Annotated in this window: 50 protein-coding genes, 1 tRNA gene and 1 pseudogene (1 of these 52 running past the window's edge); 18 read left to right on the forward strand and 34 right to left on the reverse strand. The window is 65.4% G+C overall.

Annotated features, from left to right (window positions below; genetic code table 11):
* The 6 genes and pseudogenes from MA09_RS24800 to MA09_RS05890 form a co-directional block, all read left to right on the forward strand.
* Nucleotides 1-573 (forward strand): annotated as a pseudogene (locus MA09_RS24800) (hypothetical protein); the annotation flags it as partial.
* Nucleotides 574-639: 66 nt separating this feature from the next.
* Nucleotides 640-1029, forward strand: coding sequence for a hypothetical protein (locus tag MA09_RS05870; protein ID WP_036246211.1), 390 nt, complete (start codon nt 640-642; stop codon nt 1027-1029).
* 13 nt (nt 1030-1042) lie between these two features.
* Nucleotides 1043-1732 (forward strand): C39 family peptidase, encoded by a 690-nt coding sequence (locus tag MA09_RS05875; RefSeq protein ID WP_036246213.1) that lies wholly within the window; start codon nt 1043-1045, stop codon nt 1730-1732.
* A gap of 10 nt (nt 1733-1742) precedes the next feature.
* The gene (locus MA09_RS05880; protein ID WP_036246215.1) at nt 1743-2261 is read left to right on the forward strand and encodes a hypothetical protein; all 519 of its coding nucleotides are present in this window, start codon (nt 1743-1745) and stop codon (nt 2259-2261) included.
* Nucleotides 2262-2297: 36 nt separating this feature from the next.
* Nucleotides 2298-3788 (forward strand): hypothetical protein, encoded by a 1491-nt coding sequence (locus MA09_RS05885; RefSeq protein ID WP_036246342.1) that lies wholly within the window; start codon nt 2298-2300, stop codon nt 3786-3788.
* Nucleotides 3789-4002: 214 nt separating this feature from the next.
* Nucleotides 4003-4209: a cold-shock protein gene (locus MA09_RS05890; RefSeq protein ID WP_036246217.1), complete on the forward strand. Its 207-nt coding sequence runs from the start codon at nt 4003-4005 to the stop codon at nt 4207-4209.
* A gap of 202 nt (nt 4210-4411) precedes the next feature.
* On the opposite strand, the gene MA09_RS05895 is transcribed toward MA09_RS05890, so the two are convergent.
* The 6 genes from MA09_RS05895 to MA09_RS05920 form a co-directional block, all read right to left on the reverse strand.
* Nucleotides 4412-4828: a gamma-butyrobetaine hydroxylase-like domain-containing protein gene (locus MA09_RS05895; protein ID WP_036246219.1), complete on the reverse strand. Its 417-nt coding sequence runs from the start codon at nt 4826-4828 to the stop codon at nt 4412-4414.
* 14 nt (nt 4829-4842) lie between these two features.
* Nucleotides 4843-5280 carry an HIT family protein gene (locus MA09_RS05900; RefSeq protein WP_081897442.1) on the reverse strand — a complete coding sequence of 146 codons (438 nt, stop codon included), beginning with the start codon at nt 5278-5280 and terminating at the stop codon, nt 4843-4845.
* Nucleotides 5277-9284, reverse strand: coding sequence for a DUF3683 domain-containing protein (locus MA09_RS05905; RefSeq protein ID WP_036246220.1), 4008 nt, complete (start codon nt 9282-9284; stop codon nt 5277-5279). The genes MA09_RS05900 and MA09_RS05905 overlap by 4 nt, the downstream gene beginning before the upstream one ends.
* Nucleotides 9285-9515: 231 nt before the next feature.
* Entirely contained in the window at nt 9516-9836 is a 321-nt protein-coding gene (locus MA09_RS05910; RefSeq protein ID WP_036246222.1) for a hypothetical protein, read from the reverse strand.
* 46 nt (nt 9837-9882) lie between these two features.
* Nucleotides 9883-10527, reverse strand: a complete 645-nt coding sequence (locus MA09_RS05915; protein ID WP_200883036.1) for a transglutaminase family protein — start codon at nt 10525-10527, stop codon at nt 9883-9885.
* A 27-nt stretch (nt 10528-10554) separates the two neighbouring features.
* The gene (locus MA09_RS05920) at nt 10555-11058 is read right to left on the reverse strand and encodes a YqaA family protein (protein ID WP_036246223.1); all 504 of its coding nucleotides are present in this window, start codon (nt 11056-11058) and stop codon (nt 10555-10557) included.
* A 227-nt stretch (nt 11059-11285) separates the two neighbouring features.
* Here MA09_RS05920 and ilvA point away from each other — a divergent pair, with 227 nt between their 5' ends.
* The 5 genes from ilvA (at nt 11286) to rapZ (ending at nt 16732) form a co-directional block, all read left to right on the forward strand.
* Nucleotides 11286-12824 carry a threonine ammonia-lyase, biosynthetic gene (gene ilvA, locus MA09_RS05925; protein WP_036246224.1) on the forward strand — a complete coding sequence of 513 codons (1539 nt, stop codon included), beginning with the start codon at nt 11286-11288 and terminating at the stop codon, nt 12822-12824.
* Between the two features lie 213 nt (nt 12825-13037).
* Nucleotides 13038-13871 carry an NADPH-dependent 7-cyano-7-deazaguanine reductase QueF gene (gene queF, locus MA09_RS05930; protein ID WP_036246225.1) on the forward strand — a complete coding sequence of 278 codons (834 nt, stop codon included), beginning with the start codon at nt 13038-13040 and terminating at the stop codon, nt 13869-13871.
* 364 nt (nt 13872-14235) lie between these two features.
* Nucleotides 14236-14718: a PTS sugar transporter subunit IIA gene (locus MA09_RS05935; RefSeq protein ID WP_036246226.1), complete on the forward strand. Its 483-nt coding sequence runs from the start codon at nt 14236-14238 to the stop codon at nt 14716-14718.
* A 172-nt stretch (nt 14719-14890) separates the two neighbouring features.
* A complete protein-coding gene (gene hprK, locus MA09_RS05940; RefSeq protein WP_036246347.1) occupies nt 14891-15826 on the forward strand; it encodes an HPr(Ser) kinase/phosphatase in 936 nt (311 codons plus the stop codon).
* Between the two features lie 27 nt (nt 15827-15853).
* The gene (rapZ, locus tag MA09_RS05945) at nt 15854-16732 is read left to right on the forward strand and encodes an RNase adapter RapZ (protein WP_036246227.1); all 879 of its coding nucleotides are present in this window, start codon (nt 15854-15856) and stop codon (nt 16730-16732) included.
* A gap of 135 nt (nt 16733-16867) precedes the next feature.
* Here rapZ and MA09_RS05950 read toward each other — a convergent pair whose 3' ends face one another.
* The 8 genes from MA09_RS05950 to MA09_RS05985 form a co-directional block, all read right to left on the reverse strand.
* Nucleotides 16868-17953, reverse strand: coding sequence for an enoyl-CoA hydratase/isomerase family protein (locus MA09_RS05950; protein WP_036246228.1), 1086 nt, complete (start codon nt 17951-17953; stop codon nt 16868-16870).
* A 182-nt stretch (nt 17954-18135) separates the two neighbouring features.
* Nucleotides 18136-18489, reverse strand: a complete 354-nt coding sequence (gene hpf, locus MA09_RS05955) for a ribosome hibernation-promoting factor, HPF/YfiA family (protein WP_036246229.1) — start codon at nt 18487-18489, stop codon at nt 18136-18138.
* A gap of 58 nt (nt 18490-18547) precedes the next feature.
* Complete coding sequence (locus tag MA09_RS05960) at nt 18548-20023, reverse strand: RNA polymerase factor sigma-54 (RefSeq protein WP_036246230.1); 1476 nt, start codon at nt 20021-20023, stop codon at nt 18548-18550.
* A gap of 15 nt (nt 20024-20038) precedes the next feature.
* Nucleotides 20039-20821, reverse strand: a complete 783-nt coding sequence (lptB, locus tag MA09_RS05965; protein ID WP_229440571.1) for an LPS export ABC transporter ATP-binding protein — start codon at nt 20819-20821, stop codon at nt 20039-20041.
* Nucleotides 20818-21384: a lipopolysaccharide transport periplasmic protein LptA gene (gene lptA / locus MA09_RS05970; protein ID WP_036246232.1), complete on the reverse strand. Its 567-nt coding sequence runs from the start codon at nt 21382-21384 to the stop codon at nt 20818-20820. The genes lptB and lptA overlap by 4 nt, the downstream gene beginning before the upstream one ends.
* Nucleotides 21385-21422: 38 nt before the next feature.
* On the reverse strand, nt 21423-22022 hold the full coding sequence (gene lptC / locus MA09_RS05975) for an LPS export ABC transporter periplasmic protein LptC (RefSeq protein ID WP_036246233.1): 600 nt from the start codon (nt 22020-22022) through the stop codon (nt 21423-21425).
* Between the two features lie 9 nt (nt 22023-22031).
* Entirely contained in the window at nt 22032-22544 is a 513-nt protein-coding gene (locus MA09_RS05980) for an HAD family hydrolase (protein WP_229440572.1), read from the reverse strand.
* A 17-nt stretch (nt 22545-22561) separates the two neighbouring features.
* Nucleotides 22562-23584: an SIS domain-containing protein gene (locus tag MA09_RS05985; protein WP_036246350.1), complete on the reverse strand. Its 1023-nt coding sequence runs from the start codon at nt 23582-23584 to the stop codon at nt 22562-22564.
* A 121-nt stretch (nt 23585-23705) separates the two neighbouring features.
* On the opposite strand from MA09_RS05985, the gene MA09_RS05990 reads away from it, so the two are divergent.
* Nucleotides 23706-25685, forward strand: coding sequence for a monovalent cation:proton antiporter family protein (locus MA09_RS05990; RefSeq protein WP_036246235.1), 1980 nt, complete (start codon nt 23706-23708; stop codon nt 25683-25685).
* 126 nt (nt 25686-25811) lie between these two features.
* Here MA09_RS05990 and MA09_RS05995 read toward each other — a convergent pair whose 3' ends face one another.
* From MA09_RS05995 to ychF, 4 genes are all read right to left on the reverse strand, one after another.
* Nucleotides 25812-26930 carry a diguanylate cyclase gene (locus MA09_RS05995; RefSeq protein ID WP_036246236.1) on the reverse strand — a complete coding sequence of 373 codons (1119 nt, stop codon included), beginning with the start codon at nt 26928-26930 and terminating at the stop codon, nt 25812-25814.
* Between the two features lie 117 nt (nt 26931-27047).
* Entirely contained in the window at nt 27048-27893 is an 846-nt protein-coding gene (locus MA09_RS06000; RefSeq protein WP_036246237.1) for an MOSC domain-containing protein, read from the reverse strand.
* 57 nt (nt 27894-27950) lie between these two features.
* Nucleotides 27951-28853, reverse strand: a complete 903-nt coding sequence (gene bla, locus MA09_RS06005) for a subclass B3 metallo-beta-lactamase (protein ID WP_229440574.1) — start codon at nt 28851-28853, stop codon at nt 27951-27953.
* Between the two features lie 172 nt (nt 28854-29025).
* Nucleotides 29026-30117 carry a redox-regulated ATPase YchF gene (gene ychF, locus MA09_RS06010; RefSeq protein WP_036246238.1) on the reverse strand — a complete coding sequence of 364 codons (1092 nt, stop codon included), beginning with the start codon at nt 30115-30117 and terminating at the stop codon, nt 29026-29028.
* Between the two features lie 211 nt (nt 30118-30328).
* Here ychF and MA09_RS06015 point away from each other — a divergent pair, with 211 nt between their 5' ends.
* Complete coding sequence (locus tag MA09_RS06015) at nt 30329-31042, forward strand: transglycosylase domain-containing protein (protein ID WP_036246239.1); 714 nt, start codon at nt 30329-30331, stop codon at nt 31040-31042.
* Here MA09_RS06015 and MA09_RS06020 read toward each other — a convergent pair.
* The gene (locus MA09_RS06020) at nt 31029-32129 is read right to left on the reverse strand and encodes a patatin-like phospholipase family protein (protein ID WP_036246240.1); all 1101 of its coding nucleotides are present in this window, start codon (nt 32127-32129) and stop codon (nt 31029-31031) included. The genes MA09_RS06015 and MA09_RS06020 overlap by 14 nt on opposite strands.
* A gap of 97 nt (nt 32130-32226) precedes the next feature.
* Here MA09_RS06020 and MA09_RS06025 point away from each other — a divergent pair, with 97 nt between their 5' ends.
* On the forward strand, nt 32227-34095 hold the full coding sequence (locus tag MA09_RS06025; RefSeq protein WP_051933209.1) for a DUF3857 and transglutaminase domain-containing protein: 1869 nt from the start codon (nt 32227-32229) through the stop codon (nt 34093-34095).
* Between the two features lie 17 nt (nt 34096-34112).
* Here MA09_RS06025 and pth read toward each other — a convergent pair whose 3' ends face one another.
* The 7 genes from pth to MA09_RS06060 all read right to left on the reverse strand — a co-directional run bounded on the left by pth (nt 34113) and on the right by MA09_RS06060 (nt 40462).
* Complete coding sequence (gene pth, locus MA09_RS06030; protein WP_036246241.1) at nt 34113-34697, reverse strand: aminoacyl-tRNA hydrolase; 585 nt, start codon at nt 34695-34697, stop codon at nt 34113-34115.
* A 341-nt stretch (nt 34698-35038) separates the two neighbouring features.
* A complete protein-coding gene (locus MA09_RS06035) occupies nt 35039-35623 on the reverse strand; it encodes a 50S ribosomal protein L25/general stress protein Ctc (RefSeq protein WP_036246242.1) in 585 nt (194 codons plus the stop codon).
* A gap of 195 nt (nt 35624-35818) precedes the next feature.
* Nucleotides 35819-36769, reverse strand: coding sequence for a ribose-phosphate pyrophosphokinase (locus MA09_RS06040; protein WP_036246243.1), 951 nt, complete (start codon nt 36767-36769; stop codon nt 35819-35821).
* A gap of 144 nt (nt 36770-36913) precedes the next feature.
* A tRNA-Gln gene (locus MA09_RS06045) sits at nt 36914-36990 on the reverse strand.
* Nucleotides 36991-37062: 72 nt separating this feature from the next.
* Nucleotides 37063-37956: a 4-(cytidine 5'-diphospho)-2-C-methyl-D-erythritol kinase gene (ispE, locus tag MA09_RS06050; protein WP_036246244.1), complete on the reverse strand. Its 894-nt coding sequence runs from the start codon at nt 37954-37956 to the stop codon at nt 37063-37065.
* Nucleotides 37957-37973: 17 nt separating this feature from the next.
* Nucleotides 37974-38579 carry an outer membrane lipoprotein LolB gene (locus MA09_RS06055; protein WP_036246245.1) on the reverse strand — a complete coding sequence of 202 codons (606 nt, stop codon included), beginning with the start codon at nt 38577-38579 and terminating at the stop codon, nt 37974-37976.
* 35 nt (nt 38580-38614) lie between these two features.
* A complete protein-coding gene (locus MA09_RS06060) occupies nt 38615-40462 on the reverse strand; it encodes a tetratricopeptide repeat protein (RefSeq protein ID WP_036246246.1) in 1848 nt (615 codons plus the stop codon).
* A 112-nt stretch (nt 40463-40574) separates the two neighbouring features.
* On the opposite strand from MA09_RS06060, the gene mutM reads away from it, so the two are divergent.
* The 3 genes from mutM to mutY all read left to right on the forward strand — a co-directional run bounded on the left by mutM (nt 40575) and on the right by mutY (nt 44597).
* Nucleotides 40575-41420, forward strand: coding sequence for a bifunctional DNA-formamidopyrimidine glycosylase/DNA-(apurinic or apyrimidinic site) lyase (gene mutM / locus MA09_RS06065; protein WP_036246247.1), 846 nt, complete (start codon nt 40575-40577; stop codon nt 41418-41420).
* Nucleotides 41421-41550: 130 nt separating this feature from the next.
* The gene (locus MA09_RS06070; RefSeq protein WP_036246248.1) at nt 41551-43482 is read left to right on the forward strand and encodes a dynamin family protein; all 1932 of its coding nucleotides are present in this window, start codon (nt 41551-41553) and stop codon (nt 43480-43482) included.
* Entirely contained in the window at nt 43479-44597 is a 1119-nt protein-coding gene (gene mutY, locus MA09_RS06075; RefSeq protein WP_051933210.1) for an A/G-specific adenine glycosylase, read from the forward strand. The genes MA09_RS06070 and mutY overlap by 4 nt, the downstream gene beginning before the upstream one ends.
* 205 nt (nt 44598-44802) lie before the next feature.
* Here the strand turns inward: mutY and MA09_RS06080 are convergent, their stop codons facing one another.
* The 8 genes from MA09_RS06080 to MA09_RS06115 all read right to left on the reverse strand — a co-directional run bounded on the left by MA09_RS06080 (nt 44803) and on the right by MA09_RS06115 (nt 54809).
* Nucleotides 44803-45936 (reverse strand): deoxyguanosinetriphosphate triphosphohydrolase, encoded by a 1134-nt coding sequence (locus MA09_RS06080; protein WP_036246249.1) that lies wholly within the window; start codon nt 45934-45936, stop codon nt 44803-44805.
* A 5-nt stretch (nt 45937-45941) separates the two neighbouring features.
* On the reverse strand, nt 45942-47597 hold the full coding sequence (gene aroKB / locus MA09_RS06085) for a bifunctional shikimate kinase/3-dehydroquinate synthase AroKB (protein ID WP_036246355.1): 1656 nt from the start codon (nt 47595-47597) through the stop codon (nt 45942-45944).
* Between the two features lie 122 nt (nt 47598-47719).
* The gene (locus tag MA09_RS06090; protein WP_036246250.1) at nt 47720-49672 is read right to left on the reverse strand and encodes an Ig-like domain-containing protein; all 1953 of its coding nucleotides are present in this window, start codon (nt 49670-49672) and stop codon (nt 47720-47722) included.
* A gap of 41 nt (nt 49673-49713) precedes the next feature.
* Nucleotides 49714-51900 carry a type IV pilus secretin PilQ gene (gene pilQ / locus MA09_RS06095; protein WP_036246251.1) on the reverse strand — a complete coding sequence of 729 codons (2187 nt, stop codon included), beginning with the start codon at nt 51898-51900 and terminating at the stop codon, nt 49714-49716.
* An 8-nt stretch (nt 51901-51908) separates the two neighbouring features.
* Nucleotides 51909-52457, reverse strand: a complete 549-nt coding sequence (locus tag MA09_RS06100; RefSeq protein ID WP_036246252.1) for a pilus assembly protein PilP — start codon at nt 52455-52457, stop codon at nt 51909-51911.
* Nucleotides 52454-53119: a type 4a pilus biogenesis protein PilO gene (locus MA09_RS06105; protein WP_036246253.1), complete on the reverse strand. Its 666-nt coding sequence runs from the start codon at nt 53117-53119 to the stop codon at nt 52454-52456. Before MA09_RS06105 ends, MA09_RS06100 begins: the two co-directional genes overlap by 4 nt.
* The gene (locus tag MA09_RS06110; protein WP_036246254.1) at nt 53116-53745 is read right to left on the reverse strand and encodes a PilN domain-containing protein; all 630 of its coding nucleotides are present in this window, start codon (nt 53743-53745) and stop codon (nt 53116-53118) included. The genes MA09_RS06105 and MA09_RS06110 overlap by 4 nt, the downstream gene beginning before the upstream one ends.
* Nucleotides 53745-54809, reverse strand: a complete 1065-nt coding sequence (locus MA09_RS06115; protein ID WP_036246255.1) for a pilus assembly protein PilM — start codon at nt 54807-54809, stop codon at nt 53745-53747. Before MA09_RS06115 ends, MA09_RS06110 begins: the two co-directional genes overlap by 1 nt.
* A gap of 356 nt (nt 54810-55165) precedes the next feature.
* On the opposite strand from MA09_RS06115, the gene MA09_RS06120 reads away from it, so the two are divergent.
* Nucleotides 55166-56828 carry the 5' portion of a penicillin-binding protein 1A gene (locus tag MA09_RS06120; protein ID WP_036246356.1) on the forward strand. Its footprint extends 671 nt past the window's final position, so the window shows 1663 of its 2334 coding nt (coding positions 1-1663); the start codon lies at nt 55166-55168; its stop codon lies off the right edge, out of view.

Below are 56828 nucleotides of genomic sequence, written 5' to 3' on the forward strand. Positions count from 1 at the left end.
GCTGGCGCAGCCGGCACCTCGACCGGCGGCGCAGGCGCCTCGGGCACCTCGACCGGCGGCGCCGGCGCAGCAGGCGGCGCAGGCGGCATGGGCGGCGCAGGCGGCTCGGGCGGCGACGGCGGTTCGGGCGCAGCGGGCGGCTCGGGTGCAGCAGGCGGCGCAGGCGGCTCGGGCGCAGCCAGCGGCGCGGCGTCGAACACCAGCGGCAACGGTGCAGCAGGCGGCACCGCCACCAACGGTGATTCGGCCAGCGGCAGCGGCACCTCGGGCGCCGGCACCGGCGGCAACGGCGGCGCAGGCGGCATGGGCGGCACCTCGACCGGCGGCGAAGGCGGCATGGGCGGCGCCAACACTGCTGGCGACGCAATGGCCGGCAACGGCGGCAACGGCACCGGCGGCAACGGCGGCACCCAGTCGGTGACCACCGGCGCCTTCGACATGTCGAACACCATGTCGAACATCGCCCAGTCGGCAGCCGGCGTCTCGGTGATCAGCCAGAACAACGGCTTCTCGTCGCTGATCCAGCAGAGCGTCAACGTTCAGTCGAACATGAACGTGGGCAGCGGCCAGTAAGACCTGCAAGGACCGCCGCGTGGCAGTTGCCGCGCGGCGGTTTTTCCGACTTAAGGGGAAAATGCTATGAAACCTGTGAACCGATTCGTGCTGGCGGCGCTTGTCGCGCTCCCGCTGGCGGTCCAGGCCGCCGAACCGGAAAAGCTGCCGATCAAGCTCGACTTCCTGTCCGAGGTGAACGTGGCGGCTGCCACACGCAGCGAAGCCGGCGCCTGGAGCGAAGCCGTTACAAGCGAACGCCTGGGACGCACCTCCGGCAAGGACGACACCGTGCACACCGAAGCGGTGCTGGGCGGTACGGTGGGCAACAACACCGCGATCAACACGGTCAGCGGCAACAACATCATCGACAGCGGTTCGTTCGCGAACGCGCAAGGCCTGCCGATGGTGATCCAGAACAGCGGTTCGAACGTGCTGATCCAGAGCGCCACCGTCATCAACCTGCGCTTGCAATAGGCATGAAATTATTATGAAAATGGTCGTCGCCATCTCTGCCGCCGTGGGCGGCATGTTGCTGGCACCCGGGTGCCCGGCATCGAGCATCGAGCTGGCCGTCGGGCAGCGCGCCACGGTGCCGGTCACCTCCCTCAAGGACATCAAGTTTCGCAAGACCACCCGCCAGCAGTTCGACTTCAGCTGCGGCTCGGCCGCCCTGGCCACGCTGCTGACCTACCACTACGACACCCCGGTGAGCGAGAAGGAAGTCTTCGAGAAGATGTTCCTGACCGGCGACCAGGCCAAGATCCGCCAGCAGGGCTTTTCCATGCTCGACATGAAGCGCTACCTGGCCACCCGCGGCTTTGTCGGCGACGGGTTCCAGCAGCCGCTCGACAAGCTGCTCGAGGCCAAGCTGCCGGCGATCGTCCTGATCAGCGACCGCGGCTACAACCACTTCGTGGTGATCAAGGGCGCCGAGGATGGCCGCATCCTGCTGGGCGACCCGTCCAGCGGAGCCCGCTCGGTGACGCGCGAACGCTTCATGGAACTGTGGGCCAACAGGCTGCTGTTCGTCGTGCACAGGTACCCGAGCACGATCGCCAAGGCAGATTTCAACGGCGCCGACGACTGGCGCAGCGCCCCGCGTGCGCCGCTCGGCACCGGCATCAACCAGGAACAGTACAGCCAGAGCCTGCCGAAGTTCGGCCCCGGCGATTTTTGAAAGGAATGCCATGGACTGGCTCACACACCCATGCCGCGCCCTCGTTGCCGCGCTGCTGGCCGGAGCCTGCGGTGCAGCGCTCGCCCAAGGGAAGGTGGCGACCATTGCTGCAGAAGAATGGGCGCCGGTCGATGAACAGACGCTCGACGCCAACCGCGGCGGCTTCGAGACGCCGGGCGGCCTCAACATCTCGCTCGGGATCGAGCGGGTGGTGTCCGTCAACGGCGAGATCCTGTCGCGCACCAACGTCGCCATTCCCGACGTGGCTTCGATGAATGCCGAGCAGCTGATGCAGGCGCGCGACGCCCTCGGCACGGCCCGCCTGATCCAGATCGGCGGCAACAACTTCGCGCCCAACGATCTCGCCCTGGGCAGCGGCGCCACCCTGGTCCAGAACAGCCTGGACCACCAGGCGATCATGGCCCAGACCACCATTACGTCGACGGTCAACAGCATGGCGCTCATCAAAGACCTCAATTTTCACTCAACAATTCGTGATGCAATCGTGCGCTCGGCAGGAAGCCTGTAGCATTGCAATATTATTAATTTGCCGATGGAGAAACGCATGCCCACTCACGTCGCGCGCCTAGGCGCCGCGAGCCTGGCGGCGATGCTGCTGTCCCCTGTGGCCCAGGCCCAGGGAAGCCCAAGCGCCGAACCCGACAAGGCAGCCGAACTGGCCACGCTGAAGGCCGAGCTGGCCGCCCAGCGCCAACTGGTCGACCGTCTGATGCGCGAACTGCAGGCGCAGCGCGCCAAGATCGAACGCATCGAGGAAACGCGCGACGACGCGCGGCCGGTGCTGGCCGAGAACCTGGCACTGCCTCCGCGTGTCGACGACCTGCTGCTGTCCGAACAGCGCGGCACCGGCGGCCAGAACGGCGGTGGACAAAGCAACGCCGCCCAGAACACCCAGCAGGCCCCGGTACAGAACAGCGCGCCACGGACCGCGCAGAACAACAACGCGCCGAACAACGGCCGGCCGCCTTCGACCCCAGGGCCGATTATCCCTGGCCCTGCGCCGGCCCAGCCGGCTGCCCGGCCGCCGGCCCAGGCGAACACGGCCAGCCGTATCCAGAACAACCAGAAGGACGAGCGCCCGCCCGAAGTGGCGCCGCTGTTCGAGGCCCCGGGCGTGCTGACGCCGCGCGGCAAGTACATCCTCGAGCCCGCCCTGCAGTTCGGCTACTCGTCGAGCAACCGGGTGGCCCTGGTCGGCTATACAGTGATCCCGGCTTTGCTGATCGGCCTGGTCGACGTGCGCGAGGTCAAGCGCAACACCTTCACCGGCTCGCTCACCGGCCGCACCGGCCTGAACAACCGGATGGAAGTCGAGGTCAAGGTGCCCTACGTGTACCGCTCGGATTCCACCGTCAGCCGCGAGATCTTCACCGGCACCGCGGTCGAGCGCGTATTCGACACCAGCGGCAAGGACCTGGGCGACGTCGAAATCGCCGGCCGCTACCAGCTGAACAACGGCGGCCCGGACAAGGCCTACTGGATCGGCGGCATGCGCTACAAGTCGACCACCGGCAAGGACTCGTTCGAAGTCGTCACCGACTGCCAGACCCGCTGCATCGGCGAGAACGTGACCGGCACCGGCCTGCCGCTGTCGCTGCCGACCGGCTCCGGCTTCCATTCGCTGCAGGGAAGCCTGACCTGGCTGTTCCCGTCCGACCCGGCGGTCTTCTTCGGCAACCTGAGCTACCTGCACAACTTCAAGCGCAGCAACGTGCAACGCCTGGTGCGCAACGGTATCCGCGAACCGCTGGGCGAGCTGGAACCGGGCGCGATCATCGGTTTCAATTTCGGCATGGGCCTGGCGCTGAACGACAAGGCTTCGCTCAGCCTCGGCTACGACCACAGCACGGTGGCGCGCATGAAGCAGAACGGCAGGACGGTGCCGGGTTCGGTACGGACCCAGCTCGGCACCCTGCTGCTCGGCTATTCCTACCGCTTCAACGAGAAGCGCTCGCTGTCGGTGGCGGTGGGCGCCGGCGTGACGCGCGATACGCCGGACGTGTCGCTGACGATACGGATGCCGCTCAGTTTCTGATAGGTTTCTGCTAGGTTTTTGTTAGCTATTGGGCCGCCGCCGGAGACCGGCGGCCACAATGTAAGAAGGTGACAGCGCACGATTGAAAAAGTTGCTTCACTTTTAAAAATTTGTCTCTATAATCATTTTTGCAATGTTGAGCACGCCGCTGGATCCAAGACCTCCTGACGTCCGACAAAGCAATAACATAGATAACTTCATTGAGGGAATTACCATGGCGACTGGCACTGTAAAGTGGTTTAACGATGCAAAAGGTTTCGGCTTCATCACCCCGGACGGCGGTGGCGAAGACATCTTTGCACACTTTTCGGCTATCAACACCCAAGGCTTCAAGTCGCTGGCGGAAAACCAGCGTGTGACGTTCGACATCACTGCCGGCCCGAAGGGCAAGCAGGCTGCGAACATCCAGCCGCAGGCGTAATTCGCCGCTGCCCCGGTCTTCGTCCGGGGGCGCAGGCGAAAAACAAAAGAGCACGTCATCGACGTGCTCTTTTGTTTTCGCGGGTGGGATTTGTAGGGTGGGCGGCTTTGCCGCCCACGCGGTCAACTAACGCTAGATCTGCCCGTGCGGCTGTTCACCCACTACCTATCACCGCGTGGGCAGGAAACCTGCCCACCCTACCTCAATGGTGGTGCCCGCAGCCCGATTTTGGCGCTGCCCCCGGCAGCTCCGTCCCCGGCTCGCGGCCGCTGTCGCCTTCGAAGCCTGCCGCATGCAGGCGGTCGAGGTATTGCTGCCACAGCGTGGCCTGCTCGCTGCCCAGCTTGTAGAGGTAGTCCCAGGTGAAGATGCCGCTGCCGTGGCCGTCGTCGAACAGCGGCTTGATCGCGTAGTTCCCGACCGGCTCCACGCCGGTGATGCCGACCTCGCGCTTGCCGAGTTGCAAGACTTCCTGGCCCGGGCCGTGGCCCTTCACCTCGGCCGAAGGCGAGTACACGCGCATCAGCTCGAAAGGAATGGAAAAGCTGCTGCCGTCGTCGAAGGCGATTTCCAGCACGCGCGATTTCTGGCGCACGGCAATGTCAGTAGGGTTGGGCATGGAATCTCCTCCTCTTATTCGTTGAAGCGTTTTGCGATCGCGGCGGCGAGGTCGGGCAGCAGCGCGCGGCGCGCGGCCAGGACGGATTCCTCGGTCTGGCGCGCGGCCTGGGCCCACACCGGCGCCGGGAAGTGCGCATCGTCCGCATAGCGCGGAATGATATGCCAGTGCAGGTGCGGCACCACGTTGCCGAGGCTGGCCACATTGACCTTCAGCGGCTGCATGACCTCGCGCACCGCTTCCTCGACCCGGAACACGGCGTCGTTGAGCAGCAGGCGGTCTTCCTGCGCCAGGTCGCTCATCTCGCGCACGTGGGCGCGGAGAATCACGCGGCAGAAGCCGGGATAGGCTGCGTCATCGACCAGGATGACCGAGAATTTTTCATTCTGCCAGACGACGGGGACCGCGAGATCGCACAGTTCGCAACCTGGCTGGCGCTGCACTTCCTTCATACCAGCACCCTTTCGATGCCGCCGTTGTTGGCGCGGGCCACGTAGTCGGGCATCCAGTTCTCGCCCAGCAGGTGGCGCGCCATCTCGACCACGATGTAGTCGGCGGTGGTGCCGGAATCATGGTTGTAGCGCGACAGGCCCTGCAGGCAGGACGGGCAGCTGGTGAGGATCTTGACGTCGCCCTTGAAGCCGTCGTCGCGCAGTTTATCGGCGCCCTTCTCCATCTCGCCCTGCTTGCGCGAGCGGACCTGGGTCGCGATGTCCGGACGGCTGATGGCAAACGTCCCCGACTCGCCGCAGCAACGGTCGTTCTTTTCGATCTTCACGTTGTCGACGGTCGAGACCAGCGCGTTCACGGTCTTGAGCGAATCCTGCATCTTCATCGGCGTGTGGCAGGGGTCGTGGTACATGTAGCGGGTACCGGTGACGCCTTCCAGCTTCACCCCCTTCTCCATCAGGTATTCGTGGATGTCGATGAGGCGGCAGCCCGGGAAGATCTTGTCGAACTCGTAGTTCGCCAGCGAGTCGTAGCAGGTGCCGCACGACACCACGACCGTCTTGATGTCCAGGTAGTTCAGCGTGTTGGCCATGCGGTGGAACAGCACGCGGTTGTCCGTCACCATCTTGTCGGCCTTGTCGTACTGGCCGGCGCCGCGCTGGGGGTAGCCGCAGCACAGGTAGCCCGGCGGCAGCACGGTCTGCACACCCACTTCCCACAGCATGGCCTGGGTGGCCAGGCCCACCTGCGAGAACAGGCGCTCCGAGCCGCAGCCCGGGAAGTAGAACACCGCCTCGGTGTCGGCGTTGGTCGCCTTCGGATTGCGGATGATCGGGATGACCTTGTCGTCCTCGATGTCCAGCAGCGCGCGCGCCGTCTTCTTCGGCAGGTTACCCGGCATCTTCTTGTTGATGAAGTGGATCACCTGCTCGCGCACCGGCGCCTTGCCGGTGGTCGGGGGCGGCGCTTCGACCTGCGGCTTGGCGAGGCCACGCAGCAGCTGGTTGCCCATGCGCTGGGCCTTGTAGCCGAGGTCCACCATGGCCTTGCGGGTCAGGTTGATGGTGGTCGGGTCGGTCGCGTTCAGGAAGAACATGGCGGCGCGGTTGGCCGGCTTGAAGCTGCGCTTGTCCATCTTGCGCAGCAGGTTACGCATGTTCATCGAGACGTCGCCGAAGTCGATGTTGACCGGGCATGGCGTCACGCACTTGTGGCACACGGTGCAGTGGTCGGACACGTCCTCGAATTCTTCCCAGTGGCGGATCGAGACGCCGCGGCGGGTCTGCTCTTCGTAGAGGAAGGCTTCGATCAGCGCCGAGGTGGCGAGGATCTTGTCGCGCGGCGAATACAGCAGGTTCGACTGCGGCACGTGGGTGGTGCAGACCGGCTTGCACTTGCCGCAGCGCAGGCAGTCCTTGATGCTGTTGGCGATCTCGCCGATGTCGCTCTGCTGCATGATGAGCGATTCGTGGCCCATCAGGCCGAACGACGGCGTGTAGGCGTTGCGCAGGTCGGCCGACACCGCCGTCGTGTTCAGCAGCTTGCCCTTGTTGAAGCGGCCTTCCGGATCGACGCGTTCCTTGTAGTCGCGGAATTCGCGGATCTCGTCGTCGGTGAGGAACTCGAGCTTGGTGATGCCGATGCCGTGCTCGCCCGAGATCACGCCGTCCAGCGAACGGGCCAGTCGCATGATGCGCTCGACCGCGGCATGCGCATCCTGCAGCATCGCATAGTCGTCCGAATTCACCGGCAGGTTGGTATGGACGTTGCCGTCGCCGGCGTGCATGTGCAGGGCCACGAACACGCGCGAGCGCAGCACGCGCTTGTGGATGGCCGTGCATTCGTCGAGGATGCATTTGTAGGCGGCGCCGTTGAAGATCTGGCGCAGTTGCGCGCGCAGCTCCTGCTTCCAGGAGACGCGGATGGTGTGGTCCTGCACCACGTCGAACAAGGTGGCATCCGGCTGGGTGCCGATGCGGCCGTCCAGCGTGGCCGACAGGTGGTCGAGGCCCAGCTCGTCCAGCTTGCCTTTCACATCGCGCAGGGGCTGGTCGAGGTTGGCGAGGATGAAGCCCCAGCGTGCCTGGACCAGCTCCACCAGCGCCACCGCCTGCTGCGGGCGATCGCCCAGGATCTCGTTGCGGTCGACGGTGTCGCCGGTGGCGTCGTCGCTCTTCTCGATCGGCAGGTGCTCGTTGGCGAGGTACCCGTGCAGCTGGTCTGCAAGCTGCAGCTTGTTCTTGATCGACAGCTCGACGTTGATGCGCTCGATGCCGTCGGTGTACTCGCCCATGCGGTTCAGCGGGATCACCACGTCTTCGTTGATCTTGAAGGCGTTGGTGTGGCGCGCGATCGCGGCGGTGCGGGCGCGGTCGAGCCAGAATTTCTTGCGCGCTTCCGGGCTCACGGCAACGAAGCCTTCGCCGACGCGGGTATTCGCCAGGCGCACCACTTCCGAGGCCGCGATGGCGACTGCGTTCTCGTCGTCGCCGACGATGTCGCCGAACAGCGCCATCTTGGGCAGCACGCCGCGCTTGGATTTGGTCGCATAGCCGACCGCGCGCAGGTAGCGCTCGTCCAGGTGCTCCAGGCCGGCCAGGCGGATGGTCGAGAAGGCCGGGTCGCCGTTCTTCGGCAGGCCGTCGAGGTAATCCTTGATCTCGACGATCGACGGAATCGCGTCGCGCGCCTGGCCGAAGAATTCCAGCGCCACGGTGCGGGTGAACTTCGGCATCTTGTGCAGGATCCAGCGCGCCGAGGTGATCAACCCGTCGGTGCCCTCCTTCTGGATGCCCGGCAGGCCGGCCAGGAATTTATCCGTGACGTCCTTGCCCAGGCCTTCCTTGCGGAAGCGGCGGCCTTCGATGACCAGCGTCTCGGTGCGGAAGGGCGCACCCTTCGCGGCGCCACGCGGGGTCGGGTGCGTCCATTCGAGCTTGAAGGTGGCGACCGGGGCGTCGTGGATCTTCGACAGGTTGTGGTCCATGCGCGTGACTTCGAGCCAGTCGCCGTTCGGGTCGACCATGCGCCAGGAAGCCAGGTTGTCGAGCGCGGTGCCCCACAGGACCGCCTTCTTGCCGCCCGCGTTCATGGCGATGTTCCCGCCGATGCAGGAGGCGTGGGCCGAGGTCGGGTCGACCGCGAACACGAAGCCCGCTTTCTCCGCCGCCTGCGACACGCGCTGGGTGACCACGCCGGCGTAGGTGTGGATGGTCGCGTACTCACGGTCCACGCCCGGCAGGCGGGTCATCTCGACTTCACCAAGGCCGATCAGCTTCTCGGTGTTGATCACGGCCGACATCGGCGTGAGCGGAATCGCACCGCCGGTGTAGCCGGTGCCGCCGCCGCGCGGGATGATGGTCAGGCCCAGTTCGATGCAGCCCTTGACCAGGCCGGCCATCTCCTCTTCGCTGTCGGGCAGCAGGACCAGGAAGGGGTATTCGACGCGCCAGTCGGTGGCGTCGGTGACGTGCGAAGTCCGGTGCATGCCGTCGAAGCGGATGTTGCGCTTGTCGGTGTAGGCACCGAGCACCTGCTTCGCGCGCTTGCGCAGGTCGTAGGTCTCGCGGAACTCGCGCGCGAAATCGTCGACCGCCTTGCGCGCGGCCCCCAGGAGCTGCTCGACGGCGCTGCTGCGCGATGCCGCAGCTTGCGCATCGCCCTCGAGCGCGTCGACGCTCAGGCGGCGCTTGTCGACTTCGCCCAGGCGGTGGTGCAAGGCGTCGATCAGCTTCTGGCGGCGCTTCGGGTTGTCCAGCAGGTCGTCCTGCAGGTAGGGATTGCGGCGCACCACCCAGATATCGCCCAGCACTTCGTACAGCATGCGCGCCGAGCGGCCGGTCTGGCGTGCTCCACGCAGTTCGTCGAGCAGGCGCCACGAGGACTCGCCCAGCAGGCGGATCACGATCTCCCGGTCGGAGAACGAGGTGTAGTTGTAGGGGATCTCGCGTAGGCGTGCAGGAGCATTGTCGGCGAGCAGGGTATGGATGTGTGCGGGCGCGTTCATGAGATGCAGGGCGTCAGTCGGACGGGTCCGAAGGACGTTCATTCTAGCTTATTGCGCTGCACCACGCTGGACGAGGGCTAGAATTAAAGGAAAGGGAACGCAAGAAAATGCCAATAGGTGGCAAAAGATGCAAATTACGTTTGCAAAAAGCTGCCTACGTGCATCATTCGTTTGCATCCCGGGCAAGAAAGGCATATTGCATAAGGATGCAATATGCCGGCGGGATGCCGGTCAGCGTTGCTGTGCCGGTGCCTGTCCGATCAAGCGATCGAGCCGCGCGCTGGCCTGCGGCGTCATCTGGACCGAGCGCAGGCAATCGACGACTTCCGCGCGCACCGGCTGGCGGGTGGTGAGATTGCAGGTATGCGCGAGCTCGACAAGGAAGGCGCGATCCGCTTCGGGCATGGTGGCGAGGCCCGGCCAGACGATACCGAGTTGCTGGTTCGTGTTTTCCGTATGCGAGCTCAGCATATAGCGGGCACCGATGAAACCGAACAGCGCCAGGGCGGCAAGGACGAGGAACAGGGAAAGAAGGCTGGGTGGCTTGTTCATAGCCTCGCATCATACTCGACCCACCGGAAAACGAAGCGCCGGAAGCTCAGGCAGGCTGCCTCTCTTCCGGCCCGGGGGCAAGGTCAGGCAAACCGGCCAGCACCTCCTCGATGCTGGCGCAGCGCTCCAGCACCTCGACGACAAGCGGCAGCGGTTCGGCCAGGATGCCGGGCAGGTCGCGCTCCTGCGGGTCGCTCAGGCTGAAGGCGAGCGCCTCGCGCGGCGGGTCGAAGCGGGCGTCGATGCCCGGCTTGTTGCCCCTCGGGTCGATCCGGTACCAGCCGAAGTCCGTCAGCCAGACCGCGTTCAGCCCATGCAGGCAATACGGCGCTTCCTTGTTGCCGGTCGCCAGGCGCTGATAGCACAGGCCCGCCGGGATGCCGTTGGCCCTGAGCAGGGCCGCCAGCAGGTGGCTCTTGGCATAGCAGAAGCCGGTCCGGTGGCGCAGGACATCGGAAGCGCGGCAAGTCACCGGATTGCGCCGGAAATCCGCGCTGTGCGCGATCTGGTCACGGACGAATTTGAAACATGCGCGCACGACGTCCGCTTGCGAGCTTGCCCCTCCCGCCAGGTGGAAGGCGGTGGCCCGTACGTCCGGATCGCCGGCATCGACATGGATGCTGGCGGCGAGATAAGGCTGCAGGCTGGTGCGGTCCATGTCGTGGTCGGGATGGCAGTGGAAAGCAAGCATTCTACCTGCCGCGACCGTCCCGCTCTTTCAGCCGATCAGCCGCTCGAAGAAGTCCCCCACCGTCTTCCAGAACCCGTCGGGGATGTACAGCAGCACCGCCGTCATGGTTACGTAGCGCAAGAACTTCCCGATCGCCATGTACATCACGCTCGGCCAGAACGGCAGGTGCAGCCAGCCGGCCAGGGTGCACAGCGGGTCGCCCACGCCCGGCATCCAGGACAGCAGCATGGTCTTGGCGCCATACTTCTTGAGCCAGCCGAACCAGCGGCTCTGGCGCTCCTTGGCGAAGGCGATCTTGGCGCGGTAGCCGATGAAGTAATCGACCGCCCCGCCCAACGTATTGCCCAGCGTGCCGACGAAGATGGCCGGCCAGAACATCGCCGGATTCGCCTTGACCACGGCAAAGACGGCCGGCTCGGAGCCGAGCGGCAGCAGCGTGGCCGAGACGAAGCTGATGATGAAGATGGAGGTCAGCCCGACAGTCGGTGCCGCAAGGACGTTCAGCAGCCAGAGGACGGCATTTTCGATCATCGAGTGGTGAATTCTAAAAAACGGGGCCCCAGCAACAGGCTTGAGCGGTTGAGATCATGGTCCATTATAATGAGGATCACTTAACGTAACGACACAATACGCCGCGCCTGCCACCCAGCGCATCGTATCGCCACCAGGCTCCCGGTCATCCTCCGAGCAGAACAGTGTGCGTCGTCCGGACCGCCGGCCCATCCCTGCCGGCATTGCACCAACGCCGATTGCCGACCATGACTACCGACTACCTCAAGAGAATCCTGACCGCCCGCGTCTACGACGTCGCAGAAGAAACCCCGCTCGAATACGCGCCCACCCTGTCGAACCGCTTCGGCAACCGCATCTATTTCAAGCGCGAAGACATGCAGAGCGTGTTCAGCTTCAAGCTGCGCGGCGCCTACAACAAGATGGCGAACCTGACGCCCGAGCAGCTGAAGCGCGGCGTGATCTGCGCCTCGGCCGGCAACCACGCGCAAGGTGTCGCCCTGTCCGCGGCCCGCCTGGGCTGCCGCGCCCTGGTCGTGATGCCCACCACCACCCCGCAGGTGAAGGTCGACGCGGTCAAGGCGCGCGGCGGCGCCAACGTGGAGGTGGTGCTGCACGGCGACTCCTATACCGACGCCTACAACCACGCCCTGCTACTGGAGAAGGAGCAGCGCCTGACCTTCGTCCACCCCTTCGACGACCCCGACGTCATCGCCGGCCAGGGCACCATCGGCATGGAGATCCTGCGCCAGCACTCTGCCCCGATCCATGCGATCTTCGTGGCCATCGGCGGCGGCGGCCTGGTCGCCGGCGTGGGCGCCTACGTGAAAGCGGTGCGGCCGGACATCAAGGTGATCGGCGTGCAGACCATCGACTCGGATGCGATGGCCAGGAGTCTGAAGGCCGGCCACCGCGTGACGCTGACGGACGTCGGCCTGTTCTCGGACGGCACCGCGGTGCGCCTGGTGGGCGAAGAGACCTTCCGCGTGGCGCAGCAGGTGGTGGACGAAGTGATCATCGTCGACACCGACGCGATCTGCGCCGCGATCCAGGACGTGTTCCAGGACACCCGCAGCATCCTCGAGCCGGCCGGCGCGCTGGCGGTGGCCGGCGCCAAGGCCTACGTGGAACGCTCGCAGATGGCGCGCAACCCGGTCAAGGGCGAGACCCTGGTGGCGGTGGCCTGCGGCGCCAACATGAACTTCGACCGCCTGCGCTTCGTTGCCGAGCGCGCGGAGCTGGGCGAATCGCGCGAAGCCGTGTTCGCGGTGACCATCCCCGAGCAGCGCGGCAGTTTCCGCCGCTTCTGCGCGCTGGTCGGCCCGCGCAACGTCACCGAATTCAACTACCGCATGGGCGATTCGCGCGAGGCGCACATCTTCGTCGGCGTGCAGGTGGGCAGCCGCAGCGAGTCCGGCCTGCTGGCGCGCACCTTCGAGGAACACGACTTCCGCACCCTCGACCTGACCCACGACGAACTGGCCAAGCTGCACATCCGCCACCTGGTGGGCGGAAAAAGCGCGCAGGCGCAGGACGAATTGCTGTATCGTTTCGAGTTTCCCGAACGGCCGGGGGCCTTGATGCGCTTCCTCGACAGCATGGCGCCGAACTGGAACATCTCGCTGTTCCACTACCGGAACCAGGGCGGCGACGTAGGGCGCATCCTTGTCGGACTGCAGGTGCCGGCCGCGGAGATGGATGAATTCAGGCAGTTCCTGGCGACCCTGGGGTACCGGTATTGGGATGAGAGTGCGAATCCGGTGTACAAGCTTTTTTTGGGCGCCTAGAAACAACCTGAACTGGCCTGCGCCCTCGGCACGTCGTACGCGCCACTGGCGCCTACGACCTCCGGCGAAGGCCGGAGCCCAATTTCTCGTACCGCAGTGTTATCAACGCTTTAGGTACGCAACTTTTCGTTGACCGCGTGGGCGTTTGTAATTCCGGCCATTGGCCGAAATTACCCCGCCCACCCTACGAACGTCAAAAGCGTTCAGTTTCCTATGAATACTCCTGATCAATCGCCACTTGGCAAATCCTCCGCGTACCAGAGCCAGTACGCCCCCGAGCTCCTGTTCCCGATCCCGCGCCTGCAAAAGCGCGAAGAGATCGGCCTGGGCGCGGGCAAGACCCTGCCCTTCTTCGGCGTCGACATCTGGAACGCCTACGAATTGTCGTGGCTGAACATGCGCGGCAAGCCGCAGGTGGCGATCGCCACCATCACGGCGCCCGCCGATTCGCCCAACATCGTCGAATCGAAGTCGTTCAAGCTCTACCTGAACTCCTTCAACCAGACTCGCATCGCCGGTACCGATGCCCTGGTCGAACTGCTGCGCCAGGATCTGTCCGCCGCCTTTGGCGCGCCGGTGCACGTGACGGTCACGACGCCGGACGCTTTCGGCAGCCTCACGATGGGCGAGCTGGAAGGCACCCTGCTCGACCGCCTCGACGTGGAGATCGACCAGTACGTCCCCTCGCCCGAACTCCTGAGCGCCAACATGGATGAAGCGCCGGTCGAGGAAACCCTGGTGTCGCACCTGCTGAAGTCGAACTGCCTGGTCACCGGCCAGCCGGATTGGGGCACCGTGCAGATCCGCTATGTCGGCCCGCAGATCGATCAGGAAGGCCTGCTCAAGTACCTGATCGGCTTCCGCGAGCACAACGAGTTCCATGAGCAATGCGTCGAGCGCATCTTCATGGACGTGCTGCGCCAGTGCAAGCCGACCAAGCTGGCGGTCTATGCCCGCTACACCCGCCGTGGCGGCCTCGACATCAACCCCTGGCGCGCCAATTTCAGCACCAGCAAGCCAGGCAACCTGCGTACGGCACGTCAATAAGCGCTCATTAACCTAGAATCGTGCACGAATGCAAGGAAGCTGTGCGTTTTCAGCCACACTTGGCGCAAGTTTTTGATGCAAAAACGGCAGCCGAACGCCTTGCTCAAAAAACGGGCACAATGCATGGAAAAGATGGTGCGAATGCCCTCGCACCTCCATTTGCGGCGTTTTCCAGGCGATTTCGCTTAGGAAATTGCGTTTAATTGCCAAGCCGATTTCATGGCAAAACACTACGTTTTCGCCATACCGTCCCCACGTAGGTGACTGTATGCCTGTACAGATGCGAATTCGAATGTCAGCGCCCTGAAACAGGCCTATAATTCCGCCTCGCAAGCACCCTACCCCTGTGCAGGGCACACTAGTTATGACGAACCTTAGCAAAATCCTCTCGCTCGAGAACGTGCAGCTGGACCTGGAAGTTTCCAGCAAAAAGCGTGCATTCGAGCAGGCCGGCCTGATCTTCGAGAACAACTGCGGCATCGCACGTTCGACCGTGTCGGACAACCTGTTCGCACGCGAGCGCCTCGGCTCCACTGGCCTCGGCCATGGTGTCGCCGTGCCGCACGGACGGATCAAGGGCTCCAAGAGCCTGAAGTCGCCGCTGGCGGCCTTCGTGCGCCTGAAGGATCCGATTCCCTTCGAATCGCCGGACGGCCAGCCGGTCAGCCTGCTGTTCTTCCTGCTGATCCCGGACCACGTGACCCAGCAACACCTCGAGATCCTGTCCGAAATCGCCGAGCTGTTCTCGGACGAAGCCGTGCGCAATGCGCTGGCCACCGACCCGGATCCGAAATCGGTGCACGAGCGCATTATCAATTGGCAGCCCAGCCTGCAGGCTTTGGGCTAAGGCGCCTCGAAAAACCTACTGCGCGTTGTACTGGCGGCCTGCGGTGCTCGCTGTACTATTCGTACAGCTCCGCTCCACGGCCACCATTGCCGCCGCTCGCGACGGTTTTTCGAGGCGTCTTTTGTATTAAACTGTCTACGCGGCAATTCGCCGCGTACGGAATGACATGCCCATGCTGCAGACCCCGCTGACCATCCAGCGTTTGTATGATGACAACCGCGACAGCCTTCAATTGGGCTGGTTTGCGGGCTTCCCCGGCGGCGAGCGGCAGATCGCGGGCGACGCGGCCTCGGCCGCCGACCAGGTCGGCCACCTGAACCTGATCCACCCGGGCCGCATCCAGGTGTTCGGGCACCAGGAACTGAACTACTACCACCGCCTGAAATCCGGTTCGCGCACCCACGTGATCGGCGAGCTGATCGGCGGCGGCCCGCCGGCCCTGATCATCGCGCAAGGCTTGGAGACCCCGCCCGACATCCTCGCCATCTGCGACGATCAGAACATCCCCCTGTTCTCGACCCCGCTGCCGGCGGCGCAGGTGATCGACTTCTTGCGCGTCTATCTATCCAAGAAGCTGGCGCAACGCGTCATCATGCATGGCGTCTTCATGGACGTGCTGGGCGTGGGCGTCCTGATCACCGGCGACTCGGGCCTGGGCAAGAGCGAGCTAGGCCTGGAACTGATCTCGCGTTCCCACGGTTTGGTGGCCGACGACGCGGTGGAATTCTCGCGCATCGCGCCGAACATGATCGAGGGCCGCTGCCCGCCGCTGCTGCAGAACCTGCTGGAAGTGCGCGGCCTGGGCCTGCTGGACATCAAGGCGATCTTTGGCGAGACCGCGGTGCGCCGCAAGATGCGCCTCAAGCTCATCGTCCACCTGGTCAAGCGCGGCGCGCTCGACGAGGAAGTCGAACGCCTGCCCTTCCACCACCCGACCGAGGACGTGCTCGGCCTGCCGATCCGGAAGGTCGTCATTCCGGTGGCGGCCGGCCGCAACATCGCGGTGCTGCTCGAGGCCGCCGTGCGCAATACCATCCTCCAGCTGCGCGGCATCGACACCTTGCAGGAGTTCATGGAGCGGCAGAGACAGGCGATGAGCAGCGACTGATCCGCCATTTGGAGTATCATTCCGACCATGCACATCGTCCTCATTACCGGTATTTCCGGCTCGGGCAAGTCGGTTGCCCTGAATGTCATGGAAGACGCAGGCTACTACTGCGTCGACAACCTGCCGCCGGCCCTGCTGCCGGCCCTGGTGTATACGGTCAGTGAGAAAGGCACGCAGAAGATCGCCGTTGCGGTCGATGCGCGCAGTGCCGAATCGCTGGTCGAGCTGCCGGTGAGCGTGCGCCACCTGAAAGAGGAAGGCCACAACGTCAAGGTGATGTTCCTGACCTCGAGCACGCACTCGCTGGTGGCGCGTTTTTCCGAAACCCGCCGCAGCCACCCGCTGTCGCACGAGTTGCGTCCGGGCGAGAATCCGGCTTCGCGCCGCACCCTGATCGAATGCATCGCCGAGGAACGCGAGCGCCTGTCGGCGATCGAGAACCTGGGCCACGTCATCGACACCTCGGAACTGTCCGCCAACAAGCTGCGCGCCTGGGTCAAGGAACTGGCCGACCTCGAGCATGCGCCGCTGACCCTGTTCTTCGAATCCTTCGCCTTCAAGGTGGGCGTGCCGCTGGATGCCGACTTCGTATTCGACGTGCGCGCGGTTCCCAACCCCTACTACGACCTGGCGCTGCGCCCGCTGACCGGCAAGGATGGGCCGGTGATCGCTTTCCTCGACGCCCAGCCGAGCGCGTTGGCGATGCTGGAAGATATCCGCAGCTTCGTGGCAAAGTGGCTGCCTTCGTTCAAGACGGACAACCGCTCCTATCTTACCGTTGCAGTGGGATGCACCGGCGGGCAGCACCGGTCGGTGTACATGGCGGAGAGGCTGGGCGCCTACTTCGGGCAGACCGAGCGCGTGATTGTGCGGCATCGGGAGCAGCCGAAGCACGCGGGGGTTTGATAACGGCCTGCGGCTGCTAATTCGCCCTGAAACCTAGGATGGTCGGCTATGCCGACCGCGCGTTCAACTAACGCAAGCTTGCGAGAACTCATTTTTTAGCTGGACGCGCGGACGGCGAAGCCGTCCACCCTACGATCAAACCAGATGCCGCAGCGGGTGCGCATACTCCGGCCACACCGGTTCGAAGAACCGGTCCACCATCTCCTGCGTCACCTCCGCCAGCGTCGGCGGATTCCACTTCGGCGCATTGTCCTTGTCGATCACCAGCGCCCGCACGCCTTCCAGCACTTCGCCGTGCTCGAAATTGCGGCGCACCAGGTTGCGCTCCATGCGCAGGCAGTCGGCCACGCCCAGCGAGGCGCCGCGCTGCAAGAGCTCGCGCGTCACGCACATCATCAGGGGCGAACGCTGGCGCATCGCCTTCAGCGCCTTCTGCGCGAACGGGTTCTCGTCACGCCCCAGCGAGGCCATGATCATCTCCACGCTGGCTGCACCGAAGTGCGCATCGATCACGCCGCGCTGCGTCTGCAGCTCGCTCGGTCCGATCTGGCCCGCATACTGCGCGGCATACGCGCGGATCGCCGCCGGCAGTTGCGCCCCCGGCGTCGATTCCACCAGGGTCATCAGGCCGTCCAGCCCCCCGCCCGGCACGAACACGTCCGCCAGCCCCACGTAGAGCGCGTCGGCCGCGCCGATGGTCAGGCCGGTCAAGCCCAGGTAGTGGCCCAGCTGGCCCGGCGCATGCGACAGGAAGTGGCTGCCGCCCACGTCCGGGAACAGGCCGATGTTCACTTCCGGCATCGCCATCTTGGTACGGTCGGTAACGATGCGCAGGCCGCAGTCGGGGCCGCCCTGGGCGATGCCCATGCCGCCGCCCATCACGACGCCATCCATTACGGCGATATACGGCTTCGGATAAAAGTGGATCAGGTGGTTCAGCGCGTATTCTTCGGTGAAGAAATCCTCGAGCAGCGCGCTGCCACCCGTCGGACCCACGCGGCCCTTCTCGTGGAAGAAGCGGATATCGCCGCCCGCACACAAGGCCTTTTCGCTGCTGCTGGTGATGACCACCGCGTCGATGCCCGCGTCATCCTTCCATTGCAGCAGGATGGCGGTCAGGGCACGCACCATGTCGAGCGACAGGGAGTTCAGTGCTTTCGGCCGGTCGAGCGTGATGACGCCGGTGCGGTTGGCAACGCGGGTCAGGACGGTGTCGGTCATGGTGATGTTCTGTGGTCGAAAAGACATGCATTCTACAGAACTACGGCGTAAAACTGGAAGCGTCGAAAAGTAACAAGCGCAGTAACATTGAATTATTGACGGAAACACCGACCCGACGCGCGCGAAATGCAAAAAGGGCGTCCCCTCAGACGCCCTTGCTGTATGTGCGGCTGCCCGTATGTTTACGCGGCGGCGGCTTCTCCGTTGTCCGGCAGGCGCTTGTGCGCCACGTGATTATGGTTTTGCAGCATGGATTTGTGTTTCAGAACCTGCCTGTCCAGCCTGTCCATCAGCATGTCGATCGCCGCATAGAGGTCTTGCGCGGCACTGGCCACATGCAAGATCTTGCCCGATACCTGGAGGTTGATCTCGGCTTTCTGCCTTTTTTCTTTCTCGGTGAGGTTATCGATGGCGAGGAACACGTGGGTGTCGATCACGTGGTCGAAATGGCGGGTGATGCGCTCGAGCTTATTCTGAACGTATTCACGGATGGCGGGTGTAACTTCGAGATGGTGGCCGCTGATTGTGAGGTTCATACACACTCCTTTGGGAAGGTGCCCTGCCCGCGCCACAAGGTGAGAGTGGGCAGGTGCTTTACAGGGATTTGCGGAGGCTGACGGGCGGAATCTTGAGCGCTTCGCGGTATTTGGCAACCGTCCGGCGCGCAATGACCATACCTTGTTCCCCGAGCATCTCCGCGATCTTGCTGTCGGATAGAGGATTCCTAGGGTCTTCTGCTCCTGTCAATTGCGCGATGAGCGCGCGGATCGCCGTCGAGGAGGCTTCTCCCCCCGCTTCGGTGGCGACGTGGCTTCCGAAGAAGTACTTCAGCTCAAACATGCCGTGCGGGGTCAGCATGTATTTCTGAGTGGTTACACGTGAGATCGTGCTCTCGTGTAGGCCTAGTGTATCAGCTATCTCACGCAAAACAAGAGGGCGCATGGCAACCGCGCCGTGGCTGAAAAAATTGCGCTGGCGCTCGACGATCGCCTCGGCAACACGCAGGATCGTATCGAAGCGCTGGCGCATGTTCTTGATGAGCCACTTGGCTTCCTGCAGCTGCGCGCCCATCTGGCTCTCGCTCTTCCCCTGCTTGAGCAGGCTGGCGTACAGGCTGTTCACGCGCAGCTTCGGCATCACTTCCGGGTTCAGCGAGACGGCCCAGCCGTTCTTCGCGCGGCGCACGATCACGTCCGGCACCACGTAGTCCGACACGCCCGAGCCAAAGGCCGCGCCGGGATGCGGATTGCACTGGCGGATCACGGCCTGCACCTCGCGCAGGTCTTCGTCGTCGCAGTCGAGCGCTTTTTTGAGCTTGGTGTATTCGCGCTGGGCGAACCAGGTCAAATATCCTTCGACGATCTTCAGGGCCAGGCGCCGCGTCACCAGCGGCACGCCCGGCATGCGGCGGATCTGCAGGGCCAGGCATTCGCCCGCGCTGCGCGCCCCCACGCCGGTCGGGTCCAGGCTCTGCACCAGCGCCAATGCGCAGCGCAGCTCGTCCATCTCGACCTCGAGTTCTTCCGGCAGGCGCGCATGGATCTCGTCAAGCGGTTCTTCCAGGTAGCCGTTGTCGTCGAGCGCATCGATCACCAGCTCGGCCAGCGCGCGGTCGCGCATGCTGCAGCCGGTCAGGCGAATCTGCTCGCCCAGGTGTTCGCGCAGCGTGATGCCATCGGCTTCCAGCTGCGGACGGCCGTCCTCGTCGTCGCCGCTGCGCGCACCGCCGCCTTCACCGCCCCAGTCCATGTCGGCATCGCCACGCTCGCCATGGTCCTCGCCATCCATGCCCCCGTTCTCGGCCTTGGCGCCGTCCGGCCCTTCCTGTCCGGGCTGGGCAGCCGGCGCTTCGCCATTCGGCGGCGCGGTATTGATGGCGCCGTCGGCCAGCAGGCGCACCGAGCGGTCGAGCGGATCGTCGAGCCGTTCGAGCAGCGGGTTATCATGCAGGATCTGCTCGATCTCCTGGTGCAGTTCGAGCGTGGACAACTGCAGCAGGCGGATCGACTGCTGCAGTTGCGGCGTGAGCGCCAGGTGCTGCGAGGTGCGAAGCTGGAGAGACTGTTTCATGCCAGATGTTCGTGACTACATTCTGAAATGCTCACCGAGGTACACACGCCGCACGGATTCGTTGGCGATGATGTCGTCGGGGCGGCCAGAGGCCAGCACCGCGCCCTGGTTGATGATGTAGGCGCGGTCGCAGATGCCGAGCGTCTCGCGGACGTTGTGGTCGGTGATCAGCACGCCGATGTTGCGCTCCTTCAGGAAGCGCACGATGCGCTGGATCTCGATCACCGCGATCGGGTCGACGCCGGCGAAGGGTTCGTCGAGCAGCACGAAACGCGGGTTGGTCGCCAGCGCGCGCGCGATCTCGACGCGGCGCCGCTCGCCGCCCGACAGCGACAGCGCCGGGTTCTCGCGCAGCTTCTCGATCTGCAGGTCAGCCAGCAGGGTGTCGAGGCGCTCGTTGATCTGGTCCTTCGTGAGCGGCTTGCCGTCCACGCGCTGCAGTTCCAGCACGGCGCGGATGTTCTCCTCCACCGTCAGCTTGCGGAACACCGAGGCTTCCTGCGGCAGGTAGGACAGTCCCAGCACCGCGCGCCGGTGGATCGGCAGGCTCGAGATGTCGGTGCCGTTGATGTCGATGGTGCCGGCGTCCGAGGGCACCAGGCCGACGATCATGTAGAACGAGGTGGTCTTGCCGGCGCCGTTCGGGCCGAGCAGGCCGACCACTTCGCCGCACTCCACCTGCAGCGACACGTCGCGCACCACCAGGCGCTTGCCGTAGCTCTTCTGCAGGCCATTGACGATCAGGGTGCTGCAGCCTTCGCGCGCGGTCGCCATTTCTGCGCTCGATGATGCCGTCATCGCTTGCCGCCCTCGGTTGCAGACGCGGCCGGCGTGGCGCGGCGCGGCGCGATGATCAGGGTGCCGCGGCCGCCGCCCACCTTGCTGGCGCCGCTGGCGTCGTTGCGCACCTGCGCGACTTCGCGGCGGTTGTCGTAGGAGATGAAGGGGCCCTTGATCTCGTTGGTCATGCGCCCGCTCTCCAGTTCGCGCACTTCGGCGTTGGTGAAGAGCTTGACCAGTTCGGCGCGCTCGTCGTATTCGATGCGCTGGGCCTGGCCCTCGACCCACAGATCGGCACCGCCGTCGCGCTTCTGGCGGAAGGTGGCCAGCTTGCCGCTGTTGGCGGTAAGGGTCACGCTCAGGTAGCCTTCCGGCGTTTCCTTCACCAGGGCGCGGTCGGATTTGAGCATCAAGGTGCCGCGCGTGAGCACGACGTTGCCGGTCAGGATGCGGGTTTGCGTGACCTCGTCGACGTCGAGCGAATCGAAGTCGATCACGGCCTGCTTGAGCGAATCGGCGCGCTCCGCCGAGGCGCCGAAGGCGGCCAGGCTGAGGAATGCGGCTGCGATGAGTTTTTTCATGTTCTTGCTTTGTCCTGGGTTGACGCGGCGCCCTGGTCTTACTGGCGCGCGCGTGGCGGATAGACGATCTGGCCGCGGCTGGCCAGGTGCAGCTTCTGGGTCGCATTGTTGGCGACCATGCCGGTACCGGTCACGGTGGCGGCCCCCAGCTGCATCCGGATCGGACGCTCGGTCTTGAGGATTTCCTCGTCGGGCAGCACGGTCAGGGCCTGGGTCTGCACGCGCAGCGCTTCGCTGGTCGGCGTGGCCGGGCGCTGGATGTCGACGTTGCCGAGCAGTTCGACGCGGTGCTCCTCGTGGTAGATCTGGGCGCGGTTGGCGACGATGGTCATGCGCGGGCGGCCGGGCGTGATGCCCTGCATCACCGGCGCCTCGACCTGGGACACGTCGCCCAGCGGCGTGTGCGCCAGGCGCTTGCCCGACACCACGTAGCTCGGCTTGCCCTGTTCCGTCATGCGCACGAAGGAAAAGTTCTCGACGATGTAGTCCGGCTCGTCCTGTGGCCCGCCGAGGCGGGCGTCGCCATCCTGCTGTTCCATCACCTGCACCAGCCAGAAGCTGCCGAAGGCGCAGAAGGTCGCGATCATCATGATCGTCAGGAGCTTCCAGCGGTGGGCGGTGCGCTTGTAATTGACCATGCTGCGTCGTTATGCAAAATACGGCGCAAGCGCCTGTTCGTAGGTGCCCTGCGCGCGCATGACGAGGTCGCAGACCTCGCGCACGGCGCCGCGGCCGCCCGCGTTCCTGGTGACGTAATGCGCGCGGTGCTGCACTTCCGGATGGCCCGAGGGCACGGTGACGGCGAAGCCGACGCGGGTGAACAGCGGCAGGTCGATCACGTCGTCGCCGATGTACCCGCATTCTTCCGGCGTCACACCTGTTGCTTGCAGCAATTCTGCGAAACCGACGCGCTTGTCGTGGATGCCCTGGTAGACGTGCGAGATGCCGAGATCGGCCGCACGCTTGACCACGATCGGCGACTTGCGTGCGCTGATGATGGCGGTCTTGACGCCGGTCTTGTTCAGCAGCTGGATGCCGAGGCCGTCGAGCACGTTGAAGGTCTTGGTGACCTCGCCGTCCGGGCCGTACGTCAGGCTGCCATCGGTAAGCACGCCGTCGACATCGAAGATCATCACCTTCACGCGCGCCGCGCGTTGCATAAACTCTGTTGGCGTCATCAAATCACCTTGGCGCGGGTCAGGTCGTGGATGTGGAGCGCGCCCACCAGGCGGTCTTCGCCGTCGACGACGAGCATCTGGTTGATGCGGAATTCTTCCATGACCGCGACGGCATCCACCGCCAGCTGTTCCGGATGAACGCGGCGCGGGTTGGCATGCATCACGTCGCGGATCGTGATGTTGGAGAAGTCGGTCACGCGCTCGATCAGGCGGCGCAGGTCGCCATCGGTAAACACGCCGACCGGGCGGCGCTCTTCGTCGACGATGGCGGTCATGCCCATGCCCTTCTGGCTGATTTCCAGCAGCGCGCGCGTCAGCGGGGTATCTGGCGACACCGCAGGGATGGCATCGCCGCTGCGCATCACGTCGCGCACGTGGGTCAAGAGGCGGCGGCCGAGGGCGCCGCCGGGGTGCGACATGGCGAAGTCTTCCTCGCGGAAGCCGCGCGCATCCAGCAGCGACACGGCCAGCGCGTCACCCATGGCGAGCGTGACGGTGGTGCTGGTGGTCGGGGCCAGGTTCAGGGTGCAGGCTTCCTTGGCCACCGAGATGTCGAGGTGGATCTCGGACAGCTTGGCCAGGCGCGAATGCGGCTTGCCGGTCATCGAGATGACCGGCGTGCCCATGCGCTTGATGGCCGGCAGGATTTCCAGCAGCTCGGACGATTCGCCGGAATTCGAAATGGCAATGAACACGTCGTGCGACGTCACCATGCCGAGGTCGCCGTGGGCGGCTTCGCCGGGGTGCACGAACATGGCCGGCGTGCCGGTCGAGGCCAGGGTAGCGGCAATCTTGCGGCCGATGTGGCCCGACTTGCCCATGCCGGAAACGACCACGCGGCCGGTGCAGCCGTACAGCAGCTGGACGGCGCGCACGAAAGTATCGTCGTCGCCGAGGCGCGCATGCAGGGCGCGGATCGCGTCGGCTTCGATGGCAAGGGTCTCGCGGCCCAGCTCCAGCACACGGCGGGCCTGGTCCGCGTCAAAACTTTTCAGCATTATTTTTTCATGGGTTACACTCATGACGGCAGTATAAACGAATTGGGTAAGCAAAAAACTTGCCAGTCGTAACAAACTACGACACTGAGCGCGACAAAGCACGCGACAACGAATATAACAACGACAACAAAATACACTGGGGAAGATGCATTCCGGACTTGAACTGACCCTGCTCCTGCTGGGCTGCGCCGTGCTGGGCGTGGTCGCATTCCGGATGCTTCACCTCCCGCCGATGCTCGGCTATCTGGCCGTCGGCGTATTGATCGGCCCCCATGCGCTGGCCTTGGCAGACGACAGTCCCGCCACCCATGCGCTGGCCGAATTCGGCGTCGTCTTCCTGATGTTTTCCATCGGCCTCGAATTTTCCCTCGCCCAGCTCAAATCGATGCGGCGCATCGTGTTCGGACTAGGTCTGGCTCAAGTCGTATTGACAATCGCGGCGGCGATGGTTTTCGGTCTGTTAATTTCCTGGTGGGCAGCTTCCCTGCACGTGAGCTGGCAGGCCGCGTTTGCCCTGGGTGGGGCGCTGGCAATGTCGTCGACCGCCATCGTGGTCAAGATGCTCACCGAGCGGCTCGAACTGGAAAGCGAGCACGGGCGCCGCATCATCGGCATCCTGCTGTTCCAGGATCTCGCCGTGGTGCCGCTCCTGATCATGATTCCCTCGTTGGCGCGGCCAGCCGAGGAACTCGCCATCACGCTCGGCTGGGCGGCGCTCAAGGCGGCCTTCGTGCTGGCCCTGCTCCTGAAGTTCGGCCAGAAGCTGATGCGCAACTGGTTCACCATCGTCGCCAAGCGCCGCTCGCAGGAGCTGTTCATGCTCAACCTGCTGCTGGTGACGCTCGGCCTGGCCTGGATCACCGAGCAGGCCGGCCTGTCGCTGGCGCTGGGAGCCTTCGTGGCCGGCATGCTGATCTCCGAAACCCAGTACAAGCACCAGGTGGAAGAAGACATCAAGCCCTTCCGCGACGTGCTGCTCGGGCTGTTCTTCATCACGGTGGGCATGCTGCTCAACCTGCAACTGGTGCTGCAGCACTGGTGGGTGGTGCTGGCGCTGGTGATCTTTCCGGTGCTGCTCAAGTTCGCCATCATCGCGGCGCTGGCCAAGGCCTTTGGATCGTCGGACGGCGTCGCGATGCGCACCGGCCTGGCGCTGGCGCAGGCGGGTGAGTTCGGCTTCGTGCTGCTGAACCTGGCAATGGGCTCGAAGCTGGTCGACCCTTTCCTGATCCAGCTGGTGCTGGCATCGATGGTGCTGTCGATGCTGCTCGCGCCCTTCATCATCGACAACATGGACCGCATCGTCATGAAGCTGGCGGCCAACGAATGGATGATGCAGTCGCTCCAGCTGACCCAGATCGCCAGCCGCACCATGAAGACCCAGAAGCACGTGATCATTGCCGGTTTCGGGCGCAGCGGCCAGAGCCTGGCGACGCTGCTGAGCGAAGAAAAGCTGCCCTGGTACGCGCTCGACCTGGACCCGGAGCGGGTGCAGGAAGCGCAGGCCGCCGGCGCCAACGTCTCCTACGGCGACGCGGCGCGCCGCGAAAGCCTGATCGCGGCCGGCATCAACCGCGCCAGCGCGCTGGTGATCACCTTCGCCGACACCAGATTGGCGCTGAAGGTGCTGCACCTGGTGCACGAGCTGGCGCCGAACCTGGCCGTGATCGTGCGCAGCCACGACGACAGCGACCTCGACGTGCTCAAGCAAGCCGGAGCCACCGAGGTGGTGCCGGAAGCGCTGGAGAGTTCACTGATGCTGGCCTCGCACGCGCTGGTGACGATGGGCGTGCCGCTGCGCCGCGTGGTGCACCGGGTTCAGGTGGTGCGCGACGAACGGTACGCCTCGCTGCGCGGCTACTTCCACGGCGCCAGCGACGTGTCGGACGACCTCGAGCACACCCACGTGCGCCTGCATTCCGTGACGCTGCACAGCGGCGCGGCGGCGATCGGCCGGCAGCTCCGCGAGCTGGCGCTGGAGGAAACCGGGGCGGAGGTGACGACGCTGCGCAGGAATGGGCAGAGCCTGAACTTCGATCCGGAGACGACCCTGCTGGCCGGCGATGTGCTGGTGCTGCGGGGTGAAGGCGAAGCCGTTAGCAACGCCGAAAGCCGTTTACTGTAGGGTGGGCGGGGGAAAACAGTCCAGTGGACTGTTTTCCCGCCCACGCGGTGATTGTTACCGGCTCCGTTGTCGTGCTCGATGATCTTGCTGCAAACTACCACTACGTGGGCGGACAAGCCGCCCACCCTACGACAGCGACACCACGCGATTGCGGCCATTGGCCTTCGCCTGGTACAGCGCCGTATCCGCCTGCGCCACCAGGTCCTGTGCCACGCCCTCGATCGCATGATCCCGCTCGAAATCATCCAGCGTCGCCACCCCGATCGAGACCGTCACCTCTACCCGCTCGCCCGTGTTCAGGTGCACCGGGCTCAAGGCCACGCTGGCGCGGATGCGCTGCGCCACCATGCTGGCGCTTTCCAGGTCCGCATCGATCAGGAGCACCACGAATTCCTCGCCGCCGAAGCGCGCCAGCGCATCCGAGATGCGCAGTTCGGCCTTGATGCGGTTGGCCACCTCGCGCAGCACCTCGTCGCCGCCCTGGTGTCCCATGCTGTCGTTGACCTGCTTGAAATGGTCGATGTCGATGTACATGCACGAGACACGGTAGCCCTGGCGGCGCGCCCGCGCGATTTCTTCCACCAGGCGGCGGTCGATGTAGCGGCGGTTGTAGACGCCGGTGAGCGAATCGGTCAACCCGATAAACTTCAGCATCTCGTTGCTGATGACGTTCTCGAGGCAGATCGCGACGATCGAGCCCATGTGCTCGATGAAGTCGGTGCCGAGGGCCGACGTAAAACGGTTCGGGTCCGCGCTGCCCAGGTTCAGGCTGCCGATCAGGCGGGTGTTGCGCAGCAGCGGCACCAGGGCCACGCTCTGCAGGTCCTTGGGCGGCTGCGGGAACATCGCAGCATGGCGGGACGGTGCATACGGGCCCAGCACCGGACGCGGAAGATGCCCCTGCGGCGCCGTGAACCCGAGCTCCTCGGCATGTTCGCAGAACAGCAGGTTGGGCAGCTCTTCGTAGTCCACGCCCAGCTTGTGCATGACGGTATAGATGTCGGCTTCCGGATCGACCAGCGACAGCGTCACGACATCGAGTTCGGAGATGAGCGGCAGCGTGCAGAAGATGGTCGACACCAGTTCCGTGAACGAACCCGCGCCCACGATCTGCAGGTCGAAAGCCTGGTGGCGGGTCATGATCGCATGGTTGCGCTCGGCCTGCTCGAGCAGGTACGCCATGCGAGAACGCAGGGCCTCGTTCTCCAGCATCAGTTCTCGCGTCTGCGCATCCGGCTCGTGCATTGAAAATTCCTTTCAGCAATAACCGTAACATTACGCCATCTTTCCTACCTTGCAAACGAAAAATCGCCCGGATGGGCGATTTAACGACACTGCAAGGCTGATGCAGGCTGCATCGAATCAGAACGCGATGGCGGCGTCGAGCTGCTGACCGACGCGTAAGGACGCGCCCTCGCCTCTAGTGACGATGCAGTTCATGCCCATGCAGACCGCGCCTTCCATGCGCGAATTGGCGCGGTAGGTTTGCAGGATGTCGAGCGGATCGGGGCCCATGATGCCGGTGGCCTGGTCGATCGACGGGATCGGACAGCGCGCGCAGGGCTTGACCGGGCGGATCGCCAGGCCATCCGCCGTCAACGCCTCCACGTAGTCTTCCTCGAAGGCCTCGATGCCGTCGACCACCAGGTTCGGGCGGAAGCGGTTCATCGGCAACGGCGCGCGGCCGGCGGCTTGCAGCCTGGCGTTGAGGTCGTCAAGCGAAGCCTGGCCAATGACCAGGATCGGGTAGCCGTCGGCGAAGCGGGTTTCGGCGGGCACGCCGCCGGTCCATTTGGTGCTGGTGGGACGGTGCACATCCGGGCGGAAGCGCACCAGGCGGCAAGCGCCGCCTATCGCATCTGCAAACCAGCTGGCAGCGGCATCGCCGCAGTCGGCGGCCTCCACGCTGTGGTCCCAGATCTGCACGGTCATTTTCGCTGCAGCGGGATCGTGCGCCAGCGGCAGGCGCAGCGGCGGCATGCCGGGGGCCGTCACCTCGACGGCATCGCCGTCGATACGCGGGGTGACGAGCGCCATGCGCGGATACTCGCGCTGGGTCAGGAACTGGCCCTCGGGGGTGACAAGCATCCACTCGCGGTCGTGCACGCCCTGCGCCTCCAAACCTGAGATAAGGAACTGCGCCTCCGGCACCGCAATGCCGGCGCAGGACTTGATCGGATAGATGAGGAGTTCGGTAACGGTGGCCATGCTGTCAGCTCTCGCGAAAGAAGGTCGACAGTATGGCAGCAATCCAGGTCCTTGTCCTCAGCCTCCGGCGGCCTTGGCCTTTTCAATGCGTTCACGCTGCAGGCGCGCCTCGAAGCTCTTGACGGCGCCGGCGGCCAGCTTGCGGCAGCCTTCCGGATCGATGAACGGGTTCGATTGCGCCGTCTTCGCCGCCGCCTTGTTGAACGCATCGCTGAAGCCCGGATGGGCGGCGATCACGATGTCGCACTTCAGGTTGGCGACCCGGTCGATCGTCTTGCGAAAAGCTGCGGAGCGGTCCGGGTAGTTGGCGCCGCCGGTGAAGTAGAAGCCGTCGGTGGACACCGCGGTCAGGCTGTCGGCATAGACCATGTCCAGGCAACGCCCTGCCTCGCAGGATTGCCAGGTCCAGGTAGTGCCGCCGGGCGTGTGGCCGGGGGTGTAGTGCACGGTGAAGCGCAGCGGGCCGACCGACAGGGTTTCGCCGTCCGCGACTTCCTTCACCTGCGCGACCTTGGGGATGTGGGCGCGCTCCTTCGGGTCGTACTGCGGATCGTCCGTGCCCGGGGTGCCGTCGCGCAGCACCTGGGCGCCGTGCGGGCTGTGGGCGACCGTGGCGCCGCTGGCCTTCTGCAGCGCGGCGATGCCGCCGGCGTGGTCGAAGTGGGCGTGCGAGTTCAGGATCAGCTTGACGTCCTTCATCCTGAAGCCGAGGGATTCGATGTTTTTCTGGATCAGCGGGGCGGACTGTGGCAGTGCGCCGTCGAGCAGGACGTGGCCCTGAGGGCTGGTGACCAGGATGGCGGACAGGCCGGCGGTGCCGACGTAGTAGGTGTTGCCGTGGATGTTGAAGGGCTTGGCGGGCTGGTTCCATTCGGCGCAGGAACCGCAGTTGATCGCGTCCTGGGCCAGGGCGCCGTTCGTTGCCAGCAAGAGGGCAACAGTCATCAGGCTTGTTTTCATGATGTGCTCATTGATCGGTTGTTATCGGAACTGATACTCGACCGTAGTTGAACATGGAAGTGGCAATTGGAAAACTGTTGTGGGACGAACGGCCATCTACCTGGGACGAAAGCGATCCAAAAGAAAAGCCCCGTTCGAAGGCGGGGCTTGGCATGTGCTCCAGCGGAACAGGTTAGACGTTGAACAAGAAGTTCAACACATCCCCATCCTTGACGATGTACTCCTTGCCTTCCGCCCGCATCTTGCCCGCTTCCTTGGCGCCCGCCTCACCCTTGTAGGCGATGTAGTCGTCGAAGGAGATGGTCTGGGCACGGATGAAGCCGCGCTCGAAATCGGTGTGGATCACGCCCGCGGCCTGCGGTGCGGTGGCACCGATCGGCACGGTCCAGGCGCGCACTTCTTTCACGCCGGCGGTGAAGTAGGTCTGCAGGCCCAGCAGCTTGAAGCCGGCGCGGATCAGGCGGTCCAGGCCCGGCTCTTCCATGCCCATGTCGGCCAGGAAGTCCTTCTTGTCGGCGTCGTCCATCTCGGCGATTTCCGATTCGATGGCGGCGCTGATGGCCACGATCGGGGCATTCTGCTCGTTGGCGAAGGCGGTCAGCTGGTCCAGCAGCGGGTTGTTGGTGAAGCCGGTGTCCGACACGTTGGCCACGTACATGGCCGGCTTGGCGGTGATCAGGCTCAGCTGCTTGATCAGGGCCATCTCTTCGGCGTCCAGGCCCAGGGTGCGGACCGGCAGGCCTTCGTTCAGGTGCGGCAGCACCCTTTCCAGCAGGGCCACCAGCTTGGCGGCGTCCTTGTCGCCCGAGCGCGCCTTCTTCTGCTCGCGCTGGATCGCCTTCTCGACGGTGGACAGGTCGGCCAGCGCCAGTTCGGTCTGGATCACGACGATGTCGTCCAGCGGGCTGACCTTGCCGGCCACGTGCACGACGTTGTCGTCTTCGAAGCAGCGCACCACGTTGACGATGGCGTCGGTTTCACGGATGTGCGACAGGAACTGGTTGCCCAGGCCCTCGCCTTTCGAGGCGCCGGCCACCAGGCCTGCGATGTCGACGAATTCCACGATGGCCCGCACCACGCGCTCCGGCTTGACGATGGCGGCCAGCTGGTCGATGCGCGGATCCGGCACCTCGACCACGCCGACGTTCGGCTCGATGGTGCAGAACGGGTAGTTTTCAGCCGGGATGCCGGCCTTGGTCAGTGCGTTGAACAGGGTGGACTTGCCGACGTTCGGCAGGCCGACGATGCCGCATTTGAGGCTCATGGGAACTCTTTCTATTCGGTGAACGCGGAGCGTGAATGCAGCCTGCTCCAAAACCCCACATTGTAACCTCGGACGCGCCGGGTTGCCGAAAAAAACGGCGTGCGCCGCCCCGGTTGTTGTGTCCGTTTGCACATCGCCCAGGTGTAAAAGTGTGCATTTTGGCCGGGATTGTTGCTGCTAAGATCGCAATTCCCACATTTCCTGGACAGCCATGACTTCGAATGCATTGCAACGCAAGACCTGGCGGCGCCTGCCCACGTTGCTGGCACTGGTTCTGGTAGCCTACCTGGCAGTCGCAGCTGCATGGGCGTGGATGGTCCTCGACGACGCACTCAGCCTGGCCGTGCCGACGGAAACGGTCATGCTTTCCGAACGCCAGGCCGTGGTCCTGCTGCGCGTGGAAGACCCGACCTTCTATGATCATGCGGGCCTGAGCCTCGGCCAGGGCCAGGGCGTGGCAACCATTTCATCGGCGGTGGCGCGCGACCTGTTCCTCGGCGATGGCCGGCTCGACGGCGTGCCGGGCATGCTGCAGGCCGTCTACCGCGGCGTGTTCGCTTGCTGCAAGCGCATCGACCTGGGCCGCGACGTGATGGCGCTGGTGCTGGACGCACGGATGTTCAAAGCGGAACAGCTGGCGCGCTACACGGCCACGGTCTACATGGGCACCCACCAGGGCCGGCAGCTCACGGGCCTGGCGCAGGCATCGCGCAGCTACCTGGGCAAGCCGCTCGAGGCGGCAACGGACGAGGAATTCATCCGGCTGGTGGCGATGATCAAGGCGCCCAACCACTACCATCCGTCGCGCAACCCGGCGGCGCTGGCCGAACGCGCCGCGCGTATCCAGGCACTGCTGCTCGGCAGGTGCGAGCCCGGCGGATGGTTCGATACCGACTTCGAGGGCTGCGCGTCTAGATCGGCCTGATCCGCGACAGGTCGGGCTTGGCCACGAAGGCGGCCAGCTCATCCCGCAGGCGCTGCCCTTCCCCCATCGCGCGCGTCCAGTTGCGGATGCGCTCGTCATGGTCCAGCCCGTAGAACTTGAAGTCCGCCCGGTCCGGCAGCTTGCCGCGCGGCAGGGTGCGCAGGAATTCGTCGGATGGCGCGACGATCAGCACGTTGTCGAGCCAGTGGCGGTGGGCGCGTCCCGCCCGGCGCCACGGGAAGCCCTTGTCGAGCCAGCCCGGCACGATGTGCTGCGTGAAATGCGGGTACAGCACCAGGTCGGTCCCCTCCCCTGCGGCGTTCGCCGCTTTTGCATAGGGCAAGGCCAGGTGGTAATCGATGATGCCGCCATCCCAGTAGCTGCCCGGCGGCAGGTCCGCGATGCCGGTGACCGGCTTCATGATGAGGGGCAGCGTGCCCGAGGCCAGCAGGCTGGCCGCGAGGTTCTGGCGCGTGAGCGATGAAAAATGGGTGGTGAAGGCATCGAAGCGCTCGCGCAGCCACGGCGCATGGGCACGGGCGTCGCCGATCACCACGCGTTCCATCATGCGGCCGAGCCAGGCGCGCGAACAGGCATTGTGCAGGGCGGCCGCGGCGAAACCGCGCAGTTCGGCGCGCGCGTGTCCTGGCGCGGCCAGGGCGCCCTTGCCGCGCACGGCCAGCAGGTGCAGGCGGTGGTGGGGATGGCTGACGATGTCGTCCTCGTGGCCGCGCACGAACTCGCCCAATAATCCCTGCACCACTTCGTCGATCTGCTGCTGGGTCGGTTTCTTGCTGGTGTAGCGCTGGCCCGCGTACAGCTCGCCCAGGCGCGCAAACGCCTTGACGGGGTCGCGCTGGCAGGCGGCGGCCATGCGCCAGGCGCCGATCGAGGAACCGATGAGCACGCGCTCGCGCGGCGCACCGGGCAGCCATTCGCCGAACATCCACCCGTCGAGCGCCTGGAAGATCAGGCCCTTGGGGCCGCCGGCCGCGGCCGGCACGATGGCGATGTCCTGCGCGCGCAAGCCCTGCGCGCCGATCTGGGCCAGGGCCAGTGGCCCGGCGTGGAATGTGAGTGCCTTCATGGGCCGAAATTATCGCAGGAAGAGCGTGCTTGCGCAGGCGCAAGGGTGGCATGGACGCGCTGCGTAACATGGACCGATCGCTTTCGCGGAGCCCGCCATGTCCATCCGACTCGCCTTGTTCCTGATGCTGCTGTTCGCCTGCGGCCGGCCGGCGGCGGCCGACAGCGGGACCGACCGTTCGGTCGTCATCGAGCGCCATTGGCAGCACTTCACGGTGGATGCCGACGGCGCCTACACCCTCGATGTCGAATTGGTGAAAACCATCGCCACGCCAAGCGCCGTCGAACGGCATGCCGAACAATCCATCAGCTTCAACGGCTCGCTCGACAGGGTAGTGTCCGTCGAAGCCTGGACCACCAAGCCCGACGGACGGCGCGTGCCGGTCGGGCCGCAGCAGATCCGCGACCAGCACGAAGCCGCATCCGCCGATGCGCCCATGTTCCAGGACACGCGCCTGAAAGTCGTCATCTTCCCCGGCGTCCAGGCCGGCGACACGCTTACCCTGCGCTATTCCATCCGGCGCCATACGCCGCTGTTCCCCGGCCAGTTCGAAGACTTCACGGTGGCCCGCCCCTACCGCCACAAGGATTTCCGGCTCACCTACGACCTGCCGGCCGCGATGACGCTGCAGGCGGATGCCGTCGGTTTCGAGCCGGTGGCATCCGAGAGCTTGCCGGGCCGGCGACGCCATGCCTTCCGCTACGTGGACGGACACAACGAACGCATCGAATCGGGATCGGTAAGCTACCTCGACTACGGCCGGCGGCTGGCGGTCTCCACCTTCCCCGACTACCCGGCCTTTGCGCGTGCCTACCACGAACGCGCCGTCGTGGCGGCGAAGCCGGACGCTGCCATCGCGGCGCTGGCGAGCCAAGTCACGCAAGGGCTGGACAGCACGCAGGCGCGGGCAGTCGCGCTGTCGGACTGGGTACGGCGCAATATCCGCTACGTCGCCGTCTACCTCGGACCGGGCGGCGTGGTGCCGCATCCTGCATCGTCCGTGCTGGCCAACCGCTACGGCGACTGCAAGGACCACGTCGTGCTGCTCCAAGCCCTGCTGGCTGCAAGCGGCATCCCGTCCAGCGCCGCGCTGGTCAATGGCGACGATGCCTACCGCCTGCCTGCGGTGCCCACGCTGGGCGTGCTGAACCACGTGATCGTCTACGTGCCGCAGTTGCAGCTCTTCCTCGACCCGACCGCCGGCACGGTGGCGGGCGGCTTCCTGGCACCGAGCCTGCTCGGCAAGCCGGTGCTGCTGGCGGATTCCGGCGGGTTCGCGGTCACGCCCACCTACCAGCCGGCGCGCAGCCGCACCCTGACGCGCTTCGATATCGCGCGCGACGGCAGCAGCCGCTTCCATGTGCGGCGCACCAGCGGCGGTGCCATCGCGGAACCCTACCGCCAGGCCGTCCGCGCCACCCCACAAGCCGAGCGCGAGCGCTTCGTGCGGCGCATGCTGGCAGGGCTCGGGCAGACGGGGGATGGCCTGCTCGAACCGGGCGAAGCGGATACGCCGGGCCAGGCCGCGCCGACGGACGACTACACGCTGGCGTTCTCCGGCGCCACCGATGGTTTCCTGCGCCTGCCGGGGCCGGTCGCTTTGGCGACGACCTACAACTTCTGGGGCGGATTGGGCGACGCGGTATTCGACCTGGGCCGCGAGCCGGAGCGGCGCCAGGAATTCGTCTGCCCCGCCGTCGATGCCGAGGACGAACTGCGCTATGCGCTGCCGCCCCGCACCCGCGTGCTCGCCCTGCCCAAAGGGCTGGTAGTGGATGACGGCAGGTTCTTCTACCGCTCGCAGTATGCGCGGCAGGGCAAGGAGGTGGTGGTGAAGCGCCGCCTGCAGTTCCGGCATACGGCGGCGACATGCACGCCGGAGGATTACCGCCGGATGCGGCCGGCACTCGAGCGCATGATGGGCGACCTGCGCGGGCAGGTCGTGGTGCGGGGACCTTCGTACTGATCGACCGCCAGATACGTTCAGGCGGTATGCAACTGCATCATCGCCACATCCATCTTGCCTTCGCAGCACAGCGGAATGATGCGCAGGGCCTTGTCGATCGATTCCTCGATCAGTGTTTGTTCTTCACGGCGCGGACGGTGCAGCACGAAGTCGGCCACGGCCTGCTGCAGGTTCAGGCTGCGCGGATGGCCGATGCCGAGGCGCAGGCGCCAGTACTCCTGGGTGCCCAGGGCGGAGGTAATGTCCTTCAGGCCGTTGTGCCCGCCCGAGGAGCCGCCCTTCTTCAGCTTGGCAACGCCGGGCAGCATATCGAGTTCGTCGTGCACGACGAGCACCTCGTCCGGATTGATTTTATAAAAGCGCGCCAACGCGCCGACCGACTGGCCGGAGCGGTTCATGTAGGTCAGCGGTTCCAGCAGCCAGACCTCGTTGCCCGCGATCCGGGTCTTTGCCACCATGGCATTGAAGCGCGACTCGCGCTGCAGGCGGCAGCCCGGCAAGGAATTGGCCAGGTTATCGACCAGCCAGAAGCCGGCGTTGTGGCGGGTTTGTTCGTATTCCGGGCCCGGGTTGCCGAGGCCGACGATCAGACGGATGGACATGCGCTGTCTACTTTGATTCTGGGAAAAACAGGATTATCGCCGAAAAACGTGGCGTGACCTTGTGTCGTTCGTAGGGGTGATCTGGTCCAGTGGACCGGATCACGCTCTACCCGGCAATGGGATCAACCGGTACAGGTACGCCGCCCACGCGTTCAACCAGCAGATGAACAGACGCGCACGGCACATTTCCGTCATTCGAACGCGTGGGCGGCAACCATGTCACGACATCGCACCCGATACAGGTGCAGCCGCCCACCCTACGAAAAACAAAAACCCGCCGGGCTAGGCCACGGCGGGTTTCGACTCCAGCAAGCCGCCGAAGCGGCTTGCAAAGAAAGATATTACTGTGCAGCTTCGGTCGAAGCGGCGCCACGCGGGATCGAAGTGGTCACCAGGGTCAGGTTCTGGCCGTGGGTCAGCGCGGTCACGCCTTCCGGCAGGGTCAGGTCGTTCACGTGGATCGACTGGCCGGCTTCCAGCTTGCTCAGGTCGACTTCGATGAACTCCGGCAGTTTGCCCGGCAGGCAAGCCACTTCCAGTTCGTTGGCCACGTGCGAGATCACGGCGCTGCTCAGCTTGACGGCCGGCGAGATCTCGGCGTTGACGAAGTGCAGGGTGACCTTGGTGTGGATCGGCTTCGATGCGTCGACGCGCTGGAAGTCAGCGTGCAGGACCAGTTGCTTGTATGCGTGCATCTGGAAGTCGCGCAGCAGGACTTGCTGGGTCTGGCCTTCGATTTCCAGGTCCAGGACCGAACCGTGGAAAGCTTCTTTCTTGAGCGCGTGGAACAACGCGTTGCCGTCCAGGGCGATCAGTTGCGGGGCTGCGGCGCCACCGTAGATGATGCCCGGGGTCTGGCCGGCGTTGCGCAGGCGGCGGCTCGCTCCGGTCCCCTGCTGAGTGCGGTTGAATGCGACTACTTTCATGTGAAACTCCAAAAATAAACGGGTCCGAATGCCGGCACGAATGCCGACCCGGCAACCCAGTGGTGACTGCCCCGCGACCAGGGCAGTCGTGAACAAGCGCCGTACTGCGCGCTCAAGAATGCGGAAAACCCAAGATGTTACAACGGCGCGCCGGCTTTTCAGCCAGGCGCGCCGCAAAAAACGACGTGTTGTTGCTTAATCGACGAACAGCGAGATGACCGAATCGCCCTTCACGATCCGCTTGAAGGTCTCGGCCAGCAGCGGTGCGCAGGTCAGCTGGCGGATCTTGGTGCAGGCGGCGCCGGCCGGGCTCAGCGGGATGGTGTCGGTGACGACCAGCTCGTCGAGCGGGGAATTCTGGATGCGCTCGATTGCCGGACCCGACAGGACCGGGTGCGTGCAATAAGCGATGACTTTCTTGGCGCCGCGCTCTTTCAGCACTTCGGCAGCCTTGCACAGCGTGCCGGCGGTGTCGACCATGTCGTCCATGATGACGCAGTTGCGGCCTTCGACTTCACCGATGATGTTCATGACTTCCGACACATTCGCCTTCGGGCGGCGCTTGTCGATAATCGCCAGGTCGCAGCCGAGGCGCTTGGCCAGCGCACGGGCGCGCACCACGCCGCCGACGTCCGGCGACACGACCAGCAGGTCGTCGTAGTTGCGCTTCTGCAGGTCACCCAGCAGGATCGGCGATGCGTAGATGTTGTCGACCGGGATGTCGAAGAAGCCCTGGATCTGGTCGGCGTGCAGGTCCATGATCAGGACGCGCTCGACGCCGGCTTCTTCCAGCATGTTGGCGACGACCTTGGCCGAGATCGCGACGCGCGCCGAGCGCGGGCGGCGGTCCTGGCGGGCGTAGCCGAAGTAAGGGATGGCGGCGGTAATGCGACCTGCCGATGCGCGCTTGAGCGCGTCGACCATCAGGATGATTTCCATCAGGTTGTCGTTGGTCGGTGCGCAGGTCGATTGCAGGACGAAGACATCCTTGCCGCGCACGTTCTCGTTGATCTCGACCATGACTTCGCCGTCCGAGAACTTCGAGACGACTGCTTTTCCAAGAGGAATGCCGAGGTTCTTAGCGACCCCCTCTGCTAGTGCCGGATTGGCGTTGCCGGTAAAAACCATCAGGTTTTCGTAAGCCATGGAGGGAGTCCCAAGAAATGCGTTGTTGAGTCTGGAAAAACAATCAGCCGGATGAACCGGCTGATTAGCTTGTAGATGCGCGCATGGGCGCTGCACCTTGGTTTATCCCGCTGGAGGATCACGCCTCGACAGCCGGGAAAACTTTGGCAGGGGAACAAGGATTCGAACCTTGGTATGCCGGAATCAAAATCCGGTGCCTTAACCAGCTTGGCGATTCCCCTACACGACTGAACTGCTTGCCGTTACATTCTACGTATTTTAACGTCTAACGTCGCGACAGGCAAAATTTTATTCTACAACTCATTGATTTGCAAGAGCGATTTCATCGGGTGGCTCGCCAGCGAATGCGCTTTCCAAGCCTTCCATCGTTTTGGCACCTGCGCCACTACCTGGTCCGCTTCACGCTCGCCGGAGAAGGCACAAAACACACATGCCCCCGAGCCAGTCATCCTGGCATCGCCGTAACCGCTCAACCAGCTCACCGCCTCTGCTACCGGCGGGAACAGGCGCTCAGCCACGTCCTGCAAATCATTCTTTCCGAAGCCAATCTGCTTGCCTGAAGCAGCGAGCCTGCTGGAAAAGTCCGCTATTGTAACGGGCTTTGTATCCCTCGTCAAATCCGGTGCGGAAAAAATTGCTGGGGTCGGCACTGCCACGCCCGGTTCGAGCACGACGTACCAGCAATCCGGGCCAGGCACGGCTTGCAGGGTCTCGCCCACGCCTTCCGCAAACGCGGTTTCGCCGAACAGGAAGAAGGGGATGTCGGCGCCGAGCGGCAATCCCAGGTCCATCAGCTCCTGTTGCGTCAATCCGGCCTGCCACAGGTGGTTGGCGGCCATCAGCGCAGTGGCGGCATCCGAGGAGCCCCCGCCCAGCCCGCCGCCCATCGGCAGGACCTTGTCGATGGCGACATCGATGCCCGGCGGCATGCGGCCATGGCGGCGCGCATATTCCGCCTGCAGCAGGCGCAGCGCGCGCACGATCAGGTCCTGGTCCTGCGGCACGCCCGGCACCTCGGTCGTGCGGACGATGCGGTCATCAATGCGCAGGTCGAGATGCAGGGTGTCGCCGTGGTCGATCAGCTGGAACACGCTTTGCAGCAGGTGGTAGCCGTCGGCGCGGCGGCCGGTCACGTGCAGGAACAGGTTGAGCTTGGCCGGAGCCGGGCAGTTGTGAAGCGAACGCATGAATTCCAGTCCTGTCCTCAGCCCTGCCCTGCCGGGTTGATGGCGATCCGGATTTCGAGGTCCTGGATATCTCCCACCGCGGCCCGGGTGGCATGGATGAGGCGCGGTACCGGCTGGGCGGCATTCGGGTCCTGCCATTCGACGAAGCGCAGGCGCCAGCCATCCTGGGTGACGATCTCGTTGCGTGCGGGCGAAGCGCTGAAGCGCTGCCCTTGCCCGTCCACGGCATAGCCCTGCAGCCAGTCGCGCAGGCCCGACACCGGCAGCGGCCAGCCCAGCGTGCGCTGGCTCAGGGCGTCGACGTCGGCTTCCGTCACCGGCGCGCGGCCGGCCTGGGTCAGCGTGGCCGACTGCGGCGTGACTTCGATGGTCGCGACCGTCTGGCCCAGCGGGGTGGCGATGGTGACATCCACTTGGCCCGGGCGCTGCGTCCAGTCGAAATTGACGGTCATCGATTCGCGGTTGCCGCTCTTCTGGTAGTTGGTCGACAGGCGTCCGCTCAGGTCGATGGTATCGCGGTAGGCGCCCACGGTGGCGAGGTTGGTGCTGGTGGTGGCACAGCCGGTTAGAAAGGCAAGCGCGGCGGCACAGGCGGACAGGGACAGGCGTCTGGTAATCGGCATCGGTAATCGAAATGGTTGCGGCGGGCTGGATTATTTCACAAGCTCTGGCGCAGGCGCGCCAGTGTGCTGCGCAAGGTGTCGTTCTGCGGGTCCTTGGCGCGCGCCTCGCGCCACAGCGCCTGCGCGGCGGCCTGCTGCCCCTTCTGGAACAGCACCTCGCCCAGGTGCACGGCGATTTCCGGGTCGTTGCGCAGCGCATAGGCATTGCGCAGGTACTTCTCGGCCTCGTCCAGCTTGCCCAGGCGGTACTGCACCCAGCCCATGCTGTCCATGATGAAGGGATCACCCGGCGCCATCTCGAGGGCCTTGGCAATCAATGCGTAGGCTTCCTGCAGGCGGACATTGCGCTCGGCCAGCGAATAGCCGAGGGCATTGTAGGCATGGTGGTTGTCTGGCGCCAGCGCCATCACCTCGCGCAGCAGCTTTTCCATCACCTCGACGCGGCCGACTTTTTCGGCCAGCAGGGCGAAGTCGTACAGCAGGTCCGGGTTCTTCGGGAAGCGCTTGGCGGCGGACTCCATCAGCGAGTAAGCCTCCAGCATGCGGCCGGCATCGCGCAGCAGCTGCACTTCGGCCACGGCCACCTGGGCCTGCTGGGCCGGCTCGGCCGGCTTCAGGCCGGCCAGCAGCTTGCGCCCGCCCGCCAGGTCGCCCCCCTTGCCCATCAACTGGGCGCGGCGCAGCTGGGCGCTAAGCAGCAGTTGCGGGTCGGTGCCGGCAGGAACCTTGTCGAGCCAGGCCAGCGCGGCCGGCACGTCGCCGCGCTCGTCCGCGATCTGGGCCAGGATCAGCAGCGCGCGGGTCGGGTCGCGCTCGTCCTCGGGGTTACGGCCGAGCACTTCGACAAAGCGGGTGAAATAGCCTTCGGCGGCCTTGGCGTCGTTCATCTGGGTCGCCAGCACGCCCAGTGCGTAGAGGTTGCCGGCGTCGTCGGGGCGTCCCTTGAGCAGCGCCTCGAACTGGGCGCGCGCCTGCGGGTACTGCTTCTGGTTGACCAGTACCCGGGCGTGGGCGGCGCGCACTTCGCGCGCCTCCGGGTGGGTTTTCAGGAAGGCTTCCAGCATCGGGGCGACCTTGGCGTCGTCCTCGATGACCTGGGCCATCATCAGCACCGCGATTTCGGAATCCGGCTTGGCGACCATGGCGGCGTGGGCCGCTTGCAGGGCCGCGCCCTTGTCACTGCGCCCCAGCGCCGCCTGGGCGCGCACGATATGCGCTTCAAACGTGTTGTTGTAGGGGGCGACGACGCGCTCGAGCATCGCGTTGGCCGCTTCCTTGTCCTTGGCGCGGCCGAGCAGCTGCTGGATCTGGAACAGCAGCATCCCGCGCTTATCAGGCGGCGCTTCCTTCAGGCGCTCCACGAAGATCGGCTCGACGTCCGCGATATTGTCCGACGTGACCACCATGCCGACGAAGTACTGGGTCGCCTCGTCCGACTGCGGGTCGAGCTCGCGCCACAGGCGCACGGCAGCCAGGGTGTCGTCGGCCTGGCGCGCGGCCACCGCCATCTCGGCCGCGCGGCGCGCCAGGCGCGGGTCGCGCGTCTGCTGGGCCAGCGACAGCATGGTGAGATAGGGGCCCTGCCAGTCGCCCTTGCGGAATGCAAACTCGGCCTTAAGTAACTGGTTCAGCATGCTGCTGGTCATCTCGACCTTCGGCAGCCGCGCTTCCACCTCGGCCCGGGCCTTCGCTTCCAGCTCCTCCTCGTCGGCAGCCGCCTGCGCGGTGTCGGCGTCACTGGACCCTGCCTCGGCGGCAGCCAAAGGCGTGTCCGACGCGGCGCCGGCCCCGGCTGCGGCCTGTTGCGCAGTTTGCTGTCCGGGCGCGACAGCGCATGCCGCCAGGATGCTGGAGAGGGTTACAATGACGAAAGCGTTTTTCAAGGCAGGTCCATTCTGAGATGTTGTCTGATTCTACGCTCAAGCATGCGCCCGCGTGCACTGCAGCGCGTTTTACTTAATTGCTGCCTAAGAATTTACACCACTCCCCTTTCCCATGCCTGAACTGCCAGAAGTAGAAGTCACCCGGCGCGGTGTCGCGCCCCATATCGAAGGCCGCGTCGTCGAGGGGGCGGTGTTCCGCCGCGAAGGCCTGCGCTGGCCCTTCCCGTCCGGCTTGTCCGAACTGCTGGCCGGCCGCCGCATTACCGGGACCAGCCGCCGCGGCAAGTACCTCCTGATCGAATTCGAGCACGGCACCCTGATCGTCCACCTCGGCATGTCCGGCCACCTGCGCGTGCTGCCGCCGGGGATCGAGCCGCGCAAGCACGACCACTTCGACCTCGTCGTGGTGGGGACAGATGCGGGCGCGGAAAGCCGGCAGGTGCTGCGCCTGCACGACCCGCGCCGCTTCGGCGCAGTGCTCTGGCACGGCAAGGACGAGGGCGAACTCGAAGAGCACATGCTGCTGCGCGGGCTCGGCGTGGAGCCGCTGGGCGAGGGCTTTTCTGGCGAACTCCTGTGGCGCGAGACGCGCAAGCGCAATGCGCCGATCAAGCAGGTGCTGCTGGCGGGCGACATCGTGGTCGGCGTCGGCAACATCTACGCCTGCGAGAGCCTGTTCCGTGCCGGGATCAACCCGAAGACGCCCGCTGCGCGTATCAGCCGGGCCCGCTACGACCGGCTGGCCGAGGCCATCAAGGACATCCTGGCCGCCGCCATCGTGCAGGGCGGCAGCACGCTGCGCGACTTTATTGCGGTAAACGGGCAATCTGGGTATTTCCAACAGACATATTTCGTCTATGATCGAGCTGGAGTGCCCTGCCGCAACTGTGGGTCGCCGGTCCGCCAGATCAAGCAAGGCCAGCGGTCGACCTTCTACTGCGTGCAGTGCCAGCGATGAATCTGTAGGGTGGGCGGCTTGTCCGCCCACGCGGTGATTGGAAACGGCCCCAATATAGGATTCAGCGATATTGGCGCCAACTATCACCGCGTGGGCGGAGACCCGCCCACCCTACTCACAGCTTACAACGATGCAGGATTTTCAACAGTATGGCGCATGGCGCGCTGACGTCGCGCAGCAGCTGGAGGGCTACGGCGCCGCGCTGCGCGAGGCTGCGCTGATCGACGGTGCAGGCGAGCAGCAACTCGAGCGGGCCCTGGCGCGCCTGCGCGACGACCGCCTGTCGGTGGCCTTCGTGGCCGAGTTCTCGCGCGGGAAGACCGAGCTGATCAACGCGATCTTCTTCGCCGACTACGGCCAGCGCATCCTGCCGTCCAGCGCCGGGCGCACCACGATGTGCCCGACCGAGCTGCTGTACGACCCGGCGCTGCCGCCCTGCATCCGCCTGCTGCCGATCGAGACCCGACGCTCGCACTTGTCCACCAGCGATTACAAGGAAAAAAGCGAGGAAGAAAGCGGCGGGAACGCAAGCGCCTGGACCGTGCTGCCGCTCGACCTCGACACGCCGGAGCGCATGACCGAGACCTTCCGCCAGGTGAGCCAGACCCGCCGCGTACCCTCGTCCGAGGCGCAGGCGTACGGGCTGTGGGATCCGGAAGACCAGGACCTGGCGTCCAGCCTGGGGCCGGACGGCACGGTCGAGATTCCGCAATGGCGCCACGCCATCATCAACCTGCCGCACCCGCTCCTGAAACAAGGCCTGGTGATCCTCGACACGCCCGGCCTGAATGCGATCGGTACCGAACCGGAGCTGACCCTCAAGCTGATCCCCAACGCGCACGCGGTGCTGTTCGTGCTGGCCGCCGAGAGCGGCGTCACGAAGAGCGACATCGAGGTCTGGCGCACCCACATCGGCGCCGGTCCGGGCCGGCTGGCGGTGCTGAACAAGATCGACGCCATGTGGGACGAACTGCGCTCGCCGCAGGAAAACGAGGCCGAGATCGCACGCCAGCAGCAGGACGCGGCCCAGCTGCTCGGCCTGGATGCCAAGCGCGTCTACCCGGTGTCGGCGCAGAAGGCCCTGGTCGGCAAGATCAATGGCGACATGGCCTTGTTCGAGCGGAGCCGCCTGGGCCTGCTGGAGGCCGCACTGTTCCACGACCTGATCCCGGCGCGCCGCGCCATCATCGCGCGCCAGCTGCGCGACGATCTCGCGCAGCTGGCGGCCGGGCAGCAGGCCATGGGCGCGGCCCGCATGCGCGACCTGGTGGAGCAGCTGCAGGAACTGAAAAGCCTGCGCGGCAAGAACCAGGGCGTGATCGCCCACATGGTGCGCCGCGTCGAGATGGAGAAGAAGGAATTCGACGCCAGCCTGTTCAAGCTGCAGGGCACGCGCGCGGTATTTGCGCGCCTGTCGACCGAGCTCTACTCGACGCTGGGCATGGACGCCGTGCAGGAACAAACCGACGCGGTCCGCGCGGCCATGCAGGCGGCCCGCTTTGCAACCGGCATGCGGGCGCCGGTGCGCAGCTATTTCGAGGCCATGCGGTCCAACCTGGAGGCGTCCGCCGGCAAGGTCCTTGAAATCGGCGCCATGATGGACAGCATGTATCGCAAGTTTTCGGCCGAACACGGCCTGTCCCTGAGCAGTCCGATGTCGCTGTCGCTCGACCGCTACCGCCGCGAGATCGACGAAGTCGAGGAGCTGTTCCTGAAGCAGTTCGGCACCGCCACCCTGCTCATGACCAGCCGCGCCACCCTGCTCGAGCGCTTCTTCGACTCGATCGCCTCGCGCCTGCGCCACATCTTCCGCGCCGCCAACACCGACGCCGAAGCCTGGCTGAAGGTGATCATGGCCCCGCTCGAGATGGCGATCCGGCAGCACCGCGACCAGCTGCGCCACCGCCAGGCCTCGATCCAGCGCATCCATGACGCCACCGACAGCCTGGAGCAAAAGATTGCCGCGTTCGAAAGCACCCGGGGAGCGCTGGACGACACCCGCACGCAGCTGGCAGGCATGGCGCAGCAGCTCGCCGCAGTATTGGAGAAACAAGCTACGTGAAACGTTTGACTGAATTTGGCCCGCGCGAATTCGACCAGTTGGCCGACCCGACCTTCTCGCAAGCGGTGATCGACTGGCAGCGCAACCATGGCCGTCACACCTTGCCCTGGCAGAACACCACGGATGCCTACCGCATCTGGCTGTCCGAGATCATGCTGCAGCAGACCCAGGTGGCGGCCGTGCTCGGCTACTACGCGCGCTTCCTGGAACGCTTCCCGACCGTACAGGCACTGGCCGAGGCGCCGGTAGAGGATGTGATGGCGCACTGGAGCGGCCTCGGCTACTACACCCGGGCGCGCAACCTGCACGCCTGCGCCAAGCGCGTGGTGCAGGACTACGGCGGCGCGTTCCCGAGCGACCCGGCGCTGCTGGCCGAGCTGCCCGGCATCGGCCGCTCGACCGCCTCGGCCATTGCCGCCTTCTCCAGCGGCGCGCGCGCCGCGATCCTGGACGGGAACGTCAAACGCGTGTTCGCGCGGGTATTCGGCATCGACCAGTACCCGGGCGAGAAGCGGGTCGAGGATGCGCTGTGGCGCCGCGCGGAGGCGCTGCTGCCGGAACAGGGCATCGCGTCGTACACACAGGGCCTGATGGACCTGGGAGCGACGCTGTGCACCCGCAGCCGCCCGGATTGCCCGCGCTGCCCGCTGCAGGCGCGCTGCGTCGCCTACGCGACCGGGCGCACGGCGGAGCTACCGGTGCGCAAGCCGAAGAAGACGAACCCGGAAAAGCGCGCCGCGATGCTGGTGGTGATCGACCGTGGCCAGGTGCTGCTGGAGCAGCGGCCGAACACTGGCATCTGGGGTGGGCTGCTGTCGCTGCCGGAAGTCGACGGGCACCTGGGGGTGGACGTGGATGCCGTTTCGTCGACGGAGGCCGCCGCCGCCGCGGCGCAATTCGGGACGGTGGACGAGGTACAGGCGCTCAGGCCGCTGGTGCACGTGTTCACGCACTACAAGCTGCATATCGCGCCCTGGCAGGTGACGCTGTCGGCGCGTGGCGGGGCGACCGGCAGGCACCTGTGGTGGGATCTGCATGCCATCGGCGCGGCGCCGCTGCCGGCGCCGGTCAAGAAGCTGTTGCAGGAGCTGGGGACGCCGGGCCTGTTCGGGTAAATCCGCGGTCCGAACCGCTCTCGTAGGGTGGGCGGCTCCATCCGATAATGCGATCAGCACGAACAGTGCCGCCGCCCACGCGTTCAGCAGGCAGAAGAACAGACGTAGGGGCCACTCCGCGTGGTCTGACCGCGTGGGCGGCGCTAACGGAGCGGTTCGGCATCTTCCCGGGTGGAGCCGCCAACCCTACCGACAATCGCCCGGTTCAGAAATGATCGAGCGAGAAAATCCTGCGGTGCTCCCGAATCGCATACCGGTCCGTCATCCCCGCAATGTAATCCGCAATCTTCCGCGCCTGCCGCATCGGATCGCCTTCCACCTGGTAGTCGTTCGGCAGCAGCACCGGGTCCGTCAAGAACGCCTCGAACAGCTCGCGCACGATGCGGCTGGCCTTCACGCGCATGCGGTTCACCCGGAAGTGGCGGTACAAATTCGCATACAGGAAGCGTTTCAGGGCCGTGGTCTCTGCGCGCATCTGCGGCGAGAAGCGGATCAGGGGCGGCGAGGCGCGCACGTCGTCGATGCTCTTCGGCGCGGCCTCCTTCAGCAGGGCGGCCGAGGTCTGGACCAGGTCGGCCGTCATCGCCGTGATCATCAGGCGGATCGTCTCGTACAGCGCGCGCCGCCCCGGCAGCCCCGGATACTGCGTCTCCACCGTATGCCGGTGGCGCGCGAACAGCTCCACCTCTTCCATCTGCGCCATCGTGAGCAGGCCCGAACGCAGGCCGTCGTCGATGTCATGGTTGTTGTACGCGATCTCGTCGGCCAGGTCGGTCAGCTGCGCTTCCAGGCTGGGCTGGCTGCGGTCCATGAAACGACGCCCGAGCTCGCCCAGCTGGCGGGCGTTCGCGAGCGAGCAGTGCTTGAGGATGCCTTCGCGCGTCTCGAACGTGAGGTTAAGGCCGTTGAAGGCGCCGTAGTGCTCTTCCAGCTCGTCGACCACGCGCAGGCTTTGCAGGTTGTGCTCGAAGCCGCCATAGTCCTTCATGCACTCGTTGAGTACGTCCTGGCCCACGTGGCCGAAGGGCGTGTGCCCGAGGTCGTGCGCCAGGGCACAGGCCTCGACCAGGTCTTCGTTGAGCCCCAGGCTGCGCGCCAGCGTGCGGCCAATCTGGGCCACCTCGATGGAATGCGTGAGCCGGGTGCGGAACAGGTCGCCCTCGTGGTTCAGGAAGACCTGGGTCTTGTACTCGAGCCGGCGGAAGGCGGTCGAGTGGATGATGCGGTCGCGGTCGCGCTGGAACTCGCTGCGCGAACCTGCCGGCGGCTCGATATGCGTCCGGCCGCGCGACTTCGACGAATGGGCTGCATAGGGGGCAAGGCGTGCGTCGAAGTCCATGGCGTTCACTCCTTTGTCGTATCCACGCAGGCAGCCAGCGTGGCCTTCAGGATTTCCGGCGGCACCGTCGTGATCGACGGGCTGCCCAGGGGTTTGAGCAGGATGAACTTGATCGCCCCGCCCTCGTTCTTCTTGTCCACCGCCATCAGCTCGATCCAGCGCTCGGCGCCCAGGTCGGGCGCCACGGTCGGCAGGCCGGCGGCCTCCACCAGCTTGCGTACGCGCTGCACCGTCGCCGCGTCGATCAGGCCCAGGCGCGCCGACAGGTCGGCCGCCATCACCATGCCGCAGCCGACGGCTTCGCCGTGCAGCCAGGTGCCGAAGCCCAGGCCGGCCTCGATGGCATGGCCGAAGGTGTGGCCGAAGTTCAGCACGGCGCGCAGGCCGCCTTCGCGTTCGTCCTTGCGCACCACTTCGGCCTTGATCTCGCAGGAGCGCGCGATCGCATAGGCCATGGCTTCCGGCTCGCGCGCCACCAGCTTGGCGATATTGGCCTCGATCCAGTCGAAGTAGGCGGCATCCAGGATGGCCCCGTGCTTGATCACCTCGGCCAGGCCGGCCGCCAGCTCGCGCGGCGGCAGGGTGTCGAGGGTCGCGGTGTCGGCGATCACGGCGCGCGGCTGGTAAAACGCGCCGATCATGTTCTTGCCGAGCGGGTGGTTGATGCCGGTCTTGCCGCCAACCGAGGAATCGACTTGCGACAGCAGCGTGGTCGGCACCTGCACGAAGGGCACGCCGCGCATGTAGCTGGAAGCGGCGAAGCCGGCCAGGTCGCCGATTACGCCGCCGCCCAGCGCCACGATCGTGGTCTTGCGGTCGCACTTATGTTCGAGCAACGCATCGAACACCAGGTTCAGCGACTGCCAGGTCTTGTGCTCCTCGCCGTCCGGCAGGATGATCTCGACCACTTCGCGGCCGCTAGCCCTCAGGGCGCCGGCGACGCGCGCCAGGTACAGCGGCGCGACGGTGGTGTTGGTGACGATGGCGGCCTTGCCGCCGTCGATGTGGCGCGCGAGCAGCGCGCCGTCGTCCAGCAGCTTGGGGCCGATCGTGATCGGGTAGCTGCGCTCGCCCAGTTCGACGTTGAGGATGGTGGGTGCCGGTTGGTTCATTGCGTTCATGGGGTCGCTTGCCAGCCGACGCGCAAGATAGGCTGCATGAGCAGCCGCATGAGCGGCTTCCTGGGCGGCGAGCTGGTCCAAAATGATCTGTACCATCGATTGTACGTTAGGTCGGCCGGTATCGATGACGAGGTCCGCGATCTCGCGGTACAGCGGGTCGCGCTGGGCCAGCAGCTCCTCGAGTTTGGCGCGCGGGTCGGCGGTCTGCAGCAGCGGGCGGTTCTTGTCGTGCGCGGTGCGCTGCAGGATGCTGCCGATCGAGGCGCGCAGGTAGACCACGGTGCCGCGCTCGGCCAGCAGCGCGCGGCTGGCGGGGTTCATGACGGCGCCGCCGCCGGTGGCCAGCACCAGGCCGTCCTGCGCGCTCAGCTCGCGGATCATGTCCGCTTCGCGCCGGCGGAAGCTCGCCTCGCCCTCGATCTCGAAGATCCAGGGAATCGAGGCGCCGGTGCGGGCTTCGATCTCATGGTCGGAATCGACGAAGCGCATGCCGAGCTTGCGCGCCAGCTGGCGTCCGATGGTGGTCTTTCCCGCCCCCATCAGGCCGACCAGGAAGATGTTGTTGTTCTTGGGATGAGGCACTGCCAGGTCCGCAGAAATGAAAAAAGACGGCCAGTATAGACTGGCCGCCTCTTTTTGCGTCAAACCGCCGTGTCAAATGCTCACGGACAGCTGAACGTGACCCGGAACGGGATCGAGGTGGTGCGGCCTTTCGGCGTGGTGACGGTCACGTCGAAACTGGCCACGCTGGCGGCGGTGCACGGCTTTGGTGCGGTGCTGCTGATGGTGAAGCGGTGGGTCGAACCCTGGGCGCCGCTGACCGTGTTGCCGGTATGGTCGTCCACGCCTGCTGCATTGTGCGGCAGGATGTTCGGCACGGTCGCCGGGACCACGCCGACCGCGGTGGCGTTGAGGGGGGCCGTCACCTGGACGGTCGATCCGGCCGGCAGCGGGTTCAGGTTCAGGTCGTTCAGCTGCAGCGTAAAGACGAGCGGATCGGCTGACGGGACCGGGCCGATCTCCACCGTCCGGTTCGGCAACGCGGTGGCCGATCCGTTCATGTAGATATTCTCGGCATAGCCGCTGCTGAAGAAGATGGAGGTTTTCCCGAACTGCGTATTGGTGCCATCGGTCGTGCTGGCGCAAATCGTTGCCAGGCCTGGACGCGGACTGTCGGGGCTGCCACCTGCAAGCGTGTTGCATGGGGTCGCCGGGGTATTCGGCTGTGCGACACGCGGCTCCTGGACGCGGAAATTCACCGAGCACCCGCCGTTGAGGGTCGTGCAGCCGCCTTTGTCCGAGGAGCCGATTGCGCCCAGGTTGGTCTGGAACACGATCGGCGTGCCGTCCGCGACCGGGTTGCCGGACTGGTCGGCCAGCAGGATGCTGACCACGCTTGCGGGCGTGGTCGTGCCGCTGTCGAGCCAGCCTTCCACGTTGGCCACCGACGTGCTCAAGGACAGCGAGCGCTGCACCGGCAAGCCGGTGGTAACGACAATCGAGTCGGACAGGGTGGAGATGTTGGGGCGCGTTGCCGTGGCCGTTCCGGGCAGCGTCGCCTGGATGCGGAAGGTGGTCGCCGTGTCGAGCGAATTGACCGTCGTGATGACTTCACCGCTCTGGTCGGTCGTGTCGCTAGTCTTGTTGAGGGTGACGACGCCACTCGGCACCACCGAGAAGTCGACGCGTTGGCCCACCAGCGGGCGGTCGAAGATGTCGAACACCCGGTAGCGCAGGGTAGCGGTCTCGGTGCGATTGATGCCGCCCTGGCCGCGGATCACGATCGACTTTTCCACCGGCGCGGCCGAGACGAACTGGACCGACGCCGCGGCCGGCGGGGCAATCTTGAGCGTTTGGCTCACGGAAGCGGTGACGCCATCGGCCGATGCGGTGATGGTATCGTCGTTGCCGCAGCCCTGGTCACGGTAGACCACCATGGCCTTGCCCTGGTTGGTTGGCGCGGTTGCCGCCAGCGTGGCTTTGCCGGCGGTGGCGCAGGCCGAGCTGAAACGCACGTTGACCGACTGGGCGCTGTAAGGCGCGCCGTTCGCCAGCACATCGACCGACACTTCGGTCGAACCATAGGCGGCGATGCTCGCCTGCGACAGGCGCAGCGTACTGAAGGTGAGCGCGGTGGCGCCGACCGAATAATTGCCTTCGCTGGTGATCGTGGCGCCGGCGACGGCCGTCGTCGCGGTGACCTTGCCGGCTCCGGCCGCCGACAGGCTGGCGGAGCGGAGCGTCACCGTGGCGACGCCGTTTGCATCGGTCAGGCTGGTGCCCGCTGTCGGCGAGAACACCGCCAGCTGGGGATCGGTGGCAAACGAGACGAGCGCATTCAGTACCGGCTTGCCGGCCTGGTCGCGCACCAGGGCGCGCACGGTCAGCGGGGTGGCGCCGGTGAGCGCGTTGCTGGCCCGGCCGCTCGCGTCGACGAAGCTGACAGCCACCGTCGGCGTGGCTGGTACGGTCGGGGTGCCTGGGCTGCCGCCGGTGCCCCCGGAGCCGCTGCCGCCCGTGGCGCCAGGATTGCCGCCGCCACCGCCGCAGGCCGACAGCGCAGCCGACAGCAGCAGCGCCAGGCTGCCGCGTACGTAGTTGTTTTTCTCTTTCATGTGACGCCCGTTGTTTTTGGTTATTGATGGGAGTTTGCAGTTCAGCGTCCGGCCGCCGCGTCGGTGACGATCTTCGGCGTGATGAACACCAGCAGTTCGGTCTTGGTGCTTTCGCGTCCGGTCGTCTTGAACAGGTAGCCGAGCACCGGCACGTCGCCCAGCAGCGGGACCTTGCTCTCGTTGTTGCGCTCGGTCTGCTGGTAGATACCGCCCAGTACCACCGTGCCGCCGTTCTCGACCATGACCTTGGTCTTCACGTGCTGCGTGTTGATCGCCGGGCCGGCGCGGGTTTCCTCGCCCTTCGAGTCCTTGTTGACGTCGACGTCAAGCACGACGTTGCCGTCCGGCGTGATCTGCGGCGTCACCTCCAGGCGCAGGTTGGCCTTCTTGAAGGTGATCGAGGTTGCGCCGCTGCTGGTGGCGACCTGGAACGGCAGTTCGACGCCCTGCTCGATGACCGCGACCTGCTTGTCCTCGGTGACCACGCGCGGGCTCGAGATGATCTTGCCCTTGCCGTCGGCTTCCAGCGCCGACAGTTCCAAATTGAGGAAGCGGTTGGCGGCCGAGGAGAACAGGCTGAACGCCAGCGACGAGGCCGGCAAGCCGCCGATCGCCGCGGCCGGCAGGTTGACCATGGTGGAATTGGTATAGCCGTCGCCGGTGTCCGGGGTCTGGCCCGTGATCTGGCCCACACCCGTCAGGTTGCCGCCGATCGCAACGCGCTCGTTGCCCTTGACCTGCCAGCCCGAATCGCCGCCGCGCAGGGTGCGCAGGTCGGCGAAGCCGAGCTTGGCGCCGAGGTTGCGCGAGAAGCCGTCGTTCGCTTCCACCAGGCGCGCCTCGATCAGCACCTGCTTGGAGGCGACGTCGGTCTTCTGGATCAGCTTGCGGATGTCCTCGATCTTGGCGGCGATGTCGGTCACGAACAGCTGGTTGGTGCGCGGGTCGATGATGGCGCTGCCGCGCTTGGACAGCACGCGGTTCCTGCCGCCGCCGTCGGCCGTGGCGCCGCCGCTCTCGTCCAGGCCGAACACGGTGCGGAAGGCCTCGACCTTCTGGTAGTTCAGCTGGAAGATCTCGGAGCGCAGCGGCTCGAGGTCGGCGATCTGGGCGCGCTGCTCGAGCTCGAGCTTTTCCTTGGTCAGCAGTTCTTCGCGCGGCGCGATCCACAGCACGTTGCCGTTCTTGCGCATGTCCAGGCCCTTGGCCTGCAGGACCACGTCCAGTGCCTGGTCCCAGGGCACGTCGCGCAGGCGCAGGGTCAGGTTGCCGGTGACGGAATCGCTGGTGATGATGTTCAGGCCCGAGATGTCGGCGATCGCCTGCAGCGCGGCGCGCACTTCCACGTTCTGGAAGTTGAAGGACAGCTTTTCGCCGCGGTAGCCGCTAGCATTGCCGCCGGGGCGGTTCGGGTCTTCCTTGAGCGGACGCACGTCGACGACCAACTGGGTGTCGCTCTGGTACACCGACTGTTCCCAGGCACCCTGTGCATCGATGGTCATGCGCACGTTCTCGCCCTGGGCCGCCGTGGTGATGCGCGACACCGGGGTGCCGAAGTCGGTCACGTCGAGGCGGCGGCGCAGCGTCTCCGGCAGGCCGGTGCGCAGGAAGTCGACGATCACCTGGTTGCCGGCCTGGCGCACGTCGACGCCGACCTGGCCGTTCGGCAGGTCGACCACGACGCGCCCTTCGCCGTTGCTGCCGCGGCGGAAGTCGAGGCCGCGCAACACCTGGCGGGACGCCGGCTGCGCCGTGCTGTGCACCGGCATGCCGGACGCATTGACGGCCTGGGCCACGCCGCCCGAGCCTTCGACGGTGACGATCACCGACTTGCCGTCGACGGCGGTGGCATAGTTGAGCGCGCGCGCCATGTTCAGCACCAGGCGGGTGCGCTCGCCTGCCTGCACCACGTTCAGGCTGCGCACGTCGCCGAGGTTGATGTCCTGCGAGGTCTTGCCGGTGGCATTGCTGGTGGCGCCGAAATCCAGCGCGATGCGCGCCGGGTTGGTGATCGAGAAGCCGATCGGCGGCTTGGCCGGCGCCTCGCGCATGGCGATGTTCAGGACCACGTTGGCGCCCTGCTGGTTGGCCGTGATCGATTCGATCGCGTTCACCGGTGACTGAGCCTGCGCTGCGGCTGCGCCCAGCGCGAGAAGCACCGCGCCGCTAGCGCGCGCCAGCCAGGCCGGGACGGTGATGCGGAGGGTGCGAATGTGTTGCGTGTTCATGCCTGGGCTCATTTCCCGGTCTCCTTGCTTTCCGCCAGCTCGATCGTCGCCTTGCGCTCGACCCAGTCGCCGGTGGCGTCCTGCACTGTTTCCCTGATGTCGATCGCGCCTTCGCTGATGCGCGTGACCAACCCGTGATTCTGTCCGATGCGCTGGCCCGCCCTGACCTGGAAGATCGACGCGTCGATCTGCACCAGCGCATAGCTGGCGCCGCCCTTCTGCAGGGTACCGACCATGCGCATGACGTCGAGCGGGTAGTTCTCGAGCACCTCACGCGGACGGCGCTCGTCCGGCTGCAGCGGATTGGTGCTCGCCGCCGCCACCCGCGCCATTTCATTGAGCAGCTTGGCCTCGCTGAAGGGCTCGACCGCTTCGCCCGGGTTGTAGGCATAGGGGACGAATTCCTTCGGCTCCGGCAGCGGCTTCACCGCCGGCACGGTCTCGCGCTCGACCTGCGTCATCCAGTCGCGCACTTGCTGCACGTCGCCGTCGCCGCAACCCGTGACGAGGGCCGCCACGCCGAATGCGCACAGGATGTGCTTCGCTTCGCGCATCATTTCGCCGCTCCTTCCTTGGCTTTCTTGTCCTTGCGCGCCTTCTTCTGCGCGCCGATCTCGTCGGCGTCGAGGTAGCGGAAGGTCTTGGCCACCGCTTCCAGCTGCAGCGCGCCTTCCTTCGTGGTCAGCACCATGTTGTTGAGCGTGACGATGCGCGGCAGGTTGGCCATGTCGGCGGCGAAGGCGCCGACGTCGTTGTACTTGCCGCTTACCTTGATGTCGATTGGCAGTTCGGCGTAGTAATCCCGGATCACTTCCTGGCCCGGCTTGAACAGCTCGAACTGCAGGCCGCGGCCGACCCCGGCCTGGTTGATGTCGGACAGCAGGTCCGCCATCTCCGATTTGCTCGGCAACTGCTTCTCGAGGCGCACCACGTACTGGTCGACCTGGGCCTTCTGGGCCCGCAGGGCGTCGAGGTTGATGGCCTGGGCCATCTTGATGCGGTATTCGTCGCGCAGGTTGGCTTCTTGCGCGGCCAGCGACTCCTGTTCCGTGAACTGGCCATCCCAGTAGAAGAAATGGCCGAGGCCAACGACGGCCGCCATCACGCCGGCCGCGCACAGCAGGCGCGGCGCCAGCGGCCACTGCCCGGGCTGGCGGCCCTGCAGGTCCTGGAACTGCGCGGCGAGCTGGGCGCCGAGGTCTTTGAGATCGATATTCATGGTGTTCCTGCCGCCTTGGCCAACTTGGCGCCCGGCTTCGCGCCGTCAGCGCCGTCCTCCTGCTCGCGCGGGCGCTTGATCGCTACGTTCATCTGGAACTCGACCACCTTGCGGCCCGTCGTCTTGCCCTGCCCCAGGGCTGCGACCCGCACTTCGGTCAGGTTTGGGCGCTCCAGCCAGGGCGAGGCGCCGGACACGTTGCGCAGCAGTTCGGCGACCCGCTCCTGCGACTGGGCGTAGCCGTTCAGCGTCACGCGCTGGCCGTCCTGGCGGAAGGACTTCAGGTACACGCCTTCCGGCGTCTGGCGCACCAGTTCGTCGAGCACGTAGACCGGCTGGTTGCGGTCGCTCTGCAGGTCCTCGACCGCCTGCTGGCGCGCCTTCAGGGCTTCGATTTCTTCCTTCAGGGTCTTGATCTGGCCGATTTTCTTGTCCAGTTCGGCGCTGGCCTGCTTGAGCACCAGGTTGCGTTCGTTCTGGACCGAGATGCGGCTGGCATTCCAGGCGCCGACCAGCAGCACCACGGCAGCGCCGGCGATGCCGCCCGCCGCCAGCATGGCCACGAACGCTGCCTGCTTCTGCTTGCGCTTGGCTTCGCGGTGGGGTAACAGGTTAATCCGGATCATCAGCCGAACCTCCGCAGGGCCAGGCCGCAGGCGACCAGGTAGGCCGCGCCTTCCTGGCGCAGCTGCTGTTCACGCACCAGCGGGCCGTAGGACATGCCCTGGAAGGGCGCCACGATGCTGCTCGGGATGCGGGTGCGGCTGCCGATCAGTTCGAGCAGTCCCGGCAGCGCGGCGCAGCCGCCGGCCAGGTAGAGCTGGTCGATCCGGGTGTAGGGCGTGGACGTGAAGAAGAACTGGATCGCGCGGGTGACTTCCAGCGCCGCGCTTTCCAGGAAGGGCTGGAGCAGCTCGGCACGGTAGTTCTCGGGCAGGTCGTCGGCGCGCTTGCGGGTTTCCGCTTCCTCGAACGAGAGGCCGTAGGCGCGCACGATGTCCTGGGTCAGCGTATTGCCGCCGAACGGCTGCTCGCGCTCGTAGATGGTCTCGCCGTCCTGGAGCACCGACACGTGGGTGGCCTGGGCGCCGATCTGGAACAGCGCCACGATCTGGTCGGGCCTGGCATTGGCGGCGCGGGCAAGCGCGGCGCGCGCCGCATAGGATTCGACGTCCATCACGGTGGCGCTCAAGCCGGCCGCTTCGGCAATCGCCACGCGGTCCTCGACCTTTTCGCGGCGCGCGGCGGCCAGCATGACTTCCATGTCTTCGGCGGAGTTCGGGGCCTGGCCGATCACGTCGAAATCCAGGCTCACTTCGTCCAGCGCAAACGGGATGTACTGGCTGGCTTCGGACTCCACCTGCACTTCCAGCTGGTCTTCGGACAGGCCGGCAGGCAAGATGATCTTCTTGGTGATGACGGCGGCCGGCGGCATGCCCAACGCAACGTGCTTGGCCTTGGTGCCGCTCTTTTTCCAGACCCGGCGCACGGCCTCGGCCACCTGGTCGATGTTTTCGATGTTGCCGTCCACGACCGCGCCACGCGGCAAGGGTTCGGCGGCATAGCGCTCCAGGCGCAGTTCACCCTTGCCGGCGTCCTCCAGCTCCACCAGGCGGACGCCCGACGTGCTGATATCGAGCCCGGCCAGAGGCGGACTGGACTTCCCGAACAAGGAACCTAGATTGATCACGAGCGTACTCCTCGGCTGCCCTTCCCGCGCGATGCAGGATCTGTGTTGAACGCCCGCTTAGGGGGTATGTCCTGTTAAATCACGTCGTCAAATCATTGACTTGGTGCATATTTATGAGGCACCGCGTTAGATCGTACTGAAAAGGATGCACCCCGACAAGATATTTCTATGAGGGAACACACCAATCCGGCGCGTCCGCGCCACACTATGAGACGGAGTGTTATCAGCCCTGCCACGACCGTTTCCAGCTTGCCATTGTTCTGCTTGCTTTAGCTTAAGTTCCCGCTCAGCAGGGCGTGTGTCGGCATTGAAAGGGCTGACTTATAATGGGACGGTTCAAGGGAGTAAAAACCAGCATGAAAGAGAAACAATCGCCCAAATCGGGCGCATCGAAGTACAGTCCCAAGCGCCTGGTCCTGACGGCCTTCGGGGCCATCACCGGCCTGGCCGTCATCGGCGTGCTGGTGCTCGTGTTCGCGCTCGCGATGGCCTACCCGAACCTGCCCGCGCTCGACACCATCACCGACTACCGGCCCAAGATGCCGCTGCGGATCTTCACCGCCGATAACGTCCTGATCGGCGAGTTCGGCGAGGAGCGCCGCACCCTGGTGCGCTTCAAGGACATCCCGGACGTCATGAAGAAGGCGGTGCTGTCGATCGAGGACGACCGCTTCTACGAGCACAGCGGCATCGACTACTGGGGCATCCTGCGCGCGGTGTTCCGCAACGCCACCAGCAGCACGCGCCAGGGCGCCTCGACCATCACCCAGCAGGTGGCGCGCAACTTCTTCCTCTCGTCCGAGCAGACCTTCAAGCGCAAGGCCTACGAGGCGATGCTGGCCTGGAAGATCGAGAAGAACCTGAGCAAGGACCAGATCCTCGAGCTCTACATGAACCAGATTTACCTGGGCCAGCGCGCCTTCGGCTTCCAGTCGGCGGCCCAGATCTACTTTGGCAAGGACCTGCGCGATATCAGCGTGGCCGAAGCCGCGATGCTGGCCGGCCTGCCGAAGGCGCCGTCCGCCTACAATCCGGTGGTCAACCCGACCCGCGCCAAGACCCGCCAGCAGTACATCCTGCAGCGCATGCACTCGCTCGGCTACATCACCGACGCCCAGTATGCCCAGGCGAAGGAAGAGCGCCTCACCATCAAGACCGACAGCACCGCCTTCGGCGTGCATGCCGAGTACGTCGCCGAGATGGCGCGCCAGCTGGTCTACGAACAGTTCAAGGAAGACACCTACACCCGCGGCCTGAACGTGTTCACCACCATCACCAAGGCCGACCAGGACGCGGCCTACCTGGCGGTACGCCGCGGCGTGATGGAATACGAGCGCCGCCATCCGTATCGCGGGCCCGAATCGTATATCGATATCCCCAGCAGCAAGGGTGAGGCCGAGGAAGCCATCGAGGCCGAGCTGGCCGAGCATCCGGACAGCGACAACATCGTCGCCGCCATCGTGCTCAAGGCTTCCCCAAGCGAGGTGACCGCCACCATCGCCTCGGGCGAGACCATCAAGATGACCGGCGCGGGCCTGTCCTTCGCCAGGGCCTGGCTGTCGGAAAAGGCCGCGCCGAACCGCCGCCTGCGCCGCGGCGCCGTGATCCGCGTGATGCAGGACGACGAGTCGAAGTGGGTGATCACCCAGATGCCGGAAGTGGAATCGGCCTTCGTTGCGGCCAGCACCGAGGACGGCGCGATCCGCGCGCTGGTGGGCGGCTTCGACTTCAACCGCAACAAGTTCAACCACGTGACGCAGGCGTGGCGCCAGCCGGGTTCCTCGTTCAAGCCCTTCATCTATTCGGCTTCGCTCGAGCGCGGGCTGTCGCCAGCGACCATCGTCAACGACGCCCCGATCAGTTTTGACGCCGGCCAGACCGGCGGACAGGCCTGGGAACCGAAGAACTACGACAACAAGTACGAAGGTCCGATGACCATGCGGCGCGGCCTGACGCAGTCGAAGAACATGGTCTCGATCCGCATCCTGAACAAGATCGGCGCGCGCTACGGCCAGGAAT

The organism is Massilia sp. BSC265, from assembly GCF_000740675.1.
Lineage (GTDB): Bacteria > Pseudomonadota > Gammaproteobacteria > Burkholderiales > Burkholderiaceae_D > Telluria.

Bases quoted from the DNA above. Each gene is read 5' to 3' on its own strand.
- MA09_RS05870 (WP_036246211.1), top strand. From the start codon at position 640: ATGAAACCTGTGAACCGATTCGTGCTGGCGGCGCTTGTCGCGCTCCCG.
- MA09_RS05875 (WP_036246213.1), top strand. From the start codon at position 1,043: ATGAAAATGGTCGTCGCCATCTCTGCCGCCGTGGGCGGCATGTTGCTG.
- MA09_RS05880 (WP_036246215.1), top strand. From the start codon at position 1,743: ATGGACTGGCTCACACACCCATGCCGCGCCCTCGTTGCCGCGCTGCTG.
- MA09_RS05885 (WP_036246342.1), top strand. From the start codon at position 2,298: ATGCCCACTCACGTCGCGCGCCTAGGCGCCGCGAGCCTGGCGGCGATG.
- MA09_RS05890 (WP_036246217.1), top strand. From the start codon at position 4,003: ATGGCGACTGGCACTGTAAAGTGGTTTAACGATGCAAAAGGTTTCGGC.
- MA09_RS05895 (WP_036246219.1), bottom strand. From the start codon at position 4,828: ATGCCCAACCCTACTGACATTGCCGTGCGCCAGAAATCGCGCGTGCTG.
- MA09_RS05900 (WP_081897442.1), bottom strand. From the start codon at position 5,280: ATGAAGGAAGTGCAGCGCCAGCCAGGTTGCGAACTGTGCGATCTCGCG.
- MA09_RS05905 (WP_036246220.1), bottom strand. From the start codon at position 9,284: ATGAACGCGCCCGCACACATCCATACCCTGCTCGCCGACAATGCTCCT.
- MA09_RS05910 (WP_036246222.1), bottom strand. From the start codon at position 9,836: ATGAACAAGCCACCCAGCCTTCTTTCCCTGTTCCTCGTCCTTGCCGCC.
- MA09_RS05915 (WP_200883036.1), bottom strand. From the start codon at position 10,527: ATGCTTGCTTTCCACTGCCATCCCGACCACGACATGGACCGCACCAGC.
- MA09_RS05920 (WP_036246223.1), bottom strand. From the start codon at position 11,058: ATGATCGAAAATGCCGTCCTCTGGCTGCTGAACGTCCTTGCGGCACCG.
- ilvA (WP_036246224.1), top strand. From the start codon at position 11,286: ATGACTACCGACTACCTCAAGAGAATCCTGACCGCCCGCGTCTACGAC.
- queF (WP_036246225.1), top strand. From the start codon at position 13,038: ATGAATACTCCTGATCAATCGCCACTTGGCAAATCCTCCGCGTACCAG.
- MA09_RS05935 (WP_036246226.1), top strand. From the start codon at position 14,236: ATGACGAACCTTAGCAAAATCCTCTCGCTCGAGAACGTGCAGCTGGAC.
- hprK (WP_036246347.1), top strand. From the start codon at position 14,891: ATGCTGCAGACCCCGCTGACCATCCAGCGTTTGTATGATGACAACCGC.
- rapZ (WP_036246227.1), top strand. From the start codon at position 15,854: ATGCACATCGTCCTCATTACCGGTATTTCCGGCTCGGGCAAGTCGGTT.
- MA09_RS05950 (WP_036246228.1), bottom strand. From the start codon at position 17,953: ATGACCGACACCGTCCTGACCCGCGTTGCCAACCGCACCGGCGTCATC.
- hpf (WP_036246229.1), bottom strand. From the start codon at position 18,489: ATGAACCTCACAATCAGCGGCCACCATCTCGAAGTTACACCCGCCATC.
- MA09_RS05960 (WP_036246230.1), bottom strand. From the start codon at position 20,023: ATGAAACAGTCTCTCCAGCTTCGCACCTCGCAGCACCTGGCGCTCACG.
- lptB (WP_229440571.1), bottom strand. From the start codon at position 20,821: ATGACGGCATCATCGAGCGCAGAAATGGCGACCGCGCGCGAAGGCTGC.
- lptA (WP_036246232.1), bottom strand. From the start codon at position 21,384: ATGAAAAAACTCATCGCAGCCGCATTCCTCAGCCTGGCCGCCTTCGGC.
- lptC (WP_036246233.1), bottom strand. From the start codon at position 22,022: ATGGTCAATTACAAGCGCACCGCCCACCGCTGGAAGCTCCTGACGATC.
- MA09_RS05980 (WP_229440572.1), bottom strand. From the start codon at position 22,544: ATGCAACGCGCGGCGCGCGTGAAGGTGATGATCTTCGATGTCGACGGC.
- MA09_RS05985 (WP_036246350.1), bottom strand. From the start codon at position 23,584: ATGAGTGTAACCCATGAAAAAATAATGCTGAAAAGTTTTGACGCGGAC.
- MA09_RS05990 (WP_036246235.1), top strand. From the start codon at position 23,706: ATGCATTCCGGACTTGAACTGACCCTGCTCCTGCTGGGCTGCGCCGTG.
- MA09_RS05995 (WP_036246236.1), bottom strand. From the start codon at position 26,930: ATGCACGAGCCGGATGCGCAGACGCGAGAACTGATGCTGGAGAACGAG.
- MA09_RS06000 (WP_036246237.1), bottom strand. From the start codon at position 27,893: ATGGCCACCGTTACCGAACTCCTCATCTATCCGATCAAGTCCTGCGCC.
- bla (WP_229440574.1), bottom strand. From the start codon at position 28,853: ATGAAAACAAGCCTGATGACTGTTGCCCTCTTGCTGGCAACGAACGGC.
- ychF (WP_036246238.1), bottom strand. From the start codon at position 30,117: ATGAGCCTCAAATGCGGCATCGTCGGCCTGCCGAACGTCGGCAAGTCC.
- MA09_RS06015 (WP_036246239.1), top strand. From the start codon at position 30,329: ATGACTTCGAATGCATTGCAACGCAAGACCTGGCGGCGCCTGCCCACG.
- MA09_RS06020 (WP_036246240.1), bottom strand. From the start codon at position 32,129: ATGAAGGCACTCACATTCCACGCCGGGCCACTGGCCCTGGCCCAGATC.
- MA09_RS06025 (WP_051933209.1), top strand. From the start codon at position 32,227: ATGTCCATCCGACTCGCCTTGTTCCTGATGCTGCTGTTCGCCTGCGGC.
- pth (WP_036246241.1), bottom strand. From the start codon at position 34,697: ATGTCCATCCGTCTGATCGTCGGCCTCGGCAACCCGGGCCCGGAATAC.
- MA09_RS06035 (WP_036246242.1), bottom strand. From the start codon at position 35,623: ATGAAAGTAGTCGCATTCAACCGCACTCAGCAGGGGACCGGAGCGAGC.
- MA09_RS06040 (WP_036246243.1), bottom strand. From the start codon at position 36,769: ATGGCTTACGAAAACCTGATGGTTTTTACCGGCAACGCCAATCCGGCA.
- ispE (WP_036246244.1), bottom strand. From the start codon at position 37,956: ATGCGTTCGCTTCACAACTGCCCGGCTCCGGCCAAGCTCAACCTGTTC.
- MA09_RS06055 (WP_036246245.1), bottom strand. From the start codon at position 38,579: ATGCCGATTACCAGACGCCTGTCCCTGTCCGCCTGTGCCGCCGCGCTT.
- mutM (WP_036246247.1), top strand. From the start codon at position 40,575: ATGCCTGAACTGCCAGAAGTAGAAGTCACCCGGCGCGGTGTCGCGCCC.
- MA09_RS06070 (WP_036246248.1), top strand. From the start codon at position 41,551: ATGCAGGATTTTCAACAGTATGGCGCATGGCGCGCTGACGTCGCGCAG.
- MA09_RS06080 (WP_036246249.1), bottom strand. From the start codon at position 45,936: ATGGACTTCGACGCACGCCTTGCCCCCTATGCAGCCCATTCGTCGAAG.
- aroKB (WP_036246355.1), bottom strand. From the start codon at position 47,597: ATGGGGGCGGGAAAGACCACCATCGGACGCCAGCTGGCGCGCAAGCTC.
- MA09_RS06090 (WP_036246250.1), bottom strand. From the start codon at position 49,672: ATGAAAGAGAAAAACAACTACGTACGCGGCAGCCTGGCGCTGCTGCTG.
- pilQ (WP_036246251.1), bottom strand. From the start codon at position 51,900: ATGAACACGCAACACATTCGCACCCTCCGCATCACCGTCCCGGCCTGG.
- MA09_RS06100 (WP_036246252.1), bottom strand. From the start codon at position 52,457: ATGATGCGCGAAGCGAAGCACATCCTGTGCGCATTCGGCGTGGCGGCC.
- MA09_RS06105 (WP_036246253.1), bottom strand. From the start codon at position 53,119: ATGAATATCGATCTCAAAGACCTCGGCGCCCAGCTCGCCGCGCAGTTC.
- MA09_RS06110 (WP_036246254.1), bottom strand. From the start codon at position 53,745: ATGATCCGGATTAACCTGTTACCCCACCGCGAAGCCAAGCGCAAGCAG.